Genomic DNA, 57671 nt, shown 5'->3' with positions numbered 1-57671 from the left:
CTCTGTTCATCCAGCTGCAACGCCACATACAGCAGTAGCCGGTCGTCAAAATTCCCTAAATCCAGCCCCGTCAGTTCCGAGATCCGATTTAGCCTATACTCCAGCGTATTACGGTGAATAAACAGCGCTTTTGACGTTGCCAGCGGCTGCACGTTATGCCGGAACCATGCCTGCAACGTGCGGCGCAGCAGCCCGTTGTTGTCCATCGCTTTCAGACGCACAAGCGGACGCGCCAGCTCGTTGGCCTGCCAGCCACCGCGCAGGCTGTCGAGCAGGACCGGCAGCATCAGATCCTGATAGAAATAACTGCGGCTCTCCGGCATGCGCTGTTTCCCTACCATCATGGTGGTGCGCGCCGTTCGCCATGAACGGGCAATACTTCCCGGCCCGGTAAAGTAATTTCCCAGCGCGACGCGAAAACGGAGCTGTCCGTTCTCCTTCATGCGCTCGATGAGCAGCTCAACGCGGCGACGATGATCTTCCGCGTCCCAGCGACCAAACTGATTAAGCGCAGGCTTGAGCACCACCATTTCCGTCAAAGAGACAATCGCCACCAGGTTGTTACGCTCCGGCGTCGCCAGCATGTTTTGCAGCTGCTGTAGCTCCACCATGGCGCTGTCCACACCAAGCTGGCCGCTATCCACCTCAATAACGGCGACTACGCGCGGCTGATTCAGGTCGATACCCAGACGCTGCGCCCATTCGCTCAGGGCAGGCGTGTGCTCCTCCGCCTGAATCAAATTCATCACCAGCTCTTCACGCAGGCGGCTGTCCTGGGCGAGCAGATGCATCAGACGCGACTGCTCCAGCATCATCTCCGCCGTCATGCAGACCAGCTCACCGTATTTACGCAGCGATTCAGGATCGCCTGTCAGACCGATAACGCCAACAATCTCTCCTTCCAGACGCAGCGGCAGGTTGATCCCCTGACGGACCCCGTGCAGATGTTTCGCCACGGCGTCATCGATGTCGACCACGCGCCCCTGAGAGAGCACCAGCAACGCCCCTTCGTGCAATTCCCCAATACGCTCACGATCGCCGCTGCCGATAATGCGCCCGCGGGCATCCATTACGTTGATATTGGTATCAATGATGCGCATGGTTCGCGCCACGATATCCTGCGCCATTTTGGTATCAAGATGCCAGCCAGCCATATAACCCTCCCGTGAGCAGAGCTCAAGCATAGGGAAGTTCAGCTAAGGCTGCATTGTGCAGATGCCCAAAGGCAGAGAGAGATGTATGGAGTTGTGGGAAAGGTCACAGAAAAGAGAAAGCCCCTGCGAACAGGGGCTTAAGAAGATTACTGCATCAGGAGATAAATAGAGGTATCACCACGCTGAATATTCAGTGCCAGCACAGAAGGCTTGCTGTCGAGAATTTTGCGCAGTTCAGCGATGTTTTTCACCGGCTGCTGGTTAGCGCCCATGATCACATCACCTTTTTTCAGGCCGATACGGGCAGCAGGTGAGTTCGCTTTCACGTTGTTCACCACCACGCCTTTATCTGCCCCTTTGTTGCTCATCTCGGCACCTTCAATACCGCTGAAGATGGTACTGGAATCGACCTGATTCTGACTGCTTTGTTGCAGTTCCAGGCTCACGTTAACCGGCTTACCTTCACGCAGCAGGCCGAGGGTCACTTTACTGCCGATTGGCATAGAACCCACTTCCGCACGCAGGGCGGCAAAGCTGCTGATCGGCTTACCGTTCAAAGAGGTGATGACGTCACCCGCTTTAATGCCGGCTTTCGCCGCCGAAGAGTTCGGCATGACCTGGCTTACGAATGCGCCGCGCTGAGCGTCCACTTTCATCGCTTTCGCCAGCTCGGAGTTCAGTTCGGTACCCATGATCCCCAGCTCACCGCGTTTCACCTGTCCATATTGCACCATCTGCGCAGTCAGGTTTTTCACCATATTGCTCGGGATAGCAAAGCCGATACCGATGTTGCCACCGTCCGGTGCCAGGATAGCGGTGTTGATACCGATCAGCTCACCGTTCAGGTTAACCAGCGCACCGCCGGAGTTACCACGGTTAATGGCCGCATCCGTCTGAATGAAGTTTTCATAGTTTTCCGCATTCAGGCCGCTACGTCCCAGCGCAGAGACGATACCCGAGGTCACGGTTTCGCCCAGACCAAATGGGTTACCGATGGCGACGGTGTAGTCACCCACGCGCAGCGCGTCAGAGTCGGCAAGCTTAATCGCCGTCAGGTTCTTCGGATCCTGAATCTGAATCAGCGCGATATCAGAGCGCGGATCTTTACCGACCACTTTGGCATCGAATTTACGGCCATCGCTCATCTGCACTTTAATGGTGTTAGCATTATCTACCACGTGGTTATTGGTCACCACGTAGCCTTTCGCTGCATCAATAATGACGCCCGAGCCAAGTGCCATGAATTTCTGCTGCTGGCCGCCGCCCTGACCGTCATCCCCTGCGCCGCCGCCCTGACAGAACGGAGAACTCTGGAATGGCGAACCGTCCTGGCAGAATGGCGAATTGTCGCCGAAGAACTGCTGGAAATTACGCGGCATACGCGGCGTATTGACGGTCGTGCTGCCCTCAACGTTAATACTCACCACCGATGGCATCACTTTTTCGAGCATCGGGGCCAGGCTTGGCATCTGCTGCGCAGTCGCTGCCGAGGAAGCTGTCTCGGCCGCCATCGCCAGAGGGGACAGCGCTAAACCTAAACTCAGAGCCAGTGCACTCATTGCTAATGTGGTTTTTTTCATGTTTCTCAATCTCGATTTACCAGATAACGCAAAATTGCTGTGTAACTCAGATTCGTTTTATACCGCTTAGTTCCGGGATTAAGTTTATGGAAAAAGTAAAAATTTATTGGTCGTCTTTACAAAACTCATGGCTTATTCAACGGCCATAAGCTTGCGGTATTCATCCCAGGCATACAAATCTGTCATCCCGCTGATATAGTCCTGGATAAGACGACAGCGATAATAATATTCCATGACTGGCCATTGGGAAGAATGGCGATCTATTTTACTGACGGCTTCAATGTATGCCAGCCGGTGGCGGGTTGAAAGCTTCTGATAGAGACGAGATTCAATCGGCAGGCGGCGAACACGTTCATTATCTGCCAGCTCACTGAACTCATCGACCGTCAGCTGAAGCAGCGGGCCATAAATCTCCAGCAACCCGCTGATAACCCGGTATCCTTGCAGCTCCAGCTGCTCGACATCCGGGTGGCTGAAAACATGGCGAACAGCCACGTTTTTATATAATTCAAGAAGCTGACTAAAACTGCTCTCATCTTCCAGCAGGGCGTGATTAAATTCCCCGCTAAATATCATCGGCAAATTATCAATGAAACGGGCGGCCGCATACGGCACCAGTTTATTCAGCGTGTTCACCCGCAAATACATAAAGAACTGATCTTCGGTACTGCGGCTCAGCGAATTTGAACGCGATTTATCCCAGGCATTCTCGACGACCTGCGCAAACAGAGAACCTTTTTCATGCTCTCCCCAGGCATCATGAAGATGCTGATACAGCTCCTCGACGCTGAATATTCTTTTTTCCACCGCGTCTTCCAGATCGGCCACGCAATAAGAAATGTCATCAGCCGCTTCCATAATCCATGTCAATGGAAAACGGCCATTAGGGGTCAGAGACAGTTCTTTACGCAACCGCGCGATGTATGCTTCTTCCGATAAGTAATAGCCCGGTTTTTTCATCAGGTAGCTATGCGTGGCGGGCGTTTCTCCGGTCCACCATGCGGGACGCGTGTATTTAAGAATACAGCCCACCTGGGCCCAGGTCAGATTCATCCGCATCAGGGAGTGCACCAGACGGATCCCCTGCGCGTTACCTTCGAAATGACACAGATCCTGGCGCACCTTACGGCGCAGATCGTTCAGGCTATCTTCGCCTTCACGCAGGCATAAATCGCGTACCACACAGCGGTCATCGCTGAGCGGCTGGCTTATGGCGTCAGAGGGAAAAAGCCGCTGTTTAAACCAGTCATTGATGGCGGCCTCGCCGAAATGACCAAAGGGAGGATTGCCGATATCGTGCATCAGGCAGGCCATCTCAACGATGCTTTCGAACGGCCCGGTCAGTTCATCCAGTCCGTAGGTTTCCAGCAGACGTTGCTCTTTAAGGCGACTGAGGATCTCTTTCGCAATGTAGCGCCCCACCTGCTGCACTTCCATGGAGTGCGTTAACCGCGTACGCACCGCGGCGTTACGCTCCAGCGGGAACACCTGGGTTTTTTGCTGTAACCGACGGATAGCGGGCGAGTTGATGATGCGTCCGCGATCGCTTTCGAAAATGCGCAGGATCTCATGTTCGCTCTTATCGCCCTGTGGCGAACGGAAACGTCGGTGCCAGTTAATTTTGGTGCGAAAATCGATTGGTGCCATGTGCTCCCCCGCGTGAGAATGCGTTTCCCCTTAACCGCATGATAGACTATGCATCTTAACAAGGCACATCGCGAGTAAATCTATGAAAATCGGCATTATTGGTGCAATGGAAGAAGAAGTTACGCTGCTGCGTGACAAAATTGAGAACCGTCAGACCCTCTCCCTCGGTGGCTGTGAGATCTACACCGGCCAGTTGAACGGTGTTGACGTGGCTCTGCTGAAATCAGGCATCGGTAAAGTTGCAGCGGCACTGGGCGCGACCCTGCTGCTTGAGCGCTGCAAGCCTGACGTTATCATTAATACGGGTTCTGCGGGCGGTCTGGCGCCGACGCTGAAAGTGGGCGATATCGTGGTTTCCGACGAAGCGCGTTATCACGATGCAGATGTCACCGCATTCGGCTACGAATATGGTCAGCTTCCGGGCTGCCCGGCCGGGTTTAAAGCGGATGATAAGCTGATTGCCGCCGCTGAAAGCTGCATTAACGAGCTGAACCTCAATGCGGTGCGTGGCCTGATCGTCAGCGGCGATGCCTTTATCAACGGCTCTGTCGGTCTGGCGAAAATCCGTCATAACTTCCCGCAGGCTGTGGCCGTGGAGATGGAAGCCACAGCCATCGCGCACGTATGCCATAACTTCAGCGTGCCGTTCGTGGTCGTTCGCGCGATCTCTGACGTGGCGGACCAGCAGTCCCACATCAGCTTCGACGAATTCCTGGCCGTTGCGGCCAAACAGTCCACCGTGATGGTGGAAACCCTGGTGCAGAAACTGGCGCGTGGGTAAGGTGTCATTCAGGGCGCTGGTCGCCCTGCTTCTGCTCGCTCCGGCCTGGCTCATCGCCGCGCCGCGGGTGATCACTCTCTCCCCTGCCAATACGGAACTGGCGTTTGCCGCCGGGATCACGCCCGTTGCGGTGAGCAGCTTTTCCGATTATCCACCGCAGGCCGCCCATATCGAACAGGTTGCCACCTGGCAGGGAATGAACCTGGAACGCATCGTGGCGCTAAAGCCCGATCTGGTCCTCGCCTGGCGCGGCGGTAATGCCGAACGGCAGGTGAACCAGCTCTCTTCGCTGGGAATAACGGTGAAATGGGTGGACGCGGTGAGCATCGAACAGGTGGCGCAAACCCTCCGTGACCTCGCGCCTTTCAGCCCTACCCCCCAACGCGCCGGGCAGGCTGCACAGCAGATGCTCAACGACTATGCCGCGCTAAAAGCCCGATACGGCACGCAACCGAAACAACGCGTTTTTCTGCAATTTGGCAGTCAGCCGCTGTTCACTACCGGGAAAGGCTCGATCCAGAACCAGGTGCTTGAAACCTGTGGAGGTGAAAATATCTTTGCAGAAAGCCGGGTTCCCTGGCCCCAGGTCAGTCGTGAGCAGGTTCTTGCGCGACAACCGCAGGCCATTGTGGTGGTCGGAAATGCGAGCGAGATTCCTAAAATAGAACAATTCTGGCATCGGCAGCTTAAAATTCCGGTCATCGCACTCAACAGCGACTGGTTTGAACGCGCCAGCCCGCGTATTATCCTCGCCGCAAAACAACTCTGCGCCGAACTGGCAGAGAGTCACTCAAACAGATAAATACCCCCTTCGAGGATTTAACGATGCTCGTGTATTGGCTGGATATTCTTGGCACAGCCGTTTTTGCTATCTCCGGCGTTTTGCTTGCCGGAAAACTGCGCATGGACCCTTTTGGCGTACTGGTACTCGGCGTCGTTACGGCAGTGGGAGGCGGAACGATCCGCGATATGGCGCTGGCAAATGGCCCGGTATTTTGGGTAAAAGATCCCACGGATCTGGTGGTGGCGATGGTCACCTGCCTGTTAACCATCGTGCTGGTTCGTCAGCCTCGCAGACTGCCAAAATGGATATTACCGGTGCTGGATGCCGTCGGTCTGGCAGTCTTTGTGGGGATAGGGGTGAATAAAGCCTTTATTGCCGGGACTGGCCCGCTGGTGGCGATCTGTATGGGCGTGTTAACCGGCGTGGGCGGAGGGATTATTCGCGACATACTGGCGCGAGAAGTCCCGATGATCCTGCGAACGGAAATCTACGCGACGGCCTGTATCATCGGGGGGATTGTTCACGCCACGGCGTATTACACCTTTGCTGTCCCGCTGGAGAATGCGGCGATGCTGGGGATGGTGGTCACGCTGGTGATCCGTTTAGCGGCGATACGCTGGCACCTGAAGCTGCCGACGTTTGCGCTGGATGAAAATTCAAGATAGGCGTCGTTTATAAGCCCGGTAGCGCTTCGCTTACCGGGCCTACAATCTGCATTCAGGCTTAAATACTGAACGAAGAACCACACCCGCAGGTGCTGGTCGCATTCGGGTTAGTCACCACAAAGCGCGAACCTTCCAGACCTTCAGTGTAGTCCACTGAACCGCCCACCAGATATTGCAGGCTCATCGGGTCAACCACCAGCGCGACGCCCTGTTTCTCGATAGTCATATCACCATCGTTAACCTGATCGTCAAAGGTAAAACCATACTGGAAGCCACTACAGCCGCCGCCGGTAATATAAACACGCAGTTTCAGATCCGGATTGTCCTCGTCGGCAATCAGGGTTTTCACTTTTTTCGCTGCTGCTTCGGTAAATTCCAGCGGCAACGCTACGTCATCACTCATCTTATGCTCCCATGAATACTGCGACTGCTATTGGGCAAAAATCACCCAATTCTTTTTGTCATTATCTAATACCCTGGTAATTCATTCAAGTATTCTGCTTCAGGGCCTGTTCAGCTTCCTGTTTCGCCAGGGTACGGGCAAGAATGGTGGAGTATAGCGGTTTTCCACCCAGGAATTGGGCTAATAGTGTCGCGCCGAGACAGGTAATGATCATTGGCAAAATGAGCTGGTAATTGTCGGTCATTTCCAGCACCAGTACGATCCCGGTCAGCGGCGCGCGCAGGGAGGCCGCCAGCAGCGCCCCCATTCCCGCAACCGCAAACGTCCCCGCATCCAGATGGTAGGCCGGGAAACCTGCCGCCGCCGCCATCCCGAACGCCGTACCCAGCAGCGTCCCCAGTGCCAGCATCGGAGCAAAAATGCCGCCCGGGGCGCCAGAGGAGAAGCACAATACCGTGGTGATGACGCGTGAAATAAACATAAACAGCAGCAGGCCTACGCTGAAATTCCCCGCCGCGGCAATGGGAATCAGGCCGAAACCGCCGCCTGCCGCATTCGGTTCGATGAAACCGAGGATCCCGCACACGCCGCCAAGCAGGCCTCCCACCAGCACCCATTTCGTGGTATTTCCGCCATGGATGCGCTGAAACATATCCTGCGCCCGTAAAATCAGGGTGTTAAAAAGCGGGCCGACGACGCCAAAAATCATCCCAAGAACCAGATACAGCCACAGGGTATTGACCGGCGCATTGGTCAGCTTGCCAACTTCAATCACCGCCCCTTCGCCGTTAAAGACGCGAAAGACAATGCTCGACATAATCACGCCGGTAAACACCGCTTTAATGGAGATCAGGTTGTAGCGGAACTGGGCGCGCATCTCTTCAATGATAAACAGGATACCCGCCAGCGGCGCGTTAAACGCCGCAGACAGCCCCGCTGCGGCCCCCGTCGCCAGCAGCGTATGCCGTGCTTCGGCGCTGCGCATACGGAACAGATCGCCGACCATGCGCCCGACGTTACCGCCCAGCTGTACCGTTGGCCCTTCCCGACCGAGCACCATGCCCGCCCCGAGGGTTCCCATCCCGCCGATAAATTTCACAGGAAGCACCCGCCACCAGCGAACCGGGCGTAGCTCCTCCAGCGCCCCCTCAATTTCAGGGATCCCCGAGCCACCTGCTTCAGGTGCGAATTTACGCACCAGAAAATACCCCACCATGGCAAACAGCGCCGAAAGGCCAAAGGCCCACACCCAGACCAGCCATTCCCGATCGGCAAAGCTGGCGACGGTACCTATGCGCCAGTTGAGCACCGCGTTGACCGCTTTCTCGAATGCGACCCCCACCAGCCCGGCCAGCGTACCGACCACGGCGGCTGCCAGCAGAATGGCTAACGGGGTTTTGTCACGGTTGAGCAGCCGCCGGATACTGACCCGGTGCTTCGCGCGCGTAAACTGTTGTTGTTCAAAAGAAGGTGTGTTCTCGTTCATTACCTGTTCTGTTTCGTCATACAAAAGGCCGCAGGGATTCTACCAGAGACAATCCCCTCGTCCCCTGAAAAATACTTAACAATTGTTAAGCCTTCTGAGGGGCAAAAATTTTATAACCTCTTCCGAATCACTTAGAATAGTTGCCTTAACTTATTTCTACGAACCAGGAACGACGCCATGAGCAAGTCTGAAAACCTCTACAGCGCAGCCCGCGAGCTTATCCCAGGCGGCGTGAATTCACCCGTGCGCGCCTTTACCGGCGTGGGTGGCACCCCGCTGTTTATCGAACGTGCGGATGGGGCATATCTGTATGATGTGGATGGTAAAGCCTATGTCGATTACGTCGGCTCCTGGGGCCCGATGGTACTGGGGCACAACCACCCGGCGATCCGCAACGCGGTGATTGAAGCCGCTCAGCGCGGCCTGAGCTTCGGCGCGCCAACCGAGATGGAAGTCAAAATGGCGGAGCTGGTCACCGAGCTGGTGCCAACGATGGACATGGTGCGTATGGTGAACTCCGGTACCGAAGCGACCATGAGCGCTATCCGTCTGGCGCGCGGTTTTACCGGTCGTGACAAGATCATCAAGTTCGAAGGTTGTTATCACGGCCACGCCGACTGCCTGCTGGTAAAAGCCGGTTCCGGCGCGCTGACGCTCGGTCAACCGAACTCCCCGGGGGTGCCGGCTGATTTCGCGAAACACACGCTGACCTGCACCTATAACGATCTGAACACCGTTCGCGCCGCGTTCGAGCAGTATCCGCAGGAGATCGCCTGCATCATCGTTGAACCGGTGGCGGGCAACATGAACTGTATTCCACCGCAGCCGGATTTCCTGCCGGGCCTGCGCGCACTGTGCGATGAGTTCGGCGCGCTGCTGATCATCGACGAAGTGATGACCGGTTTCCGCGTCGCGCTGGCGGGAGCGCAGTCATACTACGGCGTTGAGCCGGATCTGACCTGCCTCGGTAAAATCATTGGCGGCGGCATGCCTGTCGGCGCGTTTGGCGGCCGTAAGGACGTGATGGACGCGCTGGCGCCAACCGGTCCGGTTTACCAGGCGGGTACGCTCTCCGGTAACCCGATTGCGATGGCGGCGGGCTTTGCCTGTCTGACCGAAGTGGCGCAGCCGGGTATCCACGAAACCCTGACGGACCGGACGACGCAGCTGGCAAACGGCCTGCTGGAAGCCGCAGAAGACGCGGGTATTCCGCTGGTGGTAAACCACGTCGGCGGGATGTTCGGGATTTTCTTCACCGATGCGAAAACCGTGACCTGCTATCAGGACGTGGTGAAATGCGACGTGGAACGCTTCAAACGCTTCTTCCACCTGATGCTGGAAGAAGGCGTGTATCTGGCCCCGTCAGCGTTTGAAGCGGGCTTTATGTCCGTGGCGCACAGCGAAGAAGATATCAATAACACCATCGACGCAGCGCGTAAGGTGTTTGCGAAGCTCTAAGGGCATTGCCGGGTGGCGCTAACGCTTACCCGGCCTACGATGTTCTCCATCTTCCCTTGGGAGAGGGAGCAAACACGAAAACGGCAATCTAAGGATTGCCGTTTACTTTTATTACCGACTCTGCTTTCTCAACAGATATATAAAGTACGGCGCGCCGATAAAGGTCGACAGCAGGCCCGCCGGGATCTGATACGGAAACAGCACCATCCTTCCGCACCAGTCAGCAAAGACCAGGATCGCTCCGCCCGTCAGCGCAGAGATCACGATATGCGGCAAAGTCCTGCGGAAGCCCATCATACGGGCGATGTGCGGCGCCATTAATCCGACAAAACTGAGCGGGCCGATAGTCATGGTGGCCGTCGCCGTCAGGCACGCGGCCAGCAGCAACAGGGCGATACGCGTTGGCGTCAGCGCCACCCCGACCGCGCGGGCGGTATCCCCACCCAGCGGCAGAATGGTCATCCAGCGACGGCACAGCGGCACAATCGCCAGCAGCACGATCATCACAATCCCGGTATGCACCACCTGACTGCCGGTGGCGTTGTACGTTGAACCGGAAATCCAGGTCAGGATCTGCGCCATGCGCGGATCGCCGCTCGCCTGCAACATCATCAGCAGCATAGTAAACGCGGTGCTGAGCGCCATCCCGGCCAGCAGCATGCGGTGAGGTGAGAACCCCCCTCGCCCGGAGGCGATCAGGATAATCATCAGCGTGACTGCCGCGCCGATACTCCCGGCAGGCATCAGCCAGCCGAACGCATTTCCCGGCACGAGGAACAACATCAACACTACGCCAAACGCGGCTCCGGAGCTGATCCCTAATACTTCCGGGCTTGCCATCGGGTTGCCGGTGAGACGCTGGATAATACAGCCCGCCACCGCCAGCATGACGCCCGCAATCAGCGCGGAGAAGATCCGCGGCCAGCGCCACTGCATGAGTTCATGCAGCAAATCCCCCGTCGCCCAGTGCCAGCCTGTGGCGTCGCGTCCCAGCGAGAGTGCGGCAAACGAGGCGATAACCAGCACCGCCAGTCCGGCAAGGCTGAACCACACCACCGACTGACGTTCGGCATGTACTTTATCGCCGGCATCCATTGCCGGGGCGCTAATGCTGCGCAGGCGCGGCAACAGCCACAGCAGCAGCGGCGCGCCGATCAGGGCCGTCACCGAGCCCGTGGAAACTTCCATCCAGACGCGCGCCAGCCAGAGAATGAGTTGATCGGAAAGCCAGAGGATCAGCGCGCCAATCAGCGGAGCCAGCATCAGCCGCGCCAGCAGACGGCGTGCGCCGAGCATTTTTGCCAGCAACGGCGCAAACAGGCCGATAAAACCGATGATGCCGACGGCGTTAACCAGTAACGCACTCAGCACAATCGCCAGGGTCAGGGCCGCCAGACGCGCCAGCGACAGCGCCAGCCCCAGATTGCGCGCCACGCCGTCATCGAGGCCCATCAACGTCAGCGGACGCAGCAGCAGCAGCGTCAGCACCACGCCGCCGAACAGCTGCGGCCACAGGCGCTGGACGATACTCCAGTCGGTCTGGGTGAGCGTGCCGGTACTCCACATAAACATGCTTTGCAGCTGGTCGTGGTGAAACAGCACCAGCAGCTGGTTGATCGCCCCACAGTAGAGGCTGACGACCAGCCCCGCGAGGATCAGCGTGACCGGCGAGAGACGTTTTCCCCAGGCCACGCCAAAGACAAGCGCACCGACCACACATGCGCCTGCCAGCGCGGCAAACTGCGAGGTTAACGCTCCCGGCAGGGTCCAGAGAGTGGTGATGGTGATCCCCAGCTGAGCCCCCGTCGCCACGCCCAGCGTGGTCGGCTCTGCCAGCGGGTTACGCAGCACCTGCTGAAACAGTACGCCCACCAGTCCCAGTCCCGCCCCGACCAGCAGGGAGATAGCCAGACGCGGCAGCAGGCTGTAGTGGAACAGCATTTGCTGAATATTATCGATATCCGGTGCGGCAAACGCGGCTGCCCACTGATCGCGCGGTAATGCCGTGGTCAGGTTAAAGCCGGTTAACACCAGGGCAGCCAGAAAAATGAGCGCTAACAGTAACATCGGGAAACGGGCCATACGCGTGCTCATGCCTTGCCTCCCAGTGCATTGTCCAGCACGCGGGCAAAATGCATTGCCGACAGCGTCGCGCCGTAGAACCATACCGCTGGCGCGCGCAGGAAGCGCTGCTCGCGGACGAACGGCATTGCCTGCCAGAGCGGGGTCGCCATCAGGGTTTGCATCTCGCGCTCGTTCCCGTGATCGAAGCACAGCACGTCCACATCACGAAACGCCGCCAGACGGTCAATACCCACGGCGGTACTGCCCCAGAACGTCATCTCGCCTTCCCAGGCATTGCGAATGCCAAAGCTGTCGAGCACTTCCTGGAACAGACAGTTATTTCCAAAGACCAGCATATGGCGGGCATCCAGCAGGGTTACCATCAGCAAAGGCCGATCGCCACGATGGGCAAAGCGCGGCTTGAGGGAATCAATCAGCGCATCAAATTCATCGAGATGTTTTTTCGCCTGAGCCTCACGGTTGAGAAACTGCGCCATCTCGTGGATGGAATTTTTTGCCATGGTCAGCGGCTTTTTGCCGTCGCTAAAGGAAAAGCCCCGTCCGGGCGCAATCTTCGCCATGGTCTCTTCCGACGGGCCATACCCCGCAGACCAGAATAAATAAGACGGTTTCATCTGGGTGAGAAGCTCAAGGTTCGGCTCCGTACGCAGGCCAATGTCGATGACGGAGTCCGGCAGTTTTGGCTCATTCACCCACAGGGTGTAGTTGGGAATATCGGCCACGCCGTAAGGCGTCACGCCAAGCGCCATCATCAGTTCGACGGGCAACCACTCCAGCGCCACGATGCGGTGCGGATCGATAGAGGCAGCGCGGGCCGGACCCATCTTTAACAGCAGCGGTGAGAGCGCCATGGCCGTCAGCAGGCGACGGCGGCTAATGAATGTTGGATCCAGCATCAGTAGACAAAGCTCACGGGTGCAGCACCGGCCGGGTGAGGCAGGATGCCCATAGGAATACCGTAGATATGTTCCAGCGTTTCGCTGCGCATCAGTTCGGCAGGCGTACCCTGAGCGATCATTTCACCGCCGCGCAGCGCTACCAGGTAGTCGCAATAGCGTGCCGCCATGTTGATATCATGCAGAACGGCAATCACCGTCAGGCCGCGCTGCTGACTTAAGCGATGCACCAGCGCCAGGACGTCAACCTGATGCGCAATGTCCAGCGCCGACGTGGGTTCGTCGAGCAGCAGGCAGCGGCTGTCCTGCGCCACCAGCATCGCGATCCATGCGCGCTGACGCTCGCCACCGGACAGGCTATCCACCAGACGGTGCGCCAGCGGTTTTAACCCAACCAGCGCGATCGCCTCTTCCACTTTCTCTCTGTCAGCGACGCCAAAACGCCCGAGCGCACCGTGCCACGGATAACGTCCAATCGCCACCAGCTCGCGCACCGTCATCCCCTCCGCCTGCGGCAACTGCTGCGGCAGATAGGCCACCTTGCGGGCAAAGGCCTTACTGCTCCAGCTCGCCAGCGGCTGGTCATCCAGCAATATGTCGCCCTCGGACGGCGGCTGATGACGACCCAGCATCTTCAGCAGCGTCGATTTACCGGAACCATTGTGCCCGATTAAACCGGTCACTTTACCTGCGGGAAACGTCAAAGAGAGCGGATGCAGCAAGGTGCGCCCGGGTACGCGAAAGGAGAGATTGTTAAGCGTGAAGGTGGAGTCGGATTGCGTTTTATTATCCTGCATGTCAGCCAACTTAAATAAAAAGGGCACGGCGAACCGTGCCCATAAAGAGGTTAGAAGCGGAAGGTCGCGGTGGCAACAACCTGGCGTCCTGCTCCCCAGTAGCATGCATACTCGCTGTAGCAGCTGGAGACGTATTCACGGTCAAAGATGTTGTTCACGTTGACGCCGACGGAAGATCCCGGCAGACCAAAGCGCGCCAGATCGTATTTCACGGTCGCATCCGCCAGGGCATAACCCGCGACGTTAAAGGACTCATAGGCTTTAGGCGACGCTGAGGAGTAGTACGTCACCGTGTTACCGATGTAACGCGCGCCCGCACCGACGGTCAGGCCACTCAGCGCCGTCTCGTGGAAGGTGTAATCCGCCCACAGGGATGCCATGTTGCGCGGTACTTCTGCCGGACGACGACCTTCATACCAGGTATCGTGGGTATATTCCGCATCTGTGTAGCTGTAGGCCGCCGTTACGTTCACGTTAGCCGACACCGCCGCTTTCGCTTCCAGCTCAAAGCCACGGGAGCGAATTTCACCGCCCTGCACGCTAAAGCCGCTGGTCGGGTTCGCCGGATCGGCGGTCAGGTTGTTGTTCTTGGTCAGCTGATATACCGCGGCCGTCACCACAACAGGCAGATCTTTAGGAACATACTTCACGCCCGCTTCATACTGCTTGCCGCGCGCCGGATCGAACGGTTTGCCGCCCTGGGTGGTGCCAGAGAGCGGTTCAAAGGATTCACTGTAGCTGAAGTATGGGGTAATCCCGTTGTCGAACAGGTAGTTAATCCCCCCGCGCCAGGTAAATGCCTGATCGTTAATTTCCGCGGTGGTCCCGTTATTACGGTTAAAGGCAGACGTTTTTGCAAAGTCATAGCGGCCACCCATGGTGAGTACCCACTTATCCCATTCCGCCTGATCCTGCGCATAGAGCCCGGTCTGCTCCTGGCGATTTAGCATGGCATACGGGAAGTTCACATTGACGTTCGCATTGCCGTGCTGCGGATTGTTCATGCTGATCGGATCGGCGGTACCGTAGTCAGCATCAATATCATTGCGCATACGAAGGTAATCCACCCCCGTCAGCAGCGTATGGTCAACGGCACCGGTCGCGAATTTCGACTGGAGCTGTGTATCAACCGTGAACGAGTTGAGGTCTTCATCTGAGCGCACGTACGCACGGCTGATCTGGGCCGGAGCGATATAGCCATTACCGTAAACTGAACGGTAAAGCGTATTGATTTTGGTATAACGCAGATTCTGACGCACGGTGAAGGTGTCGTTGAATTCATGCGCGAAGCTGTAACCCACCATTTTCTGACGACGGGAGATCTTATTGTCTTCATCGCCTTCGTTGAAATCGGTCGGCAGTTTGTGCGCCTTTCCGTTAGCATCATAGTAAGGCACAACGGTACCTTCACGCGGCAGCCAGCCGTAGTAACCCGCATCCGGATCGCTCTGGAAGTTGCTCAGGAAAGTGAAATCGGTTTTATCATCAGGACGCCAGCTGAAAGACGGCGCAATCGCGTAACGAGTAGACTTCACCATCTCCTGCTGCGCATTTTCACTGCGTCCCAGGCCGGTCAGACGGTAGGACCACACGCCGTTATCATCAATCGCGTCGCTGAAGTCAAACCCAGTCTGCCACAGGTTATCCGTCCCCATTTTGAACTGAATTTCTTTTAACGGTTCCGTGGTTGGACGCTTGCTGACCATACTCACTACGCCGCCAGGGTGGCTTTTTCCATACAGTACGGACGTCGGGCCTCGCAGCAGCTCTACGCGCTCCAGGAAGTATGGGTCCATCGACGCTTCAGAGTAGTTATCCCCTTGCAGCTTCATACCGTCCAGATACTGGTTGGTGTTCACTGTACTGGAGGTCGTAAAACCACGAATAGAAACCACGTCATAGGTCGTGGAGGCGCCGCGCGTTGCGAAAACGCTCGGCGTGTAGGCCAGCGCCTGTTTAACCGTCCCCGGCTGTTTCATGTCCATCTCTTCACGTGTGACCACGGAAATGGACTGCGGGGTTTTCTCGATCGGTGTATCGGTTTTCGTCGCCGTTGCAGTGCGCTTTGCTGCAATCGTCGGTGCAGGCCCCCAGGCACTCTCCTGCGCAGCCGGTGCGGCAGTAACAGTAATGGTTTCTTCTTTTTTCGGGGTTTCGGCGGCATGAGCATAAGCAGACATGCCGGCAACCGCTGTGGCTACGACGACCGCGATTTTACGCAGCGACGTGTTAATTGGCTGAGCAGTATTGGAAAGCGCCATGATGGATCTCTGATGGAAAAAGTGAATGATAACGTAAACGAGAATTATTATTATGACCGCAGAATAATATGCGAAACGTTGGCTGCATAGCAAGCAGTATGCGGCCCTACAAGATTTAAGGGTTTAAGAATTAACCAGATGAAAATAGAGGGTTAATGAAGTTAGCGGAATGATCGCTAAAGCCCGCCGAAACGGGCCGGAGGGCTTAACGATAAAAGAGTTCGAAAGTCGCGACGGCGTCGACTTTCCCGGCTTTAACCTCTCCCGTTTTGATGTAACGGGCTTTGAGTGGGATCTCAACCGGGACGTTGTCCTGGCTACGGGTTATTGCCGTGTAGCTCTGGTCGAACTGTAACACCGCATCGTTCTTGTCGAGGATTTGAATGCCTACGCCGCTTGCAGCGTTGTCTCCGGTAGCAATGTTGAGGATATTGCCATCCGTTACGCCAGTCGACCCTGCACTGGTGAACTGATAATCAATTTTTGTCCCGGCGGCGCAGTCCGTAATATCAATCCTGAAACGACTGTCGGTCAGGATGTCAGAATACTGACCGTTAAAATCGTGCGCATTGACCGTTTCTAGCGGCACGTAGATGTTTTTATCCGCCAGGTTACAGGTGTTTGTCGTGATGTGCACACTGGTTGGTGAAAAGCGAATTTCGCCTATCACGTCGTTATCGTAAGTTTCATGTGAGGTTAACAGGGACGTATTAAGATCGCCCTCTTCGACTTCACCAATAACGATCAACTGAGCGGTAGCCCGGAAATTGTAATTCGTTGAAAAGCTTCTGATCGTGCCAAGATAAGTTTCCGGCCTGATAATGTCTTCTTCGGTATAGCTGGGGAACTGGGTTGTAGACGCTGCAACGCGAATGCCAATCCCGGCCACGTTGGTTTTATACACTCCGGGTAAAACATCTTCACGTGCATCAGCATCACTCAATGAGAGATAGCCTCTACGTACCCGAACGGAATCACCATCACATCTTTGCGCAATTTCACCTGATTCCACACTGGCGTCATAAATAATGGTACCGACCTGAACGTCTGGCTCAAGCTGGATGACAGCGGGAATGTTGAAGGTAACAATTCCCCCGCTACTTCCGCCTCCCGTAAATGTACAAGTTGCGAATGCCGGAGCTGAAAACAGCATGATTAGGCCAGCCATTGCGCTGATGAATAGTTCTTTGCTACGCCTCATTGGCAATTTACCGTCATTTTCAAAATAGTTGCTGAGCGCCCGGGAGGGAGATCCCCCGCCCACGCACACCGTTGATCGCGCCCGTCACCCCACTGCACATTCAGGGAAACCGCTTCATGCAGACCGGTAAGCCAGACTTCTCCTTCATCACCGACGATAGCCGTTGCACTTTCCTGCGTGACAATGGCGCCGAAAGGTACCGGCTTGCCGTGGAAAAGCAGCGTGATAAGCGCACGCTTCCCCACTCGTGCATCAAAATTCGCTGAGATGGCCGCGCCTTTTGTTGGGACAACATCCTGGGTAGCGGCGGCAATTTCAATATCTTCACGATCCTGGGTGTTGACCGTAATACCGTTTTTCCGGTAGGCCGTCAGGGAAGGGACAATCGCGTTACCAAAGCGATCGGTGTAGATCCCTCGCCCGTTCTGTACTTTGACGTTATCGCCATCTTTGATATGGACAATGGCAAAGGCGTCGCGGACGGATTGCCCCAGGGTTACTCCATGTTCATGCGCAACAATTGAACCCTGCGCGCTGTAGTTCCACTGTCGGTTATCGCCCCCGTAGTTATACCCCAGCCCGACATCACCGGCAGATCCCCGGTAGCGCCCGGATACACTGCCGCCATAGCCAGTATCTTGACTGGCATAGGTCTGCTGGAGGTTATAGCTGAGGTTATTGTTCTCAAGTGCCGTGCCGCCGATCCCTACCTGATGCGAAACGAATCCACCGCTGGCAGTGTTGGCGCTGTAAGTTGACCATGCGTTCGCTAGCCAGCGTGAAAGAGGTACGTTGACCATCAACGCCATTTGCCGATCAGTATTGGCGTCCGGCGTACGCGTCAGGCTGTAGCTTACCGACCAGGTTATACCGCGCCAGCCGGAGCTTAGCCCCGCACTGACGCTGCGCTCGTGTCCCGCCATGTTCCAGTAATCCTGCTGATAACCATTAAGGTAAGCCGATCCCCAGTCCGAAACGCGTTGGGAAAGATTAACCTGCATGCGGCTGCGCCGATTATTGGTTCGCCGATAGGTATAAATCCCATCGTCAATCTCGCTGTCACGCTGGTCGACAGCTTCCTGAAAGGTATAAAACCCTGAGGTGGAATAACGGTAGCTGGCAAGCGTCACGGTGGTGTCTGTATCCGGAATATCCCTGGAATACTGCGCACGCCATGACATCCCGCGGGCATCATCTCGTCCATCATCAAAAGCCGTACGGGCGGCGGTCACATCCACGGATGCCGATCCGAAACGGCCAAGATCGGCCCCTGTTCCCGCCAGCATAGCCTGATACGACGATGCAACGAGCGCGCCGGCGTATGTTGTTACGCCATAAGGCAGGCCGTAAATGACCGTCCCTTGCAGAAAAGGGGGCTCGTCCTCACCTTCATTACCGCGATAACGCCCTGCCGCCAGCGAATATTTAAATGCTCCTTCCCGCTGTAGCACCGGAACCGATGCACTGGCCTGGATGAAGCTGTGTTCGCTGCCGTCGGCCTCTTCCACCGTCACCTCCAGATCCGCGCCGGATGTGACCTGGCTTAAATCGCGGATCTCAAATGGCCCCGGAGAGACGTTGCTTTGATAAATGGTGTAGCCGTTTTGCCTGATGGTGACTTTTGCATCGCTATTTGCGATACCACGCACCACGGGGGCAAACCCCTGCTGGCTGGTGGGCAGCATGGAAGTATCCGTTTCCAGCTTCACGCCGGTCATTTGGACGCTGTCGAAAAGCTCGCCGTTAGTGTACGTCTGGCCTATCTCAAGCTGGCTTTGCAGGGTTTTGATATCACGTTGCAGCGTACTGGCGATTGCATCCCAACCGGCGTTGTCACTCCAGGTGCTGTTGTTACGCAACCGCCACGCCCCGAGGTTGATCCCCGACTCCAGACCAAGCCATGCAGATGACGTTTCACCAGAACGGTAGTGCTGCTGAGAGCCGCTAAACTGGTAGCTTGTCCAGGCGGCGGGAGCACCGTCATCCCAGAATTTAGGCTCGATAGCCCCGGCCGCAGCCTGATCGCGGTATTTTTGCGGGATCACCAGCTTGAGGGTCTGATTATCCTGGTCGTAATCGTAGCGGGCATTATCAATAAAATGGGAGATGTCATCGATTATCACCGCATCATCCAGATCTTTCATATCCGGGATCGTGTCGACTTTTACCCCTAATGCACGCAGATCCGCTTTGGTCAGCTCCGGTAACAGGCGCTGCTTATCGTCAGACAAGATCCAACTCACCGTGCGTTTATCCAGAACATCCCGATCCCACATAATGGTCGTCAGAAAGTTTCCCGGCAGTAAGCCATTATCATTGATGAAATTTTTTAGCGTTGAGGTGTTTTCCAGCGGAGTGTCCATCTCGAGGATCCGCAGGTTAAATTCGTCATCTGCACTCACAGGCTGGATCATCGCGAGCAGCGCTAACGCGATTCCCTTCAGAACCTGTTTGTAGAGTGGAGATGACGACATAGGGTACCAGCATTGTGTGTTTAAAGAGCCTGCTTGCGCTGGGAGGTTTGCGCGCCGAAATCGCTAATAGCAGTCCACGTCACGGGCCCGTTTGCAGATTGAGGCACAGAAAAATATTGCTCGCTGAAAGGTGCGACCATCATTGAAATTGCCCCCGGCGTGGTTTTTGTGTCAGTCACAGGGACACTTTTCCCGCCCACGGCCAGCTCGCCAAAGGAGACGTAAAACGGCGTTGGGTTTTTCGCAATGAGCTTGTTCCCCTGGCGGCGGAAGGTGATTTTTTCATAGGCTTGTAGCGCATCGGTTTCTTTCAAATCAGCAGGACGCCAGAACAGCTTCAGACGCGTTTTCATCGCGAATTGCAGCGTATTCTTGTCTTTTAAGTCAGGTGATAACGCCGAGACGGATTTCACATTCGCCAGAAATAAAGATTCGCGATCTGCGGGCAGATTTTTTTTATCGCCGGTAAAAATGATGTGCAAAAGGGTCTGACGATTTTCCTGTAATTTATAGACAGGCGGCGTAATGATGAAAGGTGCTTTTGCATCGTTGGGGTAACTCACCCAGCTTTGCACCAGATATCGAGTATGAGGGTCTTTATTTTTGAGTGCTATTTGTACTTCGGATTTATTCGATGGATAAATAATTCGCGTGCCACCGAGAACCACACTTGCCTGTACTGAACAGCAAGAGATAATCAAACATCCACCTAACAATTTTAATAAATAATTCATACTACGTTCCAGAAGGCAGCCCTTTCAGGCTGCCAAAATAGATTTAGCGATAAACAACCTCGAACGTTGCAGATGAGGAGTAGTGACCTGCTGTTGGTTTGTTATCACCAACCTGAATAACTTTCGCGGTGTAATTAAAGACAGATGCTGTGGCGCCAGTGGCATCGTTCGCAACATCGGTACCGGCTTCCGGTTCTGATCCGTTGAAAACCACGTCCCCCTTAGTCCCATTTTCATTACTGACAATGATGCCAACGTTGGTCGCATTGCCAGCGCCGGAAAGATCGTTCTTCAGGCGCTTGTATTCCGCATCCGTTGTGGTGCCGCTGAACTTGAGGTTCAGTTTGGCAACCAGCGGATCACATTTTTTCACTTCAATCTTAAAGGCCTTCGACGTCCCGACCTGACCGTCAGTACCAAAATCAGAAGGATAAGTATCTGCAAATGTGACGGTGGAAGTATTGGACCCCGAGCCATCAACATCAATTTCACAGGTATCCGCCACAATTTTTCCGGCGAAATTTACCGTACCAGAATCATTCGCTGCAAATACCGGCAGAGAGAGTGCAGCCATAAGCGTGCTGGCCAACACCGTTGAAACAACATATTTACTCATAACAATATCCTTATATGTGATGATGAAGATATCCATTCTTGATATATACAAAAATGTTGGGAAGTCCTCTAAGGAATATCCTGTGAGGTCAGTAAATTTCTGGGGAGGATTTAATCAGATTATTCTTCATCACGTCTAGATCGCAAAATGATAATGCCCGAATAATCGGACACAACTTTCTGTTTTAGATGAAAAAAAGCAAAAATTAATAATTCTACATTTTAAATTTAATAATTTTAAATATAAATGAATGTAAACATAAAAAAAGGCCGCTTAATCATTAAGCGGCCTTTTATTCAGGAAACTAATTAGTTTCCGCCAAACATGTCCTTGATCCAGCCGGCGACACCGTCGCTGTCTTTCTTCTCATTCTGCTGCTGCGGCTGTTGCTGCTGCGGCTGCTGAGGTTGAGAAGATTGATCGAACGGGTTACCTGTCGGTTCTTCTGGCTGACTTTGCTGACACAGCGCATCCGGGTTAGTCGTCCAGACCGGCAGCGTACGCATCCCGCCACCGCAGATAAAGTTGCCCGATGCGTCCACCCCCATATCAACGATATCTTCCGGGGCAACCAGGTTCAGCGGCACCGGAGACTGGTTGGCCAGGTAGCGCTGGTAAATCGACATCGCACCGCTCGCGCCATACAGTTTGGTCGGCTGGTTGTTATCGCGCCCCACCCAGGTGATGACCACTTCACGACCATCAATACCGGCGAACCAGGTATCGACGTTGTTGTTGGTGGTCCCGGTTTTACCCGCCAGATGCAGGCCCGGATACTTCGCTCCCAGCTGACGGCCTGTACCGCGCTGGACAACCTGCTGCATGGTCCACAGCGTCATATAGGCCGCCTGCGCCGGAACTGCACGTTCTGCCTGCGGGAAGCTCTGATACAGCACGGAGCCATCTTCGGCAATCACCGAACGCAGAGCGGAAAGCGGAGCACGGTTACCGCCGCTGGCGATGGTCTGGAACGCCTGCGCCACTTCGATTGGCGTCAGGTTAAGCGCCCCCAGAATCATCGCTGGCACCGGGTGCAGCTGATCTTTCGGTACCCCCAGTTTCTGCCAGGTGTCGGTAATGGCCGGCAGGCCCAGCGCCATTCCGAGGTTAACCGTTGGCACGTTCATCGAGCGGGTTAACGCATCCACCAGCATGACCTGGCCGCTGAACTGTCTGTCATCGTTCTGCGGTGACCAAACCTGGCCGTTAGGCTGGCGCAGGGAAATTGGCGCATCGGCAATCCAGGTATTCAGGCGATAAAGATTCGGCTGGCTCAGCGCGGTCAGATAGGTCGCCGGTTTTGCCAGTGAACCAATTGAACGACGCGCCTGCATGGCACGGTTATAGCCCGCAAACTGCGGCTCAGCACCGCCCACCATGGCACGAACTTCGCCGGTGTTACGGTCAACCACTACCATCGCGGTTTCCAGATCGCTCAGCTTACGCTGCTTTTTCAGCGCCGGAATACCTTCTACCGCCGCTTTTTCTGCGGCGTCCTGTGCCACGGAGTCAAAGGTGGTAAAGATCTTCACGCCGGAGAGATCTTTCACTTTATCCCCGAGCTTAGACTGCAACTCCTGACGCACCATCTGCATAAAGGCAGGCTGCGGAGAGATCACCCCACCACGCGGCTGAACGCCCAGCGGACGCGCGCTCAGCATGTCGTACAGCTCCTGGTCAATCACCTGCTGTTGTTGCAGCAGACGCAGCACCAGGTTACGACGCTCCAGCGCCAGTTTCGGGTTACGCCACGGGTTGTAGATCGACGCGCCTTTCACCATGCCCACCAGCAGCGCCTGCTGGTCAAGGCTCAGCTCTTCTACCGGACGACCAAAGTAGTACAGGCTCGCCAGCGGGAAGCCGCGGATCTCGTTGTCACCGCTCTGACCGAGGTACACCTCGTTCATGTACAGCTCAAGAATACGATCCTTGCTGTAGCGCGCATCCATCAGCACGGCCATGTACGCTTCGTTGGCTTTACGCCAGTAAGAGCGCTCGCTGGAGAGGAACAGGTTTTTCACCAGCTGCTGGGTCAGGGTACTCGCCCCCTGCACCGTACGCCCGGCAGTCAGGTTCGCCAGTACCGCACGACCAATGGAGTAAAGGCTAATACCGTCGTGCTCGTAGAAGTGGCGGTCTTCGGTTGCCAGCAGGGTATCTACCAGCAGATCCGGGAAGCCGTTACGCGCCACGAACAGGCGCTGTTCGCCGTTTGCGGACGACAGCATGGTGATGAGGCGCGGATCGAGACGGAAGAAACCGAACTGGCGATCGTTATCCATGTTCTCAATGGTTTCCAGACGATCGCCGTCAAAGGTCAGACGCGCGCGCACCTGCCCTTCTTTACTGTCCGGGAAGTCGAACGGACGGCGGATCATCTCAATGCTTTTCGCCTGGACGGTAAATTCACCCGGACGGGTCATTTTCGTGACCTGACGATACTGCGTGGCTTGCAGCAGCTTCACCATCTCGTTCTTGCTGATGGACATGTCCGGCTCAAGGTTCACCATGCGGCCGTACACTGCCGCAGGCAATTGCCAGACTTTCCCGTCGATACGGCTGCGGATCTTCTGATCCAGATAAACGCCGTAAATCGCGATCAGGACAACAAAAACAATGAACAGCTTCAGCAGCAACCAGAACCAGCCGCGCTTACCACGAGGCTTACGCCCTTTGCCTTTCCCTTTACGTGGCATCGGTTCTTCATCCTCATAATCGTCTTCATAGTCATCGTCATACTCCTCATCTCTGAGGCGACGACGGCTTACCTTTTCTTTCGCCGGACGCGTCGGCTTTCCCTTACGTCCTATTGGCTCGCGGTCATTCCCCGCCATGCTTTTTCTCCGCAACATTCAGGCGCAAAGGCCAGATTTTCTTATCTTGCACAGGTCAGTGAAAGAAGAAATCTCTCAAAGTTTGTTTCTCCCTTTCCCCGTGGGAGAGGGCCGGGGTGAGGGCATCAGGCCGCACTCCCCTTTTCGATCCATTACGAATATTTCTTCGTGCGCCGTGTCGGCGCGGTATTCGCCGGATCGTCCGGCCAGACGTGTTTGGGATATCGCCCTTTCATCTCTTTCTGCACTTCACGATAGCTCCCCGCCCAGAACGCCCCCAGATCGCGGGTGATCTGCAAGGGACGATGCGCAGGCGAAAGCAGCTCAAGCACTAACGGCACGCGCCCTTCAGCGATGGACGGCGTGGTGGCCTCACCAAACATCTCCTGCATCCGAACCGCCAGTGCCGGCGGATTATCCTCATGATAACGAATGGCAATCCGGCTCCCGGTTGGCACAGTGTAATGCCCAGGCAGTTCACTATCCAGACGTTGACGTAACGACCAGTCCAGTAAATTCTGTAACGCTGCCTTAACATCAAGCGCCTTCAGGGCGCGCAGCGAGTGTACGCCGTTCATCTGCGGCAACAGCCACTGTTCAAGCGTCGCGAGCAGCGTCTCATCATCCACCGCTGGCCACCCCTGTTCCGGCAGCCACTTCGCGGCGCAATGCAGGCGAATGCGATACTGTTCGGCCTCCGGCGTCCAGTTCAGTACGCTCAGCCCTTTTTCCCGAATGCCGTTCAGCATCGCCTGGTGTAACTCTTCCTCCGACGGCTTCGCCAGCGGTTTCGTCCCGAGCGTCAGTTTGCCAATCTGGCTACGACGGAACGCCTTCAGCGTGCCCTGGGCATCATCCCATTCCACGATGTCAGATTGCTGAAGCAGCTGCGGGCAGGCACGCGTCAGCGCGTCAATATCCACGGCAACCGCCTGTAAAATACGCGCGTCCGGGGAGTGGCTGCCCTGGAGCAAGAGCGGCGCGATCAGCCATTCGTGACGCGTCAGGGCGTCATCGCTGTCCAGCATCGCGCCCATCCCATTTGCCAGCTGATAGCGACCATCCAGCCCGCGACGGCGCGCAATCCTGTCCGGGAAAGCCTGGGCCAGCAGAGGGATAACTTTATCGCTGTCAGGCGAACCGCCCCGGCAATTCAGGCGTTTACACAGCTGCTGCGCGCGTTGTTGCCAGTTTCCCTGATGACGAGAAAAGGCCTGTCCCAGATCGCTGCTGCCACCGCGCGGCGGCTCCTCAAGAATAGCCGCCAGTTTTGCCGCCGTGGCAATTTCATCATCGCCCTGTGCTGCCACCAGCATTGCCGCCAGACGCGGATCGTTGCCCAGCGCCGCCATTTTCTGACCGCGCGCCGTCAGTCGCTCGCCTTCCAGCGCGCCAAGCTGGGTCAGCAGGCTACGCGCGGCGGAAAGGTTCACGACAGGCGGAGGATTAAGCCAGGTGAGCTGGTCAGGGTCCGGGCAGCCCCACTGCATCAGATCCATCACCAGCCCGGAGAGATCGCTTTGTAAAATCTCAGGCGTGCTCTGCAATGCCGCACGCTCCGCCTGCTCGGCGCTGGTTAAATGCAGGCAAATACCCGGCTCAAGACGCCCTGCTCGCCCTGCGCGCTGCACCATCGAGGCCTGGCTAATGCGCTGCGTCAGTAGCCTGGTCAGCCCGGTACGCGGATCAAAACTGGCTACCCTCTCCTGCGTACTGTCCACCACCAGGCGAATGCCTTCGATGGTCAAACTGGTTTCCGCGATATTGGTTGCCAGCACCACTTTGCGCTGCCCCGCCGGTGCGGGAAGGATCGCCTTGCGCTGGTCAGCCAACGGCAGCGCGCCGTAGAGCGGGCACAGCATAACGTCACCGTTCACCCGGGATGCCAGCTGCTCCTGTACGCGCTGGATTTCGCCTACGCCGGGTAAAAACAGCAGCAGCGAGCCGGGCTCCTGGCGGAGCAATTCGGCGGTGGCGATGGCAACCGCTTCGTCAAAACGCTGATGGGCAGGCAGCGGCTGATAGCGGCGCTCGACCGGGAACGCACGCCCTTCAGAGGAGATCATCGGCGCGTCAGGGAGCGTCTGCCGGAGCCGCTCGTTATCCAGCGTCGCCGACATAATCAGCAACCGAAGGTCGTCGCGCAGCCCCTGCTGAACGTCGAGCAGCAGCGCAAGGGCCAGATCGGCCTGGAGGCTGCGCTCGTGAAATTCATCAAGGATCACCAGCCCGACGCCGGTCAGCTCCGGATCGTTTTGCAGCATACGGGTGAGAATACCCTCGGTGACCACCTCCAGCCGCGTGGACGGTCCAACGCAGGTTTCGGCGCGCATCCGGTACCCTACCGTCTCGCCCGGTTTTTCATTCAGCAGTTCCGCCAGGCGCTGCGCCACATTGCGCGCGGCCAGCCTGCGTGGCTCCAGCAGGATAATTTTCCCGCTGATGCTCCCCTCGCGCAGAATTTGCAGGGGCAGCCAGGTGGATTTACCCGCTCCGGTGGGCGCGCTGAGCAAAACCTGTGGCGCATGTTCTAAGGCTGCGAGAAGCTCAGGAAGGACGACAGCGACGGGCAAAAAGGACACTTACGGCTCCAGAGGGTTAACATTAATCGGCGTACATTGTAGCATCGGCGCATATCATTACCGAGTCTTGCGCATGTCTGAGTCAAAACGGCTATTCTTCGTCATTGAATTACCCACCACGCTTCAACGGCAGATTGTTCGCTGGCGCGCCAGCCACTTCCCCGCGGAAGCGGGCCGCCCCGTCGTCGCCGCCAATATGCACCTGACGTTAGCCTTTCTTGGTGAAGTAAGCGCTGAAAAGCAGCGCGCGTTAAGCGCAATGGCCGGACGCATTTCGCAGCCGGGGTTTACGCTGCATCTTGACGATGCCGGGCAATGGCTGCGCTCTCGGGTGGTCTGGCTGGGGACGCGGCAGCCCCCTCGCGGACTGCTACAGCTCGCCAACATGCTGCGGGCGCAGGCCGCGCGCAGCGGCTGTTATCAGAGCCCGCAGCCGTTTCATCCCCACATTACCCTGCTGCGCGACGCGGGTCAGGCCGTTGCCATCCCGCCACCGGGCTTTCACTGGTCCTTTCAGGTGAATGAATTTGCGCTGTACGAATCTGCCTTTGTACAAGGACGCACCCGCTATACTCCGCTTCAGCGCTGGACGCTGGGCGACACGTTAAGGAATCCTGATGAAGTTTAGCCCTGCACTCCAGCCCGCCACGCTGATCCAGCGTTACAAACGCTTTCTCGCTGATGTGATCACCCCTGAGGGCGAAACGCTCACGCTGCACTGCCCTAACACCGGCGCCATGACCGGTTGCGCCACGCCGGGTGACACGGTCTGGTATTCCACATCAGAAAATACTAAACGCAAATATCCTCATACCTGGGAAATGACCGAGACGCAAAGCGGGGCATTTATTTGCGTGAATACCCTGCGCGCAAATCAGCTGGTTAAGGAAGCCCTGACAAATGGAATGCTTCCTGAACTGGTGGGTTACGGCACGCAAAAAAGCGAAGTGAAATATGGCGATGAAGGCAGCAGAATTGATTTTATGTTACAGGCGGAAGAGCGCCCTGAGTGCTATATTGAAGTGAAATCAGTGACGTTAGCGGAACAGGAAAACGGCTTCTTTCCGGATGCGGTAACGCTACGTGGCCAGAAGCATCTGCGAGAGCTAATGAGTGTAGCGGCGGCGGGCAAGCGCGCCGTGTTGCTGTTTGCGGTTCTGCATTCAGCCATTGAACGGTTTTCCCCGGCCCGTCATATTGATCCTAAATACGCGCAATTGTTGAATGAGGCACAAAAGCAGGGGGTAGAGATTTTCGCTTATAAAGCGGAACTTTCTGCCGATAATATGACTCTGAGATCCTCTCTTCCCATTGTCTTATAAGGGATTAGACGATTGACTAATAAGTGTTCTGGCCGCGTGCGCAAATACGCTTTTCCTCACAGGGTTGTCAAGTGTTACGTTTAGATAATTGCCATACGGAAAAGCATCTGCTATTTATAGCGACCTGATTTTTCCCCCAACACGGGGATCGATAGTGCGTGTTAAGGAGAAGCAACATGCAAGAAGGGCAAAACCGTAAAACATCGTCCCTGAGTATTCTCGCCATCGCTGGGGTGGAGCCGTATCAAGAGAAGCCGGGCGAAGAGTATATGAACGAAGCCCAGCTGTCGCACTTCAAGCGTATTCTTGAAGCATGGCGTAATCAACTCAGGGATGAAGTCGATCGCACCGTTACACATATGCAGGATGAAGCTGCTAACTTCCCGGACCCGGTCGACCGTGCCGCTCAGGAAGAAGAGTTCAGCCTCGAACTGCGTAACCGTGACCGCGAGCGCAAACTGATCAAAAAGATCGAAAAAACGCTGAAGAAGGTCGAGGACGAAGATTTTGGCTACTGCGAATCCTGCGGTGTTGAAATCGGTATTCGTCGCCTGGAAGCGCGTCCAACAGCCGATCTGTGCATCGACTGTAAAACGCTGGCAGAAATCCGCGAAAAACAGATGGCCGGCTAACGCCTGCCCTCTCACTACTCAGCTAAGGCGGGAGTCTCTCCCGCCTTGTTACCGTTGATATGTCTGAATCTCACTATATCGGGCGCTTTGCGCCATCTCCCTCCGGTGAATTACACTTCGGCTCATTAATTGCCGCGCTCGGCAGCTACCTACAGGCTCGCGCCCGTCAGGGTCAATGGCTGGTCCGCATTGAAGATATCGATCCTCCACGTGAAGTTCCCGGTGCAGCAGAAACTATTCTGCGTCAGCTGGAACATTACGGTCTTCACTGGGATGGCGACGTACTCTGGCAGTCTCAACGCCATGATGCCTACCGTGAACGTCTGGCGTGGCTTGCTGAACAGGGCCTTTCCTATAACTGCACCTGCACGCGGGCGCGTATTCAGAGCGTAGGTGGCGTTTATGACGGCCACTGCCGTACGCGGCACAACGGTCCTGAGAATGCCGCCGTACGGCTGATACAGCGTTCTCCGGTGACGCAGTTTACCGACGTTCTCTCAGGAACAATTCAGGCGGATGAACGCCTGGCGCGTGAAGATTTTATTATTCACCGTCGTGATGGTTTGTTTGCCTATAACCTGGCGGTGGTTATCGATGACCATTTCCAGGGCGTTACGGAAATCGTGCGCGGGGCGGATCTGGTTGAGCCTACCGTGCGGCAAATATCGCTTTACCAGCAGTTTGGCTGGGCGGTGCCGGATTACATCCATCTGCCGCTGGCAGTCAATGAACAGGGAAATAAGCTATCGAAACAGAATCATGCCCCGGCGCTGCCTGACGGCGATCCGCGCCCGGTTTTGATCGACGCGCTGCGATTTCTCAACCAGAATGTAACGCAGGAATGGCAGGATCTGAGTCTGGATGAATTGCTGAAAACGGCCATTGCTGACTGGACGCTTATGGCCGTGCCAAAAATCCAGCATTCTCAAATGCGTTGCGCTGAGCTATGATTAGCCGCTTTTTTGATAACAAAACACACTACGAGGTGTACTATTTTTACCCGAGTCGCTAATTTTTGCCGTAAAGTGCTGAGCCGCGAAGAGAGCATGGCGAACGACGCTATTGCACAGCCACACATGTCGGTCATTCCGCGTGAGCAGCACAATATTTCCCGCAAAGATATCAGTGAAAATGCCCTCAAGGTGCTCTATCGTCTGAATAAAGCAGGCTACGAGGCCTATCTCGTCGGCGGCGGGGTGCGCGATTTACTGCTGGGCAAAAAACCAAAAGATTTCGACGTGACGACCAGCGCCACGCCTGAGCAGGTGCGTAAATTATTCCGCAACTGCCGTCTGGTTGGCCGCCGTTTCCGTCTGGCGCACGTGATGTTTGGACCGGAAATTATTGAAGTGGCGACCTTCCGCGGTCACCACGAAGCGGGCGTTAACGATCGCACGACTTCCCAGCGCGGCCAAAACGGTATGCTGCTGCGCGACAACATCTTCGGCTCTATTGAAGAAGATGCTCAGCGTCGCGATTTCACCATCAACAGCCTTTACTATAGCGTGGCGGATTTTACCGTGCGCGATTACGTCGGCGGTATGCAGGATCTGAAAGACGGTCTGATTCGCCTGATCGGCACGCCGGAAACACGCTATCGCGAAGATCCGGTCCGAATGCTGCGCGCCGTGCGTTTCGCCGCCAAGCTGAACATGCGTATCAGCCCGGAAACCGCAGAGCCGATCCCGCGCCTGGCGACGCTGATCAACGACGTGCCCCCTGCCCGTCTGTTTGAGGAGTCGTTAAAGCTGCTCCAGGCAGGCTACGGGTTTGAAACCTACAACCTGCTGCGTGAGTACAACCTGTTCCAGCCGCTGTTCCCGACCATTACCCGCTACTTCACCGAAAACGGTGACAGCGCAATGGAGCGGATAATTGCGCAGGTGTTGAAGAACACCGATACCCGTATTCATAACGATATGCGCGTGAATCCGGCGTTCCTGTTCGCGGCCATGTTCTGGTATCCGCTGCTGGAAACGGCGCAGCGCATTACCCAGGAGAGCGGTCTCGCCTATTATGATGCGTTCGCGCTGGCGGCAAACGACGTGCTGGACGAAGGCTGTCGCACGCTGGCGATCCCGAAACGTATTACCACGCTGGTGCGTGATATCTGGCAGCTTCAGCTGCGTATGTCCCGCCGTCAGGGTAAACGCGCCTGGAAGCTGATGGAGCATCCTAAGTTCCGCGCCGCGTTCGATCTGCTCTCTCTGCGTGCTGAAGTTGAAAGGAACCCGGAACTACAGCGCCTGGCGCAGTGGTGGGGCGAGTTTCAGGTTTCTGCGCCACCGGAGCAAAAAGATATGCTTACGGATCTGGATGATGAACCGGCACCGCGCCGTCGTCACCGTCGCCCGCGCAAACGCGCACCGCGTCGTGAAGGTACGGCATGACCCTTGCGTATATCGCCATCGGCAGCAATCTGGCCTCTCCGCTGGAGCAGGTTAACGCTGCCGTGCAGGCCCTGGGAGAGATCCCCCAAAGCCGCATTGTCGCGCTGTCCTCATTTTACCGTACGCCGCCGCTCGGCCCGCAGGATCAACCTGATTATCTGAACGCCGCCGTAGTGCTGGAAACGACCCTTGACGCAGAAACGCTGCTGGATAATACCCAGCGTATTGAGCTACAGCAGGGTCGTGTCCGCAAAGCCGAACGCTGGGGACCGCGCAAGCTCGATCTCGATATTATGCTTTTCGGTCACGAGGTGATTAACACCGAACGCCTCACCGTTCCGCATTACGACATGAAAAACCGCGGGTTTATGCTCTGGCCGCTGTTTGAAGTCGCGCCCGATCTCACCTTCCCTGACGGCTCCTCGCTGCAAGCCGTTCTGCAAAATCTCAACGCGGATAAACCGGCCCGCTGGTAATCCCGCCTCCGCATCGATTAACCATTCCTTATTTGCGGTTAATCGATTGCCTAAAATCATTGTTCCCTCAAATGTTACTGTTAGAATGCGCAAAGATTCGCTTTTGGGCCATCAGGAAACAGTATGAAACCAACCACCATCTCCTTATTGCAGAAATGCAAACAGGAAAAAAAACGCTTCGCCACTATCACCGCGTATGACTACAGCTTCGCAAAACTGTTTGCCGAAGAAGGGATCAACGTCATGCTGGTCGGAGACTCGTTAGGGATGACGGTACAAGGACATGATTCCACTCTGCCGGTCACGGTCGAGGATATTGCTTACCATACCCGCGCCGTGCGCCGGGGTGCCCCCGCCTGCCTGCTGCTTTCCGATCTGCCGTTTATGGCGTATGCCACCCCGGAGCAGGCCTTCGAAAATGCGGCGACCGTGATGCGCGCCGGCGCCAATATGGTCAAAATCGAAGGCGGCGCCTGGCTGGTCGATACGGTGAAAATGCTCACCGACCGCGCCGTGCCGGTTTGTGGTCATTTGGGGCTGACGCCGCAGTCGGTCAACATCTTTGGCGGATATAAGGTGCAGGGCCGAGGCGATGCGGCGCAGACGCTGTTTGATGATGCCGTGGCGCTGGAAGCCGCGGGCGCGCAGCTGCTGGTGCTGGAGTGTGTGCCGGTTGAGCTGGCTAAGCGTATCACTGAGGCGCTGTCGATTCCGGTGATCGGCATCGGCGCGGGTAACGTCACCGATGGCCAGATTCTGGTCATGCACGACGCCTTTGGGATCACCGGTGGCCATATTCCAAAATTTGCTAAAAATTTCCTGTCAGAAGCAGGCGACATGCGTGCTGCTGTGCGGCAGTATATTGCCGAGGTTGAGTCCGGCGTTTATCCGGGCGAAGAACACAGTTTCCATTAAGGAGTCCAGGTGTGCTAATCATAGAAACCCTGCCGCTGCTGCGTCAGCATATTCGTCGGGCGCGTCAGGAAGGTAAACGTATCGCCCTTGTTCCAACCATGGGCAACCTGCACGACGGCCATATGAAGCTGGTCGATGAAGCGAGAGCCCGGGCAGATATCGTGGTGGTCAGTATCTTCGTTAACCCGATGCAGTTCGATCGCGAAGACGATCTGGCGCGCTACCCACGTACCTTGCAGGAAGATTGCGAGAAGCTCAAAAAACGTCATGCGGATATCGTCTTCGCACCGGCACCCGCAGATGTGTATCCCCAGGGTACCACTGAATCGACCTACGTCGACGTGCCGGGTATTTCGACCATGCTGGAGGGCGCCAGCCGCCCGGGCCATTTCCGTGGCGTCTCCACCATCGTCAGCAAGCTGTTTAACCTTGTGCAGCCGGACATCGCCTGCTTTGGCGAGAAAGATTTCCAGCAGTTGGCGCTGATCCGCAAAATGGTTGCCGACATGGGCTACGACATCGAGATCGTCGGCGTGCCGATTGTACGCGCGAAAGATGGCCTGGCGCTCAGTTCCCGTAACGGCTATCTGACCGCCGAACAGCGTAAAATTGCGCCGGGCTTAAGCAAAGTCATGAATACAATGGCAGAGCAACTGCTGGCAAAAGAGTTAACAGCAGAAGAGATTATCGCCCTGGCTGAACAGGCGCTGAACGAGAAAGGTCTTCGTGCTGACGACGTTCAAATTCGGGATGCCGATACGCTTCTGGCACTTACAGAGACCAGCAAACGTGCGGTAATTCTGGTGGCGGCATGGCTCGGCCAGGCCCGCCTTATCGATAACAAAGTGGTTGAGCTGGCGTAGTTTTTCTACCCGGAAGATGAAAGGTAAACGTAATGATTCGCAAAATGCTGCAAGGTAAACTTCACCGTGTGAAAGTCACTCAGGCCGACCTGCATTATGAAGGCTCCTGCGCGATCGACCAGGATTTTCTCGACGCGGCGGGTATTCTCGAAAACGAAGCCATTGATATCTGGAACGTAAATAACGGCAAACGCTTCTCTACCTACGCCATTGCCGCTGAGCGCGGGTCCAAAATCATCTCCGTCAACGGTGCGGCGGCGCACTGCGCGGACGTAGGCGATATCGTGATTATCGCCAGCTTTGTCATGATGTCTGACGAAGAAGCGCGTCGCTGGCAGCCAAAAGTAGCCTACTTTGAAGGCGACAATGAGATGAAACGTACCGCGAAGGCGATTCCGGTACAGGTTGCCTGATAATATTTATCCCACGACCCATTCCTGCGCATTTATTAAATGAATGGGTCTTTAAAAAGCATTTATAGAATTAATATTCAAACTCTCCCCGCACAACCAGACAATCCCATCACATTGATAACAAATAATTTTAAATTTACTAAACTATTCATTTAGTTTAAATCACGCACAACATCTATATTTCATTGAGATTAACAATATAATTCGCCACGAAATTTAATTTCAAATAAAAGCTTTACGGGCACTTATTATTCACTCAACGAATATGGATATTTAAATGATTTCTAAAAAATATGGTTTGGCAATTGCTATGGCAAGCGTATTGGCTGCGGGTTCAGCGGTAGCAGCAGATCCTGACACCGGCACTATTACTTTCCACGGCATGGTTTCTAACAATACTTGCCAGGTCTCCCTTGACCAGAAAATCGATCAGAACGGTAACGATTTTGACGTGACTCTGGACACTGTATTTGTGCGTGATTTCGCAAACGCACTGGGTAGCACCAGCACCCTGGGTGAAAAGAAATTCAGCCTTTCACTGACCGGTTGTGATACCGCAACTGTGAAGAAAGCATCTGCACAGTTCTCTTCCTGGGCTGGCTCCTCTTCTACCGAAGGCGGTCTGCTGGTTCCACCAAGCAATGCTCAGGGTTCAGCTAAGAACGTTAACCTGGTGCTGTCAAACGACGGTAACTCAGCTACCGATCAGATCAAAATTGACCAGACTAACAACTCCCAGAAAGCAACCATCGATGAAACTTCTGGCGCAGGAAACCTGTACTACCGCGTAGCGTACACCCAGGGTCAGGGTTGGGATGCAACAAGTAATCCAGTTTCTGCTGGTACCGTGCAGGCACAGGTTGCCTTCACCATGATTTACGAATAAGAGATTCGTAAACTTTAAATTAAGCAATCCTTCATGATGAATGAGGGATTGCTTGTGTAATTCCAAAAGGAAGTGGAAAAAATGTCTCATTCAGTCTTCATTAAAAGTTTTCAAGCCGTATTGCTCGCAACTGCCGTTTTGGCCACATCGAATGCAAGTGCGGATATTGTTATTTCCGGCACCCGTATTATCTATCCACAGTCATCGAAGGATGTTGTTGTTAATCTCGATAACCATGGAACCAAACCGCTTTTGGTTCAAACCTGGCTTGATGATGGGCGTGATGGCGTAAATCCGGAAGAGTTAAAGCTTCCTTTTATCATTACCCCTCCAGTATCCCGTATTGACCCGAAAAAAGGCCAATCCGTACGTATTACCTACACAGGTACACCTTTACCACAGGATCGTGAATCGCTTTTCTGGTTCAATGTCCTGGAGATTCCACCAAAATCAAAAGCTGCGGATAAAGAGAATCTTAACCAGCTTCAGCTGGCATTCAGAACACGTATTAAATTCTTTTACCGTCCTGACGGGTTAAAAGGCTCGGCAGGTGAAGCAGCTGAGCATTTAACATGGACGCAGAAAAAAGAAGGAAACGCGGTTAAGCTTGTTGCCCATAATAATTCACCGTATAACGTCTCCGTTTCGGCGGTAACCATTAAAGCCAGTCAAAAAACATACGACGTTGATCATAAGGCCGTTCCACCGTTCAGTGATACCACAATGACGGTTAAAGGTTTAGCTTCTGCCGTAAATGGTAAAGTAGAGTTTGATTCTATTAATGACTATGGCGGCACAGACCATCACGAAGCGGGACTAAAATAGAGCACCCTTTAATACATATAATAATTAATAGCATTAACTCTGTGGAGAGCACCCTCTCTGCACTGATTAAGTGGATGTGCCATGTTATTTAAACGTTCTCTTTTATGTCTTACGATAAGTGCAGCATTGCCTTTTTATGCCTGTGCAGAAAATATCACGCCAGCAAAAGATCTGCCTGATAATGAAGAAGAGGTCGAGTTTAACGATCAATTTCTTTTAAATGGCAGCGCTAATATTGATATTAATCGTTTTTCACATGGCAACCCGGTTTTACCGGGGACCTATCGCACTAAGATCAACCTGAACGGTAAACTGAAGTCCACCGTGGAGGTCACGTTTAAAGATAACGGAACACCTCGTGCGACCCCGTGCATAACAAAACTGCTGCTGTCACAATCGGGTGTCGACACCAGCACATTGCCTGACGGACCGGAAGACGATGAAACCTGCGTCGATATTAAAAAATCTTTCGCTGGCGCTACGGTTAGCTATGACAGTGGCAAGCAGGCTATGGATTTTAATTTTCCCCAGATTTATGTGCTGAAACGCCCGGCGGGCTATGTCGATCCATCGTTGTGGGATAACGGGATTCCTGCCGCTCTGCTCTCTTATGACATGAACGGCTGGCGTAGCGAGAACAACGGCAGTACATCAGAAAGTGCATATGTAGGGTTACGCTATGGTCTGAATATGGGGCCATGGCGCCTGCGCTCGCGTGGCAATTTTAACTGGGACAAAGATAGCGGCACAAAATACTCCAGTCAGGATGTCTATTTGCAGCGCGATATTACACCATTGAGTGCCCAGTTTGTCATCGGCGACTCTTACACGCGTGGCGAGGCATTTAACTCTATGAGCCTTCGCGGCGCACGCATGTACAGTGACGATCGCATGTTGCCAATGGGGTCCACAGGCTACGCGCCTGTCATTCGGGGTGTCGCGAACAGTAACGCGAAGGTCAGCGTCACGCAGAGCGGCAATAAGATTTATGAAACCTCGGTGCCACCAGGCGCGTTTGAAATAAACGACCTGAGTACCACAGGTTACGGAAATGATTTACTGGTAACGATTGAAGAAGCGGATGGCAGCAAACGCTCCTTTACCGTACCCTTTTCATCCGTCACGCAGATGCTCCGTCCGGGAGCCTCTCGCTGGGACGTCGGTTTAGGTGAATTAAATGACGATTCACTGATTGATGCGCCTAAAGTGGGTTACGGTACGCTTTACTATGGCCTGAATAATACGTTCACGGGTTATATTGGCGCGCAATATACCGACATGGATTTTTATGCCGGTATTCTCGGCGTGGCAATGAACACCCCTGTTGGTGCGTTTGCATTCGACGTTACGCAATCTTATGCAGATATTGAGGGGCTGGATAAATTAAGCGGGCAAAGTTATCGTTTAACCTACAGCAAAATGATTGAGTCGACGAATACTTCCTTTAACGTTGCGGCTTATCGTTTCTCGACGGAAGACTACCTGACGCTTAACGATGCGGCGCAACTTCAGGACAGTATTAGGCACCAGAAGTACTCAAACCGTAGCTATGACTCAAACGAAGCGCTATATGCAGACTATCAGCGCACCAAAAACCAGGTGCAAATTAGTCTTAACCAACCGCTAACCTCCGGAGAAGACAATTTTGGCTCCCTGTATGTAAGCGGCACCTGGCAGGATTACTGGAACGCGACGGGCTCTACTTCCAATTACAATATTGGGTATAACAATAGCTTCACCTACGGCAGCTACAGCTTGTCATTACAGCGAACCTATGATCAGAACGGCAAGAAAGACGATAGCGTTTATTTAAGCCTAAGCATTCCATTAAGTGTATTCTCAAAAGATAGAGGGAATGCCGGTGGATTCTCAAACATCAATATGGGATTACGTTCCGACCTTAAAGGCGGCACAAGCTTTAACACGTCCGCGGGTGGAAATACGCAAGATAATAAGGTGAGTTATTCCGTTAGCGCCTCGTCAAACAGTGGTAATTATGGTGACCTGAATCAGATAAGCGGCTACGGGTCCTATAACAGTGAATATGGCCCGCTGGGGTTATCTGCCTCTTTTGGTGATGACAACAGTAAACAATATTCTGCCTCCTATAACGGTGGCATGGTCATCCATTCAGGAGGTATTGCATTTGCGCCAGGGAGTATTGGTGACAACGATGCGCTGGCACTGGTCAAAGCGAGTGGTGCGAAAGGCGCCGGTATCGGCTTTGGTAACAGCGAAATAGGCAGTTCCGGCTATGGCATTCTGCCTTATATGTCTGCCTACCGTGAAAACCGCGTATACCTTGATATCAGCACGCTGGAAAACGACGTTGAAATTAAAAACACCAGTGAAATTACGGTTCCCCGCAGTGGTTCCGTTGTGCTGGTTGATTTTGCAACCGATGAAGGTCGTTCATTAATTTTAGAACTTAAGCGCACCGATAACGGATTTATTCCTTTAGGCGCTGATGTTTTAAATGAAAAAAATGAATCTATTGGCACCGTGGGACAGGCGGGGCAAGCCTATGTCCGCGGCGTTGAGGATGAAGGCACGCTTCATGTTGTCTGGGGAAGCGATAAAGACAGTAAATGTGACGTGCATTATAACGTCTCATCACATGCTCAAAAAGTAGGACTTACAACGGTGCTCAGCAATCAAGTGTGCCAGATGTAATTATTCGGGAAAATAGACGAGAGTTTGTATGAAAAAAAATCTTTATAGCCTGTCAGTCGTTGCCGTAACGATGCTGGCGTTATCAGGTTCGGCGCTCGCCGAGGGCACGAATCTCGATGTTAACTTTACGGCCAATATCCGTGAAACCACTTGTGATATGAAACTGATGGGCGGTACGGGTTCCGATACGGATCAAACACTGCTCATTGGTAACGGCGGCCAGGTGCGTCTCGACGATGTCAAAGCTGGCACCGCAAATGCCAATTTCAAAATTGTGATTGTTGAATGCCCGGCCTCTCTGACCTCACTGAAAGCCACGGTAAAAGGAAGCCAATCGGGTTATTTGCTTAGCGGCCTTGTTAATCAAAAACCAAAAGCCGATGGAGGCGCAGATTTCTCTGCTGTTGAAATTGCCAGAGCCAGCGCACCGGAGGCCCCTTTTATGATCAACTCTGACGATGATGCTAAGCGACTGGTCTGGAGTGCAACAGAAATCCAGAATAAAGAAGTTCCTTTAGTAGCCACAATACGTGAAACCAAAGTTAATAGCATGACAGTTGGTGATTTTGAGGCTACTGCGACTTTTGAATTTAGCTACGAGTAATTGGTGCAGGAAAACGGAGCAACATTATGAAATTTAAATCTACTTTTATCGCCCTGTCCGTTTCTGCACTTCTGTATTCGGGAATGGCAAACGCAGCAATTACAGGTACTGACAGTGTTAAATTAACGATAAAATCAAAAATAGTCTCGGGCACGTGTACAGCAAAAGTGCTTAACGGTGCAGGAACTGCGTCCACTGAAATTGCGTTTGGCGACGTATATAAAACCGATCTGGTAAATAAGACTCGTGTCGAGCCGTTAAAAATTGCCTTTACAAACTGCTCTGGTGTAACTAAGGCAACGGTAGCCGCAGCGAGTGGTGCAGGTGGGGGATGCTCGGGTCCGAAAACGGACGGAGATTCTTATTCTGCTGGGTTAGCAACAGGCTTCGAAATCTGGTCAGGAGTTGTAGATACTGGCGTAATGTTGAGTTGCAAAAGGCCTCCGGCGGCACAGGAGGTCACCATTGCTGACGGTGTAGGGGAATTCCCGATGAACTCACGCATTGTGATTGCGAAAGACAGAAATATTGCCGATGTTGGCACAGGTGCCGTTACTGCGCCAGTAACCTTCACAGTCACCTATCAATAATTCCAGGAACCATTATGCAACAATCACCGTTTAATTTACACCAGCCCGGTCTTGTGTTGCTTATCGGTCTGGCTGGTAGCACTCTGCCTGGCGTAAGCCAGGCAGGTTCAGGTATGGATGTAAACCTGACAGCAAACATCGTTAATAATACCTGTCGGCTAAGCGTCGAAAACGGCGGAGAGATCACTTTGCCGACCGTGTCACGAGACTGGTTTTATAACAGCGACAAGAGCGATCGTTTATCGCCAAACGATGATGAAGCTGGAACGCCTTTTACCATCCACGTAGATGACTGCTATGCGAGCAGTACAGAAGGCGCAACGATTAACAAACTAAAATTTAGTTTTGCTCCGCAAAATGGTTTCTGGAGTAATCACAACCAGGTGTTTAAAAACGATGCCACAGCCGGTGCGGCTGAAAATGTGGGTATCGTTATTTTTTCAGATACGTTCAAAACTAACGTCCTGAACAGCGACGGGACATCAAACGTTATTTACGATGTCGGTGGAAGTAGTGAGAACTATATAAAGGATTATGGCTTTTACGCACGTTATCAGAATATTGGAACGATCACCAGCGGCGCTGTGATAAGTAATGTTCTGGTTAATGTCAGCTACGAATAAAGGGATTTAGGATGAAAAAATACCTCACTATATTAGCGTTCGCAGCGTTCGGGCTGTCTGGCGCAGCACGGGCTAATTTCGAGGAGTGCAAATTTTACGGTAATGATGACTTGCAGATTATGTCTCCAGGTGCACAACCAGTTATCACTCCTCTGCCTGTGGGCACAGTAACAACTCCCATACAGATCAGTAATACGATCATTATGGAAACAACGCCTGCGTTAAAATCTCACTGTGCTGGGGGAAATGACGGTGAAAACACCTATCAGATTACCGACAACTCAATGCTGGCAGGCTACATAGATAACAAAGCCACCTTCCGGACGAATATTCCGGGTATTGTCTATACCCTGGCGATGTATCCCGATGGTAACGGCGTCACCGCGTGGTTCCCGCCCAACGCAGGGTCCTGGTATATGACCGCACCTAATGACGATCACGAAGAGCTGCTTGACGAAAAAACCTGGCATGTGCGCATGGAAATCTATCAAACCAATGGATTTCAGGGTGTTCCTTCGGATGTTAATTTTTTAACGGCCGGTGCAGGCCCGATTGGTCAGATCATTCTGGGCGATCCAAGCGATCCGAAGACATCCGATCACCCTCGTCCCCATGTGAACATGAGCGAGATGTCATTTAGCATGCCATTAAATCGCCCGACCTGTGTCTTACGTGCGCCCACAACGGTAAATCTTGGTGACTGGTATCCCGCAGAAGTCGAAAACGGGAATACCAGCAAAGTCGAGTTCCATGTTACGGGTACATGTGTAAATACAACCGCTGTTTACTATACGTTATCCTCCACACATACCACCGCAGATAAAAAATATTTTACCAATACCGTCGAGAATACTGGTGGTGTTACTGCGGCAGGAGGCGTCGGCGTCATGATTACGGATTCTGAAAATGATCATTACCCCGTGCCGGCAGACAGTTACCAACGTGTCATTGCTATAGGAGAGGTTGTTGGGGATCCTGTTAGTATTATTGACAGATCACTTTGGGCCAGGTTGGTCAAAACCGGTAGCGATCCGGTAACCGTCGGTGTTTTCGGTACCACCGTGACCATTCAGACCACGTACGAATAACCTACCCCTGCGGCTGATTGCTGATCAGCCGCGACATTGTCTCCAGCGAATCCGTTCTCAGAATATACAGTCGCTTCAGTAAGAACGGATTATCCCCCGGCTTCACCTTCCCCTTCACCGTTGTCACTGCCAGATGAAAACCGGCATCATTCGCGGCTTTAATCGCTTTATTGTCATACCCGCCAAACGGGTACGAAACATACAGCACGCGCGGGTTGAACTGCGCCAGTGCACGCCGTGAGCGTTCAAAATCGAACAGGATCACGTGATAGCTGCGGCTCAATAAGATGGGGTGCTTATACCCATCCACGCGATGCAGGAAGTGGGTGTGAGACTGAATGTCGAACACATCCTGAATGGCCTTAATTTCCTGAACGCTCATAAACTGTAGCGATCGGGGATCCCACTTCTGAGGGTGACCTTTGATTCGGGATGAAATAATAAACGCCGTCGCGTTGAAGCCATACTCTTTCAGCACCGGATACGCGTAGCGGCTCACCGATTTCAGGCCATCATCAAAAGTGATCACCACCGCTTTCGCGGGGAGGTTCATCTTGTTACGCACGTACCCTTCAAGCTGGTACATTGTCAGCGTGGTATAGCCTTGATCGCGTAACCAGGCCATCTGATTATTAAACGCACGTACGCTGGTTGTCGTGGAGGTATGTCGAAAACGGGTGTTCTCTTCATCACGCAGGATATGGTGGTAGGTCAGAACCGGCAGTCCGTTATCTTCCTGTGCATCCAGGCTGCTGATCCACGCCAGACGATTGCCGATGCGGATCTGAAACCAGGTCTGGTTCAGGCGATCTTTCAGCTTATTCAGAATCGGATAGCGAAGATTGGCGCTTAAGGTGCCAAAGGGCGCGCTTCCGCTGCTGGGGGCATTATACACTGGCGTGTCTTTCCAGGTGATGAGGTTTTGATTGCTGAGCGGCTTGTTCAGATCGCCCAGGCTATCCTCGACGCGTTGCTTACCCTGCACTTTTTCCAGGTGCTCTTTATCAATAAACCCCGTACCGAATCCGAAACGAAATTCATAGTAATCCGCCGCGGCCGGAAAGACGGCGAGGATCTGCCCGGCGCGGACATTGCCCACGTTCACGACGGCATTTCCCACCTGAGCCCAGATGGCCGCATCTTCGGTGGTTTGCATATATTGGGCAGGAAGGCCTTGCTGAATGGTCAGGCTGGCAGACGCACCACCGGAGACCAGTAGCAGAAGGATAAAGATAACGCGCATGAGCATGGGATATAAATCGATACGGAAAATCAGTCGCCATTGTAGCAAAAGCGACATCAATACCAATGTTTAATGCTTATACAGATCGTGAAGCAGAACGAAAGGCGGATTCTTCTGCTGCTGGTGCCACAGGCTGCTCACGTCCGGCGAGCCCTGCGCCACAATGGCGTGACGAAACTCAGCGCTGCTCAACGTTGCGCGCAGCGGATACATCGCTTCGAGTAAAGGCAGGCTGATACCGGAGATCACTTCACAGTTATCATGCTTATGGCTCATTAACGCCGCTGAACGGTAAGGCGCCGCGCCCGATCTGTCGGTGAGAAAAATCACGCCATCACCGGTGTCGGTTTCATGCAGCGCGTCGCACATCATCCGGCTTAGCATATTGGTGCTCAGCCCTCGCCAGTAATTTACCGCACGACATTGCGCCAGAGGGCCAAATCGGGCCTCCAGCTTCAGGAGCATTTCCTGTGCCTCTTCATCGTGGCAGGTGATAACCCATCCCAGCATATCGTCTCTCCTTAGCAGGCGAGTAGTTTATCCAGGTGAAGGTTAGTTTACGGTGATAACTGTCAAAGAAAGTGCCCGGCAAACAGAACGTCGCCGGGCAGAAGATTAGCTACGCAGCCCACGTCCACGCTGGATCAGATACCAGCACAGCAGATAGAACGCCACGATAAATACCGCCAGCACCACAACGGTGGTGAACAGCGGGACATCGGTAATGCCGAGGAAACCAAAGCGGAAGCCGCTGATCATATAGACAATCGGGTTCAGGTGCGACAGCGCCTGCCAGAACGGCGGCAGCAGCGTCAGGGAGTAAAACACCCCGCCCAGATAGGTCAGCGGCGTCAGCACGAAGGTCGGGATCAGGCTGATGTCATCGAACGTTTTGGCGAACACGGCGTTCAGCAAGCCAGCCAGTGAGAACAGGATCGCCGTCAGCAATAACGTGAGCGCGACGAATAGCCACGAGTGCACCTGGAACGGCACGAAGAACAACGAAATCGCCGTCACCAGAATACCCACGCACAGCCCGCGCGCCACGCCGCCGCCCACGTAACCGGCGATAATGACATGCGTCGGCACTGGCGCCACCAGCAGCTCTTCAATGTTGCGCTGAAACTTGGCGCTGAAGAATGAGGACGCCACGTTCGCGTAAGCGTTGGTGATCACCGCCATCATGATCAGGCCCGGCACGATAAACTGCATATAGGTGAAGCCGTGCATCTCACCGATGCGGGAGCCAATCAGGTTGCCGAAAATGATGAAGTAGAGCGTCATGGTGATCACCGGCGGCACCAGGGTTTGCACCCAGATGCGCATAAAGCGGTTAATCTCTTTCGCCCAGATGCTTTTCAGCGCGACCCAGTAAAGATGCGTCATGCCTTGTCTCCTTGTTTATCGTGCACCAGAGAGACAAACAGCTCTTCCAGTCGGTTCGCTTTGTTACGCATGCTTAATACCTGAACGCCCTGCGCGCTCAACTGGGAGAACACGCTGTTGATCCCCTGCTCGCGCAGCACTTCTACCTCCAGCGTCGAGGTATCGACCAGGCGATAGTTATACCCCTCCAGCTTCGGCAGGGCGCTTTTCGCCGCCAGATCGAGGATAAAGGTCTCTGATTTCAGCTTGGAGAGCAGGTTCTTCATCGAGGTGTTTTCCACCAGCTCGCCGTGCTGAATGATGCCGATATTGCGGCACAGCATCTCCGCCTCTTCCAGGTAGTGTGTGGTCAGGATGATGGTGGTGCCTTTGTCGTTCAGATCCTTCAGGAAGCCCCACATGGAACGACGCAGTTCAATATCCACCCCAGCGGTCGGTTCATCAAGAATGAGCAGCTTTGGCTCGTGCATCAGCGCGCGAGCAATCATCAGGCGGCGCTTCATCCCCCCGGACAACATCCGCGCGCGCTCGTTACGCTTCTCCCACAGGTCAAGCTGTTTGAGATACTTTTCGCTGCGCTCCAGCGCTTCTTTGCGCTCAACGCCATAGTAACCCGCCTGGTTAACAACAATCTGCTGTACCGTCTCAAACGGGTTGAAGTTGAACTCCTGCGGCACCAGCCCCAGCTGGCGCTTGGCGTTGACCACGTCTTTTTGCAGGTCGTAGCCAAACACGCTAACGCGGCCCGAGGTTTTATTGACCAGCGAGCTGATTATCCCGATGGTGGTCGATTTTCCCGCCCCGTTCGGCCCCAGAAGCGCGTAGAAATCTCCCGCTTCGACTTTAAGATCTATCCCGCGCAGCGCCTGGACGCCCCCCGGGTAGGTTTTTTTGAGCTGTTCAAGCTCCAGTGCAATCGCCATGAATTCAACTTACCTTAAGTTCTGACACACGTTGTGTGGTTTCATTAAAAGTCGGGTTACCCTATAGTAGCGCAACGCAATCACTTGGTTACAGGTCGCTAACCTCCATGAACGACATAGATACACTCATCAGCAACAATGCACTATGGTCAAAAATGCTGGTGGAGGAAGACCCCGGATTTTTTGGAAAACTCGCGCAAGCGCAGAACCCGCGCTTTCTCTGGATTGGATGTTCCGACAGCCGCGTCCCCGCCGAACGTCTGACCGGTCTTGAACCGGGCGAACTGTTTGTTCACCGCAATGTGGCTAACCTGGTTATTCATACCGATCTCAACTGCCTTTCGGTTGTTCAGTATGCCGTTGACGTTCTGGAGGTTGAGCACATCATTATTTGTGGTCACTACGGCTGCGGCGGCGTACAGGCGGCGGTCGAAAATACAGAGCTGGGGTTAATCGATAACTGGCTGCTGCACATCCGTGATATCTGGTTCAAACATAGCTCACTGCTGGGCGAAATGCCGCAGGAGCGCCGTCTCGACACGCTGTGTGAGCTGAACGTGATGGAGCAGGTCTATAACCTGGGCCACTCGACGATTATGCAGTCTGCCTGGAAACGCGGACAGAAGGTCTCCATCCACGGCTGGGCGTACGGTATTCACGACGGCCTGCTACGCAATCTGGAAGTGACCGCCACCAACCGCGAAACGCTGGAACAGCGTTACCGCTCGGGAATTGCCAACCTCAAGCTTAAGCACGTTAACCATAAATAACAAAGCCGGGGTTTTTCACCCTCTCCCTGTGGGAGAGGGCTGGGGTGAGGGCATCAGCCCGCAATTATTCGTCCAGAATCACTACTTTCCCAACATACGGCAGATGGCGATAACGCTGCGCGTAATCAATGCCGTAACCCACCACGAATTCGTCCGGGATGGAGAAACCAACGAACTCCACCGGCACCTGCACTTCACGGCGCTCAGGCTTATCCAGCAGAGTACAAATCGCCAGTGATTTTGGTTCACGCAGGCTCAGGATCTCACGCACTTTAGAGAGCGTGTTGCCGGAGTCGATGATGTCCTCAACAATCAACACATCTTTGCCACGAATATCTTCATCCAGATCTTTCAGGATTTTCACATCACGGGTTGTGGACATGCCGCTGCCGTAGCTGGAGGCGGTCATAAAATCGACCTCGTGCGGCACCTGCACTTCACGGCACAGGTCTGCCATGAACATGAAAGAGCCACGCAACAGACCGACCAGCACCATTTCGCTGCCGCTGTCCTTGTAATGTTCGGTGATTTGACGACCCAGTTCGGCGATACGCGCTTTGATCTCGGCTTCCGGGATCATCACTTCAACAGTATGTTTCATATTACTAACCAAATGATTTTAGTGAAAATCTCTCAATGCGGATGACTCTCGCTCCGGCATCGATACGCAAGCCAGCCATTATACCAGTAAATGGATAAGCCTGGCGTATGAGTTATAAAAAGCAATATTTGTGATTCCGATCACAGTTGTTAATACCTATAATTAATTGCTAGCAAATAATTAACAAAACTGACGAGTACTTTTCTATGGCTGAAACAAAAACTAAACAGCCGCGTCTACTGGTGACATTAACAGCCGCGTTTGCCGCATTCTGCGCGCTGTATTTGTTAATCGGTGGCGTATGGCTGGTCGCGATTGGCGGCTCCTGGTACTACCCGATTGCGGGTCTGGTTATGGTTGGCGTAACCGTCCTGCTTTTACGCAGAAAACAATCTGCTCTGTGGCTGTACGCAGCGTTACTGCTCGCAACCATGATCTGGGGCGTCTGGGAAGTCGGGTTCGACTTCTGGGCGTTGACGCCGCGCAGCGACATTCTGGTCTTCTTCGGTATCTGGCTGATCCTGCCGTTTGTCTGGCGTCGTCTGATCGTCCCTTCCAGTGGCGCCGTGGCCGGTCTGGTCGTTGCCCTGCTGATTAGTGGCGGCATCCTGACCTGGGCCGGTTTTAACGACCCGCAGGAGATCAACGGTACGCTGAACGCGGAATCCACGCCGGCTGCGGCTATTTCGCAGGTGGCGGACGGTGACTGGCCTGCTTATGGTCGTAACCAGGAAGGTCAACGCTACTCCCCGCTGAAGCAGATCAACGCGGACAACGTGAAAAACCTGAAGGAAGCCTGGGTATTCCGTACCGGCGACCTGAAGATGCCAAACGATCCGGGTGAGCTGACCAACGAAGTGACCCCGATTAAAGTGGGCAACATGCTCTACCTGTGTACGGCGCATCAGCGTCTGTTCGCGCTCGACGCGGCTACCGGTAAAGAGAAATGGCACTTTGATCCACAGCTGAACTCCAACCCGTCGTTCCAGCACATTACCTGCCGCGGCGTCTCTTACCACGAAGCGCGCGCCGATAATGCCAGCCCGGAAGTCATTGCCGACTGTCCTCGCCGCATTATGCTGCCGGTGAACGATGGCCGCCTGTTTGCCATTAACGCTGAGACCGGCAAGCTGTGCGAAACCTTCGCCAATAAAGGCATTCTGAATCTTCAGACCAACATGCCGGACACCACGCCGGGCCTGTATGAGCCGACCTCCCCGCCAATCATCACCGATAAAACCATCGTGATTGCCGGTTCGGTAACGGATAACTTCTCCACCCGTGAAACCTCCGGCGTTATCCGTGGTTTCGACGTGAACACCGGTAAACTGCTGTGGGCCTTCGACCCGGGCGCGAAAGATCCTAACGCGATCCCATCGGATGAACACACCTTTACCTTTAACTCACCGAACTCCTGGGCACCGGCAGCGTATGACGCGAAGCTGGACCTGGTCTACCTGCCGATGGGCGTGACCACGCCGGATATCTGGGGCGGTAACCGTACGCCGGAGCAGGAACGTTACGCCAGCTCCATCGTGGCGCTGAACGCAACGACCGGTAAACTGGCATGGAGCTACCAGACCGTTCACCACGATCTGTGGGATATGGATATGCCGTCCCAGCCGACGCTGGCGGACATTACCGTTAACGGTAAAACCGTACCGGTGATTTACGCCCCGGCGAAAACCGGTAACATCTTCGTGCTTGATCGTAGCAACGGTAAGCTGGTTGTTCCTGCGCCGGAAAAACCGGTTCCGCAGGGTGCGGCCAAAGGCGACTACGTCACCAAAACGCAGCCGTTCTCTGACCTGAGCTTCCGTCCGAAGAAAGATCTCAGCGGTGCAGACATGTGGGGTGCCACCATGTTTGACCAGCTGGTATGCCGCGTGATGTTCCACCAGCTGCGCTACGAAGGGATTTTCACCCCGCCGTCAGAGCAGGGTACGCTGGTCTTCCCGGGTAACCTGGGGATGTTCGAATGGGGTGGGATCTCCGTTGACCCTAACCGTCAGGTCGCCATCGCTAACCCAATGGCGCTGCCGTTCGTTTCCCGCCTGATCCCTCGTGGTCCGGGTAACCCAATGGAGCAGCCGAAAGATGCGAAAGGCAGCGGTACCGAAGCCGGTATCCAGCCACAGTATGGCGTTCCTTATGGTGTGACCCTGAATCCGTTCCTGTCTCCGTTTGGTCTGCCGTGTAAACAGCCTGCCTGGGGTTATATCTCCGGTCTGGATCTGAAGACCAACAAGATCGTCTGGAAGAAACGTATTGGTACGCCACAGGACAGCATGCCGTTCCCGATGCCTGTTCCAGTGCCTTTCAATATGGGTATGCCAATGCTGGGTGGCCCAATCTCCACCGCCGGTAACGTGCTGTTCATCGCGGCAACCGCAGATAACTACCTGCGCGCGTACAACATGACCAACGGTGAGAAACTGTGGCAAGGCCGTCTGCCAGCCGGTGGACAGGCAACGCCGATGACCTATGAAGTGAATGGCAAGCAGTACGTTGTCATCTCTGCGGGTGGTCACGGTTCGTTTGGCACGAAGATGGGCGACTATATTGTCGCGTATGCACTGCCTGACGACGCTAAGTAACGAAAAAGCCCGGTGGCGCTAACGCATACCGGGCCTACGGGTGCCCTATGTAGGCCGGGTAAGGCGAAGCCGCCACCCGGCTTTTTTTATACGGTAAAACCGAGCATCATCCCCGTATCTTCATGCTCCAGCAGATGACAGTGGGCCATATAGGCAAACTCTTTCGGCGCCTCGTGGTCAAACTTCACCAGCACCTCGCTGACGCCGCCTTCCACCCTCACCGTATCTTTCCAGCCCGCACGATGCGCCTCCGGCGCTTTACCATTTTCAGACAGAATACGGAACTGCGTGCCGTGGATATGGAACGGGTGCAGCATCATGTCGCCTTCGCCTGAAATCACCCAGCTTTCAAACTGCCCTTTCGTGGCGGCGAACATGGGCGTGTTCATATCGAACGCTTTGCCGTTGATGCGGTTGGCGTTGTGGAAATCGAAACCATGGCCGCCGTGATCCATGCCGCCCATTTTACCGTGGTCCATATTCATATGGCCCATCATCTGGCCGTGATGCATTCCCGCCATGGCCTGATTGCCGTACTTCTTCATCAGCGCCTGCATGCCCATCATGTCTAGCATCGGGTCCATAGAAAGCTGAAGTTTACGCTGCGTAAGCCCGTCCAGCGACGGGAGTGCTGGCAGCGTGGTGAGGGTCTCCGGCAGCGTACCGGAGGCGGTGATCTGTAGCGGCTGAATGCGCAGGACCGGATGCGGCTTATCAAACGGCGCAACGGCCATCCCCATCTGGCTGACCGGCAGGGTCACCAGGTCAAACGCTTTGCCATCGCTGATATCCACCAGCACCTCGAAGCGCTCCCCCATCAGCATCGGCAGCTCGCTCACCTTCACCGGCTCCGGCAGCAGGCCGCCGTCGCTTGCCACCACGTAAAGCGGGCGTTTATCGCTGGTGGCGAAGTTCAGCGAGCGGGCGTTACAGCCGTTAAGCAGACGTAAGCGCAGCCAGCCTTTTGGCGCAGCATGCTGCGGGTAGATCGCGCCGTTGGTCAGGAGTGTATCGCCAAACCAGCCTACCGCCGCGCTCATTACGTCCAGCTGATAGTCAATTTGCCCGTCAGCGTTGAATTTTTTGTCCTGCACAATCACCGGGACATCGTCGATTCCCCACTGTTTCGGCAGGCGCAGCAGGCGGCTTTCATCGTCTTCAATCAGCACCAGGCCGGCCAGCCCCATCGCCACCTGATGGCCCGTTTTGCCATGCTGATGCGGGTGGAACCAGCAGGTCGCCGCGCGTTGTTCCGGAGTAAAGGTTACGCTGCGTTTACCACCAGGCCTGATAATGCCCTGAGGCCCTCCATCCACTTCGCCCGGGACTTCCAGCCCGTGCCAGTGCAGCGTGGTCTCTTCCGCAAGCGTGTTATGAATGTCTACCGTCACCGCCTTCCCTTTGCGTAACTGCAACGCCGGGCCGAGCAGATTGCCGTTATAGCCCCACGTCGTGGCGGCGTGCTGACCGAACGTGGTTTTACCGGCCTGCACCACAAGCTGAATGCGGCTGCGGGCATCTGCGGCGAGTAATTCAGGAATGGGTAAAGCCGGTCTGTCGGCGGCAAAAACGGCGCGGCTCCAGAGAGGTAACGCGCTGGCAACCCCCAGTGCGGCAGAAAATTTTAAAAAATCACGACGTTGCATGTGCATTTCCTTATTTCCAGCAGGCGATCTTTTGAGCATAAACCCTCCCCTTACCGGAAGGTCAAGCACGGCGGCAATAATAAAGATCGTCGGCCTGGCATCAAGTATGCTAACGTTAATTTTCCGTGATGCAGTGGTAAAGGCAATGAAGACGTTTTTCAGAACAATTTTGTTCGCCAGCCTGATGGCGATGTGTGCGAACAGTTACGCGCTAAGTGAAAACGAAGCGGAAGATATGGCCGATCTGACGGCAGTTTTTGTTTTTCTGAAAAACGATTGTGGTTACCAGAATTTACCCAATGGGCAAATTCGTCGCGCACTGGTCTTTTTTGCCCAGCAGAACCAATGGGACCTCAGCAACTACGACAGCTTCGACATGAAGGCGCTCGGTGAAGACAGCTACCGTGATTTAAGCGGTATTGGCATTCCCACTGCTAAAAAATGCAAAGCGCTGGCTCGCGATTCACTCAGCCTGCTCGCCTACGTGAAGTAACCTTCCCGACGCCCCTTGTTGACCCGTTAACCGCCTCACGGCGGTGTTGTGTTGCGCCCATCTGCCGGATGTAATGGATGTTAACGAAGGAGGTGCTCCCCATGACCGAAAAAACGGTATGGCAAGAAACGCTGCATGACCAGTTTGGTCAGTATTTTGCCGTGGATAACGTGCTCTATCATGAGAAAACCGATCATCAGGATTTGATAATCTTCGAAAACGCCGCCTTTGGCCGCGTGATGGCGCTGGACGGCGTGGTGCAAACCACCGAGCGCGACGAGTTTATCTATCACGAAATGATGACCCACGTCCCGCTGCTGGCCCACGGCCACGCGAAAGACGTGCTGATTATCGGCGGCGGCGACGGCGCGATGCTGCGTGAAGTCTCTCGCCATCAGAATGTCGAAACCATCACCATGGTGGAAATCGACGCCGGTGTGGTGTCGTTCTGCCGCCAGTATCTGCCCAACCATAATGCCGGCAGCTATGACGATCCGCGGTTTAATCTGGTTATCGATGATGGCGTCAATTTTGTTAACCAGACTACGCAAACGTTTGATGTCATTATCTCTGACTGTACCGACCCTATCGGTCCGGGCGCGTCGCTGTTTACCTCGTCGTTTTACGAAGGCTGCAAGCGCTGCCTGAAGCCTGGCGGAATTTTTGTGGCGCAAAACGGCGTTTGCTTCCTGCAACAGGATGAAGCGCTTGATAGCCACCGTAAGCTGAGCACCTATTTTACTGACGTCAGCTTCTACCAGGCGGCGATCCCCACTTACTACGGCGGGATCATGACCTTTGCCTGGGCGACGGATAACGACGTTCTGCGCCATCTCTCTACCGAGATCGTGCAGGCCCGCTTCCACCAGGCCGGACTCCAGTGCCGCTACTACAACCCGGCGATCCACACCGCAGCCTTTGCGTTGCCTCAATATCTACAAGACGCGCTGTCCTCAAAGGAGGTGAACTAATTGAAAAAGCTTAAACTGCATGGCTTTAACAATCTGACCAAAAGCCTGAGTTTTTGTATTTACGATATCTGCTACGCCAAAACAGCAGAAGAGCGCGATGGTTACATCGCCTATATCGATGAACTCTACAACGCCAACCGTCTGACCGAGATCCTGACAGAGACCTGCTCGATTATCGGCGCGAACATCCTGAATATCGCGCGCCAGGATTATGAGCCTCAGGGTGCGAGCGTCACCATTCTGGTGAGTGAAGAGCCGGTTGACCCGAAGCTTATCGACAAAACCGAGCACCCCGGCCCGCTGCCGGAAGTGGTAGTCGCCCACCTGGATAAAAGCCACATCTGCGTGCACACCTACCCGGAAAGCCACCCGGAAGGCGGGCTGTGTACCTTCCGCGCGGATATTGAAGTGTCGACCTGCGGCGTGATTTCACCGCTGAATGCGTTGAATTATTTAATCCACCAGCTGGAATCCGATATCGTCACTATTGATTATCGCGTGCGCGGTTTTACCCGTGATATCAACGGCATGAAGCACTTCATTGATCATGAGATCAACTCCATTCAGAACTTCATGTCCGAGGACATGAAGTCGCTGTACGACATGATGGATGTGAACGTCTATCAGGAGAATATCTTCCATACCAAGATGATGCTTAAAGAGTTCGATCTTAAGCACTATATGTTCCATACCAGGCCGGAAGATTTAAGTGAAGAAGAGCGTAAGGTCATTACCGACCTGCTCTGGAAAGAGATGCGCGAAATTTACTACGGCCGTAACATTCCGACCGTGTAAGCGTGATCCGGAGCAGGGACGCTTCGGGGAATTACTTCTGTTGCATAAAATCGCGGTAGGCGTTCAACACGCTCAGGAAGTCTTCCACGCCGCAAAGCGACAGGCTCTCTTCGTCGTAGTAGCTCATCCCCTCTTCCATCTCATCACCCGAGAACTCAAGTTGGTTGGCGCGCACCATCACCTCTTCGCCATCCATCCACAGCGTGTATTCGTGCCCGGCGCGTTGCCAGGAGCGTTCACTGCCTTTCACCGTTTCCGCCGCCTGTTCGACTTCATCCAGCAGCGCAAGGTTCTCTTTCACCTCTTCGTTAAACCAGTGTCCAACGGCTTCGTGCCCCATCGACATTCGCACTTTCACCACGCCGGTGATGTCGCGCAAAAATTCGTAATCCATAGCGTTTTCCTCTGCAAAGCCATTAGGGTAATTATCGCAGCAGCGAGGAAGAAAAAAAGCGGGAGAGGCGGGAGGAATGAAAATAAAAAACCCACCGACGTTGCGATGGGTTTTGTAGGCCCGGTAAGCGTAGCGCCACCGGGCAATGGGTCAGGTGCGGAGCGGTCTGGTGCCCTCACCCCCAGCCCCTCTCCCACGGGAGAGGGTAGCATTTATACTGCGGTCTGGAAGATCACCCCGTCAGCCTTCTCGGTGTACTGAGAGAGCTGGTCGAAGTTCAGATAACGATAAGTATCCACCGCCGTCTTATCTACCTGAGCCACAAAGGTCTGGTACTCTTCCGGCGTTGGCAGTTTGCCAATCAGCGCCGCAACCGCCGCCAGCTCCGCAGAGGCCAGGTAAACGTTCGCCCCGGTTCCTAAACGGTTAGGGAAGTTACGGGTTGAGGTGGAAACCACCGTCGCACCGTCGGCCACGCGCGCCTGGTTGCCCATACACAGGGAACAGCCAGGGATTTCGATACGCGCCCCGCTCTTACCAAACACGCTGTAGTAGCCCTCTTCGGTCAGCTGCGCCGCATCCATACGGGTTGGCGGCGCCACCCACAGACGGGTCGGCAGCTGGCCTTTGTGGGTATCCAGCAGCTTACCGGCAGCACGGAAGTGGCCGATGTTGGTCATACAGGAGCCGATGAACACTTCGTCGATCTTATCGCCCTGCACGTCAGAGAGCAGACGCGCATCGTCCGGATCGTTAGGCGCACACAGGATTGGCTCTTTGATATCCGCCAGATCGATCTCAATCACCGCCGCGTACTCTGCGTCAGCGTCGGCTTCCAGCAGCTGCGGATCCGCCAGCCATTTTTCCATGCCCTGAATACGACGCTCCAGCGTACGACGGTCGCCGTAGCCTTCCGCTATCATCCACTTCAGCAGCACGATGTTGGAGGTCAGATACTCAATAATCGGCTCTTTGTTCAGCTTGATGGTACAGCCCGCCGCAGAACGCTCGGCAGAGGCATCGGTCAGCTCGAACGCCTGCTCCACTTTCAGATCCGGCAGACCTTCAATTTCCAGAATGCGGCCAGAGAAGATGTTTTTCTTGCCTTTCTTCTCAACGGTCAGCAGACCCTGTTTAATGGCATACAGCGGGATCGCGTGCACCAGATCGCGCAGGGTAATGCCCGGCTGCATTTTACCTTTGAAGCGCACCAGCACCGATTCCGGCATATCCAGCGGCATCACGCCGGTCGCTGCGGCAAACGCCACCAGACCGGAACCCGCCGGGAAGGAGATCCCGATTGGGAAACGGGTATGGGAGTCACCGCCGGTACCGACGGTATCCGGCAGCAGCATGCGGTTCAGCCAGGAGTGGATAACGCCGTCGCCCGGACGCAGGGAGACACCGCCACGGTTCATAATGAAGTCAGGCAGCGTGTGGTGCGTGGTTACGTCAACCGGCTTCGGATACGCCGCGGTGTGGCAGAAGGATTGCATCACCAGATCGGAAGAGAAGCCCAGGCACGCCAGGTCTTTCAGTTCATCACGGGTCATTGGGCCAGTGGTGTCCTGAGACCCCACGGAGGTCATTTTCGGTTCGCAGTACGCGCCAGGACGGATACCAGTGACGCCGCAGGCGCGACCCACCATTTTCTGCGCCAGAGAGTAACCGCGGTTGCTCTCGGCCACGTCTTTCGCCTGACGGAATACGTCACTGTGCGGCAGACCCAGCGCTTCACGCGCTTTGGTGGTCAGGCCACGGCCGATGATCAGCGGAATACGGCCACCGGCACGCACTTCGTCGATCAGCACGTCGGTTTTCAGCTCAAAGCTGGCCAGCAGTTCGTTGGTTTCGTGGTTGCGCACTTCGCCTTTATACGGGTAAACGTCAATCACGTCGCCCATGTTCAGGTTGCTCACGTCCACTTCAATTGGCAGCGCGCCCGCATCTTCCATGGTGTTGAAGAAGATTGGCGCAATTTTGCCGCCGAGGCACAGGCCGCCGCCGCGCTTGTTCGGCACGTGCGGAATGTCGTCGCCCATGAACCACAGCACGGAGTTGGTGGCGGATTTACGGGAAGAACCGGTACCAACCACGTCACCGACGTAAGCCAGCGGGAAACCTTTTTGTTGCAGGGCTTCGATCTGTTTGATCGGGCCAACCACGCCTGGCTGATCCGGCTCAATGCCTTCACGGGCGTTTTTCAGCATCGCCAGGGCGTGCAGTGGGATATCCGGGCGAGACCATGCATCCGGCGCCGGAGAAAGGTCATCGGTGTTGGTTTCACCGGTCACTTTAAAGACGGTAACGGTAATTTTTTCAGCAAGCTGAGGGCGGTTCAGGAACCATTCGGCATCGGCCCAGGACTGCATCACCTGCTTCGCGTAAACGTTGCCTGCTTTGGCTTTTTCTTCCACATCGTAGAAGTTATCGAACATCAATAGCGTTGAAGAGAGCGCTTTGGCAGCAATTGGCGCCAGCTTGTCGTTATCCAGCGCGTCAATCAGCGGATGAATGTTATAGCCGCCCTGCATGGTGCCGAGCAGTTCAATCGCTTTTTCAGGAGTAACCAGTGGGGAGGTGGCTTCGCCTTTGGCAACGGCGGCAAGGAATCCGGCTTTTACGTAGGCAGCTTCATCTACGCCAGGCGGTACACGGTTGATCAGCAGATCTAACAGGAATTCTTCTTCGCCCTCAGGCGGGTTCTTCAGCAGCTCGACGAGCGCGGCCATTTGGGTTGCATCTAACGGTTTGGGTACAATTCCCTCGGCGGCACGTTCTGCTACGTGCTTACGGTATTCTTCTAGCACGACGGTTCTCCTCGCTCTCATTGTCATATGCGGCGGGCGTTCTCTTCACGCTCCTGTGAGACAGCAGTTTGTAGGGTAAATGCCCGATACCGCGTCGGGCAGCATAGCAGGATTTCTGCACAGTGTTAATCTGTTTACAAAAAAGCAACATTAAAAAATTTGCTGAATCGTTAAGCATGATGTAACGGGGAGACGAGACGAATTTCAGACACAAAAAAACCGCCTGATAGCGGTTTATTTGTTGCCTTGCGGTGGTAGCACACCGTGCTGGCAGATTTGCGGCAACCCCAACGCAATGAATTTTGCATCACGCCCCACTGGCTTGCAAGCCATTATGTCAATTTTGCGTGGCGCCTTCCTGTTTCGAATGAAAAAACGGTTAACTTCATTTATCGCCTTCTGAATTCCCACTGAGTCGATTACTCTTCTTCTCGGCCTGCTTCGCTGGTGTAGCAACCAGTCACCGGGCCCGGGAGCAGTTCCGTAACCTACGCGGCAACACCAACTTGCCTGGTTCTGCCTTTCCCGGTGAAGAATGAACCCGCGTAGCCTGTACAGGAACGCACGCAATGGAGATGCGAATCACTGCGCTGATCGTTGTGACCGGTTTACTGCTAACCGCACTGCACGGTGGCTGGAATATATCCGACATCATGGTGCTGTTTGTCGTCAACTTCGGCAACTAGCTGCTGGCCGCTCGCAAGAGCGGCCTTCTGAATGTCCGTCGCCTGCTCAGCCATCCGATATAATTGTGTAATAAATACTCACACTCTTTATCCGGATGCTTCGGAGGTTTTCCCAACAAAAGTTAAAACTGTAAAACACGGGTGAATGATACTCGCGGCAACAGCAACGCCTCACGGCACTGCACTCGTCTCGTTGGAGTCAATCTATGAAGTTGCCTTTTAAACCACATCTTCTTGTTCTGCTTTGCAGTGCGGGGCTGTTTGCCGCCTCGGGCGTCATGTTCGTTAAAAGCCGCGCAACGGAACCCGCTCCCGCACCTGCGCCGGTAGCCCCGCAGCTTCCCGCCCCGACAGCACAACCTGCCCCGGTGGCGACTCCGGCCTATACCGCCGCGCAGATCGATCAGTGGACAGCGCCCATTGCGCTCTATCCCGACGCGCTGCTGTCGCAAATTCTGATGGCCTCAACCTATCCGGCGAGCGTGATTCAGGCCGCCCAGTGGTCAAAGGACAACCCTAAAATGCAGGGCGATACCGCCATTCAGGCGGTCAGCGGGCAGCCATGGGATGCCAGCGTGAAATCGCTGGTCGCCTTTCCGCAGTTAATGTCGTTAATGGGAGAAAACCCGTCGTGGGTACAGAGCCTCGGCGACGCCTTTCTGGCCCAGCCAAAGGATGTGATGGATTCCGTGCAGCGTCTGCGCCTGCTCGCGCAGCAGACAGGCACGTTGCAATCCACCCCGCAGCAGACCGTCACCACCGTGAAAAAATCTGCGCCAGCCTCCACCAGTACAGCCGCGACGTCAACGTCTGCTAGTCCGACGGTGATTAAAATTGAGCCAGCCGATCCACAGGTGGTTTATGTCCCTACCTACAACCCTTCCACCGTTTACGGCACGTGGCCAAACGCCAGCTATCCGCCTGTGTATCTGCCCCCGTCTCCCGGCCAGCAGTTTACCAATAGTTTTGTCAGAGGCTTTGGCTATAGCCTCGGCGTAGCCACTACCTATGCGCTGTTCAGTAACATAGACTGGGACGATGACGACGAACATCATCACGATCATGATGACGATCACCACGGCGGTTATTCGCATAACGGCGATAACATTAATATTAATGTTAATAACTTCAATAAGATCACCGGCGAGCACCGTACCGATAATCATCAGGTCTGGCAGCATAATCCGGCCTACCGCAACGGCGTGCCCTACGCCAATAGCCAGCTTGCCAGCCGCTATCATCAGACTTCAGTGCCGGGAGGGCTGAGCGCTACCCGGCAGCAGACGGTCAACCGCGATAGCCAGCGGCAGGCTGCGATGGCGCAGATACAGCAGTCGACGGGCAAAACCCTCACACAGCTACAGCATGGCGACGCGCATTTCCCGCAACATTCAGCGTCCGCGCAGCAGCTGAAGCAGCTCTCTCAGCGCAGCAACTATCGCGGCTACGACAGCGCGCGGCCCCACGCACAACAGATGAATAATACTCTTGCGCAAACCAGACGCCCGACGCAGGTTCAGCATCAGCCGCTGCGGGCAAACGCCCTGAGCGGCAACGACAGCCGCTCGGCCAACTGGCAGGCCCAGCACCAGCGCGGGCTGCAAAGCCGCCAGCAGCT

The 57671-nt window shown here is 54.6% G+C and carries 49 protein-coding genes (2 of these 49 cut by a window edge); 26 read left to right on the top strand and 23 right to left on the bottom strand.

Annotated features, from left to right (window positions below; genetic code table 11):
- The 3 genes from ACJTMZ_RS12995 to dgt form a co-directional block, all read right to left on the bottom strand.
- Positions 1-1154, bottom strand: partial view of a CdaR family transcriptional regulator gene (locus tag ACJTMZ_RS12995; RefSeq protein ID WP_003856217.1) — the 5' portion only. It extends 4 nt beyond the left edge of the window; the window shows 1154 of its 1158 coding nt (coding positions 1-1154); the start codon lies at positions 1152-1154; its stop codon lies beyond the left edge, outside the window.
- 146 nt (positions 1155-1300) lie between these two features.
- Positions 1301-2734 (bottom strand): serine endoprotease DegP, encoded by a 1434-nt coding sequence (gene degP, locus ACJTMZ_RS12990; RefSeq protein WP_015572718.1) that lies wholly within the window; start codon positions 2732-2734, stop codon positions 1301-1303.
- A 132-nt stretch (positions 2735-2866) separates the two neighbouring features.
- Complete coding sequence (dgt, locus tag ACJTMZ_RS12985) at positions 2867-4381, bottom strand: dGTPase (protein WP_039271665.1); 1515 nt, start codon at positions 4379-4381, stop codon at positions 2867-2869.
- Between the two features lie 82 nt (positions 4382-4463).
- Between dgt and mtnN the strand changes: the two genes are divergently transcribed.
- Genes mtnN through ACJTMZ_RS12970 form a run of 3 tightly spaced genes read left to right on the top strand, consistent with a single transcriptional unit; the run spans position 4464 to position 6611 of the window.
- On the top strand, positions 4464-5162 hold the full coding sequence (gene mtnN / locus ACJTMZ_RS12980) for a 5'-methylthioadenosine/S-adenosylhomocysteine nucleosidase (protein WP_003856223.1): 699 nt from the start codon (positions 4464-4466) through the stop codon (positions 5160-5162).
- Positions 5155-5964, top strand: coding sequence for a vitamin B12 ABC transporter substrate-binding protein BtuF (gene btuF, locus ACJTMZ_RS12975; protein ID WP_017383741.1), 810 nt, complete (start codon positions 5155-5157; stop codon positions 5962-5964). Before mtnN ends, btuF begins: the two co-directional genes overlap by 8 nt.
- A gap of 23 nt (positions 5965-5987) precedes the next feature.
- A complete protein-coding gene (locus ACJTMZ_RS12970) occupies positions 5988-6611 on the top strand; it encodes a TRIC cation channel family protein (protein WP_003856227.1) in 624 nt (207 codons plus the stop codon).
- A 58-nt stretch (positions 6612-6669) separates the two neighbouring features.
- On the opposite strand, the gene erpA is transcribed toward ACJTMZ_RS12970, so the two are convergent.
- Both erpA and clcA read right to left on the bottom strand, forming a co-directional pair.
- Positions 6670-7014: an iron-sulfur cluster insertion protein ErpA gene (gene erpA / locus ACJTMZ_RS12965; RefSeq protein WP_003856230.1), complete on the bottom strand. Its 345-nt coding sequence runs from the start codon at positions 7012-7014 to the stop codon at positions 6670-6672.
- A gap of 85 nt (positions 7015-7099) precedes the next feature.
- Positions 7100-8500: a H(+)/Cl(-) exchange transporter ClcA gene (gene clcA / locus ACJTMZ_RS12960; protein ID WP_017383743.1), complete on the bottom strand. Its 1401-nt coding sequence runs from the start codon at positions 8498-8500 to the stop codon at positions 7100-7102.
- 177 nt (positions 8501-8677) lie between these two features.
- Here clcA and hemL point away from each other — a divergent pair, with 177 nt between their 5' ends.
- The gene (hemL, locus tag ACJTMZ_RS12955; RefSeq protein WP_015572714.1) at positions 8678-9958 is read left to right on the top strand and encodes a glutamate-1-semialdehyde 2,1-aminomutase; all 1281 of its coding nucleotides are present in this window, start codon (positions 8678-8680) and stop codon (positions 9956-9958) included.
- 111 nt (positions 9959-10069) lie between these two features.
- Here the strand turns inward: hemL and fhuB are convergent, their stop codons facing one another.
- The 10 genes from fhuB to hrpB all read right to left on the bottom strand — a co-directional run bounded on the left by fhuB (position 10070) and on the right by hrpB (position 26438).
- Entirely contained in the window at positions 10070-12052 is a 1983-nt protein-coding gene (gene fhuB, locus ACJTMZ_RS12950) for a Fe(3+)-hydroxamate ABC transporter permease FhuB (protein ID WP_032647300.1), read from the bottom strand.
- A complete protein-coding gene (gene fhuD / locus ACJTMZ_RS12945; RefSeq protein ID WP_045344477.1) occupies positions 12049-12939 on the bottom strand; it encodes a Fe(3+)-hydroxamate ABC transporter substrate-binding protein FhuD in 891 nt (296 codons plus the stop codon). The genes fhuB and fhuD overlap by 4 nt, the downstream gene beginning before the upstream one ends.
- A complete protein-coding gene (gene fhuC / locus ACJTMZ_RS12940) occupies positions 12939-13736 on the bottom strand; it encodes a Fe3+-hydroxamate ABC transporter ATP-binding protein FhuC (protein ID WP_003856242.1) in 798 nt (265 codons plus the stop codon). Before fhuC ends, fhuD begins: the two co-directional genes overlap by 1 nt.
- A gap of 50 nt (positions 13737-13786) precedes the next feature.
- On the bottom strand, positions 13787-15997 hold the full coding sequence (gene fhuA / locus ACJTMZ_RS12935) for a ferrichrome porin FhuA (protein WP_015572711.1): 2211 nt from the start codon (positions 15995-15997) through the stop codon (positions 13787-13789).
- 205 nt (positions 15998-16202) lie between these two features.
- The gene (locus ACJTMZ_RS12930; RefSeq protein ID WP_223826492.1) at positions 16203-17150 is read right to left on the bottom strand and encodes a fimbrial protein; all 948 of its coding nucleotides are present in this window, start codon (positions 17148-17150) and stop codon (positions 16203-16205) included.
- A gap of 44 nt (positions 17151-17194) precedes the next feature.
- A complete protein-coding gene (locus ACJTMZ_RS12925) occupies positions 17195-19672 on the bottom strand; it encodes a fimbria/pilus outer membrane usher protein (RefSeq protein ID WP_214604698.1) in 2478 nt (825 codons plus the stop codon).
- Positions 19673-19692: 20 nt separating this feature from the next.
- Complete coding sequence (locus ACJTMZ_RS12920; RefSeq protein ID WP_032670536.1) at positions 19693-20406, bottom strand: molecular chaperone; 714 nt, start codon at positions 20404-20406, stop codon at positions 19693-19695.
- 43 nt (positions 20407-20449) lie between these two features.
- A complete protein-coding gene (locus ACJTMZ_RS12915; protein WP_015572710.1) occupies positions 20450-21058 on the bottom strand; it encodes a fimbrial protein in 609 nt (202 codons plus the stop codon).
- 272 nt (positions 21059-21330) lie between these two features.
- Positions 21331-23856 (bottom strand): bifunctional glycosyl transferase/transpeptidase, encoded by a 2526-nt coding sequence (mrcB, locus tag ACJTMZ_RS12910; protein WP_015572709.1) that lies wholly within the window; start codon positions 23854-23856, stop codon positions 21331-21333.
- 152 nt (positions 23857-24008) lie between these two features.
- Positions 24009-26438 carry an ATP-dependent helicase HrpB gene (gene hrpB / locus ACJTMZ_RS12905; RefSeq protein WP_126340129.1) on the bottom strand — a complete coding sequence of 810 codons (2430 nt, stop codon included), beginning with the start codon at positions 26436-26438 and terminating at the stop codon, positions 24009-24011.
- Between the two features lie 73 nt (positions 26439-26511).
- Between hrpB and thpR the strand changes: the two genes are divergently transcribed.
- The 16 genes from thpR (at position 26512) to ACJTMZ_RS12825 (ending at position 40738) form a co-directional block, all read left to right on the top strand.
- Entirely contained in the window at positions 26512-27066 is a 555-nt protein-coding gene (gene thpR / locus ACJTMZ_RS12900; RefSeq protein WP_015572708.1) for an RNA 2',3'-cyclic phosphodiesterase, read from the top strand.
- Positions 27056-27760, top strand: a complete 705-nt coding sequence (sfsA, locus tag ACJTMZ_RS12895) for a DNA/RNA nuclease SfsA (protein ID WP_015572707.1) — start codon at positions 27056-27058, stop codon at positions 27758-27760. The genes thpR and sfsA overlap by 11 nt, the downstream gene beginning before the upstream one ends.
- 176 nt (positions 27761-27936) lie before the next feature.
- Positions 27937-28392 (top strand): RNA polymerase-binding protein DksA, encoded by a 456-nt coding sequence (dksA, locus tag ACJTMZ_RS12890; protein ID WP_001155232.1) that lies wholly within the window; start codon positions 27937-27939, stop codon positions 28390-28392.
- A gap of 59 nt (positions 28393-28451) precedes the next feature.
- The gene (gluQRS, locus tag ACJTMZ_RS12885; RefSeq protein WP_047364730.1) at positions 28452-29342 is read left to right on the top strand and encodes a tRNA glutamyl-Q(34) synthetase GluQRS; all 891 of its coding nucleotides are present in this window, start codon (positions 28452-28454) and stop codon (positions 29340-29342) included.
- A 42-nt stretch (positions 29343-29384) separates the two neighbouring features.
- Entirely contained in the window at positions 29385-30782 is a 1398-nt protein-coding gene (gene pcnB, locus ACJTMZ_RS12880; protein ID WP_026080645.1) for a polynucleotide adenylyltransferase PcnB, read from the top strand.
- Entirely contained in the window at positions 30779-31258 is a 480-nt protein-coding gene (gene folK, locus ACJTMZ_RS12875) for a 2-amino-4-hydroxy-6-hydroxymethyldihydropteridine diphosphokinase (protein ID WP_032671420.1), read from the top strand. Before pcnB ends, folK begins: the two co-directional genes overlap by 4 nt.
- A gap of 123 nt (positions 31259-31381) precedes the next feature.
- The gene (gene panB / locus ACJTMZ_RS12870; protein ID WP_015572705.1) at positions 31382-32173 is read left to right on the top strand and encodes a 3-methyl-2-oxobutanoate hydroxymethyltransferase; all 792 of its coding nucleotides are present in this window, start codon (positions 31382-31384) and stop codon (positions 32171-32173) included.
- Positions 32174-32184: 11 nt separating this feature from the next.
- Complete coding sequence (gene panC / locus ACJTMZ_RS12865; protein ID WP_003856282.1) at positions 32185-33036, top strand: pantoate--beta-alanine ligase; 852 nt, start codon at positions 32185-32187, stop codon at positions 33034-33036.
- Between the two features lie 32 nt (positions 33037-33068).
- Positions 33069-33449: an aspartate 1-decarboxylase gene (gene panD, locus ACJTMZ_RS12860; RefSeq protein WP_003856284.1), complete on the top strand. Its 381-nt coding sequence runs from the start codon at positions 33069-33071 to the stop codon at positions 33447-33449.
- Positions 33450-33726: 277 nt separating this feature from the next.
- Entirely contained in the window at positions 33727-34335 is a 609-nt protein-coding gene (locus tag ACJTMZ_RS12855; RefSeq protein ID WP_023303093.1) for a fimbrial protein, read from the top strand.
- An 81-nt stretch (positions 34336-34416) separates the two neighbouring features.
- Complete coding sequence (locus tag ACJTMZ_RS12850) at positions 34417-35160, top strand: fimbrial chaperone (protein ID WP_015572704.1); 744 nt, start codon at positions 34417-34419, stop codon at positions 35158-35160.
- An 81-nt stretch (positions 35161-35241) separates the two neighbouring features.
- Complete coding sequence (locus ACJTMZ_RS12845; protein ID WP_023303092.1) at positions 35242-37833, top strand: outer membrane usher protein; 2592 nt, start codon at positions 35242-35244, stop codon at positions 37831-37833.
- Positions 37834-37861: 28 nt separating this feature from the next.
- Positions 37862-38437: a fimbrial protein gene (locus tag ACJTMZ_RS12840; RefSeq protein ID WP_252010808.1), complete on the top strand. Its 576-nt coding sequence runs from the start codon at positions 37862-37864 to the stop codon at positions 38435-38437.
- Positions 38438-38463: 26 nt separating this feature from the next.
- A complete protein-coding gene (locus ACJTMZ_RS12835) occupies positions 38464-39027 on the top strand; it encodes a hypothetical protein (RefSeq protein ID WP_015572702.1) in 564 nt (187 codons plus the stop codon).
- A 14-nt stretch (positions 39028-39041) separates the two neighbouring features.
- Positions 39042-39650 carry a fimbrial-like protein gene (locus ACJTMZ_RS12830; RefSeq protein WP_045337993.1) on the top strand — a complete coding sequence of 203 codons (609 nt, stop codon included), beginning with the start codon at positions 39042-39044 and terminating at the stop codon, positions 39648-39650.
- 11 nt (positions 39651-39661) lie between these two features.
- On the top strand, positions 39662-40738 hold the full coding sequence (locus ACJTMZ_RS12825; protein WP_045350060.1) for a fimbrial protein StkG: 1077 nt from the start codon (positions 39662-39664) through the stop codon (positions 40736-40738).
- 1 nt (position 40739) lies between these two features.
- On the opposite strand, the gene ACJTMZ_RS12820 is transcribed toward ACJTMZ_RS12825, so the two are convergent.
- The 4 genes from ACJTMZ_RS12820 to ACJTMZ_RS12805 all read right to left on the bottom strand — a co-directional run bounded on the left by ACJTMZ_RS12820 (position 40740) and on the right by ACJTMZ_RS12805 (position 44290).
- Positions 40740-41987 (bottom strand): polysaccharide deacetylase family protein, encoded by a 1248-nt coding sequence (locus tag ACJTMZ_RS12820; protein WP_047364724.1) that lies wholly within the window; start codon positions 41985-41987, stop codon positions 40740-40742.
- Between the two features lie 63 nt (positions 41988-42050).
- A complete protein-coding gene (locus ACJTMZ_RS12815; RefSeq protein ID WP_047364722.1) occupies positions 42051-42491 on the bottom strand; it encodes a PTS sugar transporter subunit IIA in 441 nt (146 codons plus the stop codon).
- Between the two features lie 105 nt (positions 42492-42596).
- A complete protein-coding gene (locus tag ACJTMZ_RS12810; RefSeq protein WP_006810078.1) occupies positions 42597-43367 on the bottom strand; it encodes an ABC transporter permease in 771 nt (256 codons plus the stop codon).
- Positions 43364-44290, bottom strand: a complete 927-nt coding sequence (locus tag ACJTMZ_RS12805) for an ABC transporter ATP-binding protein (RefSeq protein WP_017383763.1) — start codon at positions 44288-44290, stop codon at positions 43364-43366. The genes ACJTMZ_RS12810 and ACJTMZ_RS12805 overlap by 4 nt, the downstream gene beginning before the upstream one ends.
- 107 nt (positions 44291-44397) lie before the next feature.
- Here ACJTMZ_RS12805 and can point away from each other — a divergent pair, with 107 nt between their 5' ends.
- Positions 44398-45060: a carbonate dehydratase gene (gene can, locus ACJTMZ_RS12800; RefSeq protein WP_003856301.1), complete on the top strand. Its 663-nt coding sequence runs from the start codon at positions 44398-44400 to the stop codon at positions 45058-45060.
- A gap of 64 nt (positions 45061-45124) precedes the next feature.
- Here can and hpt read toward each other — a convergent pair whose 3' ends face one another.
- Positions 45125-45661, bottom strand: a complete 537-nt coding sequence (hpt, locus tag ACJTMZ_RS12795; RefSeq protein WP_003856303.1) for a hypoxanthine phosphoribosyltransferase — start codon at positions 45659-45661, stop codon at positions 45125-45127.
- A gap of 206 nt (positions 45662-45867) precedes the next feature.
- Between hpt and ACJTMZ_RS12790 the strand changes: the two genes are divergently transcribed.
- A complete protein-coding gene (locus tag ACJTMZ_RS12790) occupies positions 45868-48258 on the top strand; it encodes a glucose/quinate/shikimate family membrane-bound PQQ-dependent dehydrogenase (protein WP_003856304.1) in 2391 nt (796 codons plus the stop codon).
- Between the two features lie 86 nt (positions 48259-48344).
- On the opposite strand, the gene cueO is transcribed toward ACJTMZ_RS12790, so the two are convergent.
- Positions 48345-49904, bottom strand: a complete 1560-nt coding sequence (gene cueO / locus ACJTMZ_RS12785; protein WP_032620924.1) for a multicopper oxidase CueO — start codon at positions 49902-49904, stop codon at positions 48345-48347.
- A 145-nt stretch (positions 49905-50049) separates the two neighbouring features.
- Here cueO and ACJTMZ_RS12780 point away from each other — a divergent pair, with 145 nt between their 5' ends.
- The 3 genes from ACJTMZ_RS12780 (at position 50050) to speD (ending at position 52163) form a co-directional block, all read left to right on the top strand.
- The gene (locus tag ACJTMZ_RS12780; protein WP_003856306.1) at positions 50050-50397 is read left to right on the top strand and encodes a YacC family pilotin-like protein; all 348 of its coding nucleotides are present in this window, start codon (positions 50050-50052) and stop codon (positions 50395-50397) included.
- A 101-nt stretch (positions 50398-50498) separates the two neighbouring features.
- The gene (gene speE / locus ACJTMZ_RS12775) at positions 50499-51368 is read left to right on the top strand and encodes a polyamine aminopropyltransferase (RefSeq protein WP_032652585.1); all 870 of its coding nucleotides are present in this window, start codon (positions 50499-50501) and stop codon (positions 51366-51368) included.
- Positions 51369-52163 carry an adenosylmethionine decarboxylase gene (gene speD, locus ACJTMZ_RS12770; RefSeq protein ID WP_017383765.1) on the top strand — a complete coding sequence of 265 codons (795 nt, stop codon included), beginning with the start codon at positions 51369-51371 and terminating at the stop codon, positions 52161-52163. It abuts the gene before it with no gap.
- 31 nt (positions 52164-52194) lie between these two features.
- Here speD and yacL read toward each other — a convergent pair whose 3' ends face one another.
- A complete protein-coding gene (yacL, locus tag ACJTMZ_RS12765) occupies positions 52195-52557 on the bottom strand; it encodes a protein YacL (protein WP_015572693.1) in 363 nt (120 codons plus the stop codon).
- Positions 52558-52769: 212 nt separating this feature from the next.
- Complete coding sequence (gene acnB / locus ACJTMZ_RS12760) at positions 52770-55367, bottom strand: bifunctional aconitate hydratase 2/2-methylisocitrate dehydratase (RefSeq protein WP_017383766.1); 2598 nt, start codon at positions 55365-55367, stop codon at positions 52770-52772.
- A gap of 892 nt (positions 55368-56259) precedes the next feature.
- Between acnB and ACJTMZ_RS12755 the strand changes: the two genes are divergently transcribed.
- Positions 56260-57671: the 5' portion of a DUF3300 domain-containing protein gene (locus ACJTMZ_RS12755; RefSeq protein WP_252010807.1), read on the top strand. 43 nt of this gene lie beyond the right edge of the window; only the first 1412 of its 1455 coding nucleotides appear in the window; its start codon is at positions 56260-56262; its stop codon lies off the right edge, out of view.

It is taken from the genome of Enterobacter sp. DN, assembly GCF_046054285.1.
Lineage (GTDB): Bacteria > Pseudomonadota > Gammaproteobacteria > Enterobacterales > Enterobacteriaceae > Enterobacter > Enterobacter hormaechei_C.
Note: the sequence above shows the minus strand (reverse complement) of the source record. Positions and strands in the feature narration are given on the sequence as shown.

Coding starts and splice junctions, on each gene's coding strand:
- degP (WP_015572718.1), bottom strand. CDS start 2,734: ATGAAAAAAACCACATTAGCAATGAGTGCACTGGCTCTGAGTTTAGGT.
- dgt (WP_039271665.1), bottom strand. CDS start 4,381: ATGGCACCAATCGATTTTCGCACCAAAATTAACTGGCACCGACGTTTC.
- mtnN (WP_003856223.1), top strand. CDS start 4,464: ATGAAAATCGGCATTATTGGTGCAATGGAAGAAGAAGTTACGCTGCTG.
- ACJTMZ_RS12970 (WP_003856227.1), top strand. CDS start 5,988: ATGCTCGTGTATTGGCTGGATATTCTTGGCACAGCCGTTTTTGCTATC.
- erpA (WP_003856230.1), bottom strand. CDS start 7,014: ATGAGTGATGACGTAGCGTTGCCGCTGGAATTTACCGAAGCAGCAGCG.
- clcA (WP_017383743.1), bottom strand. CDS start 8,500: ATGAACGAGAACACACCTTCTTTTGAACAACAACAGTTTACGCGCGCG.
- hemL (WP_015572714.1), top strand. CDS start 8,678: ATGAGCAAGTCTGAAAACCTCTACAGCGCAGCCCGCGAGCTTATCCCA.
- fhuB (WP_032647300.1), bottom strand. CDS start 12,052: ATGAGCACGCGTATGGCCCGTTTCCCGATGTTACTGTTAGCGCTCATT.
- fhuD (WP_045344477.1), bottom strand. CDS start 12,939: ATGCTGGATCCAACATTCATTAGCCGCCGTCGCCTGCTGACGGCCATG.
- fhuC (WP_003856242.1), bottom strand. CDS start 13,736: ATGCAGGATAATAAAACGCAATCCGACTCCACCTTCACGCTTAACAAT.
- fhuA (WP_015572711.1), bottom strand. CDS start 15,997: ATGGCGCTTTCCAATACTGCTCAGCCAATTAACACGTCGCTGCGTAAA.
- ACJTMZ_RS12930 (WP_223826492.1), bottom strand. CDS start 17,150: ATGCTGTTTTCAGCTCCGGCATTCGCAACTTGTACATTTACGGGAGGC.
- ACJTMZ_RS12925 (WP_214604698.1), bottom strand. CDS start 19,672: ATGTCGTCATCTCCACTCTACAAACAGGTTCTGAAGGGAATCGCGTTA.
- ACJTMZ_RS12920 (WP_032670536.1), bottom strand. CDS start 20,406: ATGAATTATTTATTAAAATTGTTAGGTGGATGTTTGATTATCTCTTGC.
- ACJTMZ_RS12915 (WP_015572710.1), bottom strand. CDS start 21,058: ATGGATATCTTCATCATCACATATAAGGATATTGTTATGAGTAAATAT.
- mrcB (WP_015572709.1), bottom strand. CDS start 23,856: ATGGCGGGGAATGACCGCGAGCCAATAGGACGTAAGGGAAAGCCGACG.
- thpR (WP_015572708.1), top strand. CDS start 26,512: ATGTCTGAGTCAAAACGGCTATTCTTCGTCATTGAATTACCCACCACG.
- sfsA (WP_015572707.1), top strand. CDS start 27,056: ATGAAGTTTAGCCCTGCACTCCAGCCCGCCACGCTGATCCAGCGTTAC.
- dksA (WP_001155232.1), top strand. CDS start 27,937: ATGCAAGAAGGGCAAAACCGTAAAACATCGTCCCTGAGTATTCTCGCC.
- gluQRS (WP_047364730.1), top strand. CDS start 28,452: ATGTCTGAATCTCACTATATCGGGCGCTTTGCGCCATCTCCCTCCGGT.
- folK (WP_032671420.1), top strand. CDS start 30,779: ATGACCCTTGCGTATATCGCCATCGGCAGCAATCTGGCCTCTCCGCTG.
- panB (WP_015572705.1), top strand. CDS start 31,382: ATGAAACCAACCACCATCTCCTTATTGCAGAAATGCAAACAGGAAAAA.
- panD (WP_003856284.1), top strand. CDS start 33,069: ATGATTCGCAAAATGCTGCAAGGTAAACTTCACCGTGTGAAAGTCACT.
- ACJTMZ_RS12855 (WP_023303093.1), top strand. CDS start 33,727: ATGATTTCTAAAAAATATGGTTTGGCAATTGCTATGGCAAGCGTATTG.
- ACJTMZ_RS12850 (WP_015572704.1), top strand. CDS start 34,417: ATGTCTCATTCAGTCTTCATTAAAAGTTTTCAAGCCGTATTGCTCGCA.
- ACJTMZ_RS12845 (WP_023303092.1), top strand. CDS start 35,242: ATGTTATTTAAACGTTCTCTTTTATGTCTTACGATAAGTGCAGCATTG.
- ACJTMZ_RS12840 (WP_252010808.1), top strand. CDS start 37,862: ATGAAAAAAAATCTTTATAGCCTGTCAGTCGTTGCCGTAACGATGCTG.
- ACJTMZ_RS12835 (WP_015572702.1), top strand. CDS start 38,464: ATGAAATTTAAATCTACTTTTATCGCCCTGTCCGTTTCTGCACTTCTG.
- ACJTMZ_RS12830 (WP_045337993.1), top strand. CDS start 39,042: ATGCAACAATCACCGTTTAATTTACACCAGCCCGGTCTTGTGTTGCTT.
- ACJTMZ_RS12825 (WP_045350060.1), top strand. CDS start 39,662: ATGAAAAAATACCTCACTATATTAGCGTTCGCAGCGTTCGGGCTGTCT.
- ACJTMZ_RS12820 (WP_047364724.1), bottom strand. CDS start 41,987: ATGCTCATGCGCGTTATCTTTATCCTTCTGCTACTGGTCTCCGGTGGT.
- ACJTMZ_RS12815 (WP_047364722.1), bottom strand. CDS start 42,491: ATGCTGGGATGGGTTATCACCTGCCACGATGAAGAGGCACAGGAAATG.
- ACJTMZ_RS12810 (WP_006810078.1), bottom strand. CDS start 43,367: ATGACGCATCTTTACTGGGTCGCGCTGAAAAGCATCTGGGCGAAAGAG.
- ACJTMZ_RS12805 (WP_017383763.1), bottom strand. CDS start 44,290: ATGGCGATTGCACTGGAGCTTGAACAGCTCAAAAAAACCTACCCGGGG.
- can (WP_003856301.1), top strand. CDS start 44,398: ATGAACGACATAGATACACTCATCAGCAACAATGCACTATGGTCAAAA.
- hpt (WP_003856303.1), bottom strand. CDS start 45,661: ATGAAACATACTGTTGAAGTGATGATCCCGGAAGCCGAGATCAAAGCG.
- ACJTMZ_RS12790 (WP_003856304.1), top strand. CDS start 45,868: ATGGCTGAAACAAAAACTAAACAGCCGCGTCTACTGGTGACATTAACA.
- cueO (WP_032620924.1), bottom strand. CDS start 49,904: ATGCAACGTCGTGATTTTTTAAAATTTTCTGCCGCACTGGGGGTTGCC.
- ACJTMZ_RS12780 (WP_003856306.1), top strand. CDS start 50,050: ATGAAGACGTTTTTCAGAACAATTTTGTTCGCCAGCCTGATGGCGATG.
- speE (WP_032652585.1), top strand. CDS start 50,499: ATGACCGAAAAAACGGTATGGCAAGAAACGCTGCATGACCAGTTTGGT.
- yacL (WP_015572693.1), bottom strand. CDS start 52,557: ATGGATTACGAATTTTTGCGCGACATCACCGGCGTGGTGAAAGTGCGA.